Source organism: Pseudomonas sp. PIC25, from assembly GCF_002286785.1.
Lineage (GTDB): Bacteria > Pseudomonadota > Gammaproteobacteria > Pseudomonadales > Pseudomonadaceae > Pseudomonas_M.
On the sequence record NZ_MUJY01000187.1, the window covers coordinates 1 to 57,671 of the forward strand.

At 58.6% G+C, this 57,671-nt stretch carries 50 protein-coding genes, 1 tRNA gene and 2 pseudogenes (1 of these 53 running past the window's edge); 21 read left to right on the plus strand and 32 right to left on the minus strand.

Annotated features, from left to right (window positions below; all coding sequences use genetic code 11):
- The first annotated feature begins 4 nt into the window (after window positions 1–4).
- Together BZL41_RS26005 and BZL41_RS26010 are read left to right on the plus strand one after the other, a co-directional pair.
- A tRNA-Gly gene (locus tag BZL41_RS26005) sits at window positions 5–80 on the plus strand.
- A 229-nt stretch (window positions 81–309) separates the two neighbouring features.
- Window positions 310–1,548 (plus strand): annotated as a pseudogene (locus BZL41_RS26010) (tyrosine-type recombinase/integrase); the annotation flags it as partial.
- A gap of 263 nt (window positions 1,549–1,811) precedes the next feature.
- On the opposite strand, the pseudogene BZL41_RS26015 reads toward BZL41_RS26010, so the two are convergent.
- Window positions 1,812–2,018, minus strand: a pseudogene (locus tag BZL41_RS26015) (IS5/IS1182 family transposase); the annotation flags it as partial.
- Window positions 2,019–2,219: 201 nt separating this feature from the next.
- Window positions 2,220–5,510 (minus strand): DUF3883 domain-containing protein, encoded by a 3,291-nt coding sequence (locus BZL41_RS26020; protein ID WP_256578245.1) that lies wholly within the window; start codon window positions 5,508–5,510, stop codon window positions 2,220–2,222.
- Between the two features lie 315 nt (window positions 5,511–5,825).
- On the opposite strand from BZL41_RS26020, the gene BZL41_RS26025 reads away from it, so the two are divergent.
- The 4 genes from BZL41_RS26025 (at window position 5,826) to BZL41_RS29225 (ending at window position 14,179) form a co-directional block, all read left to right on the plus strand.
- Entirely contained in the window at window positions 5,826–8,744 is a 2,919-nt protein-coding gene (locus BZL41_RS26025) for an ATP-dependent DNA helicase (RefSeq protein WP_095601937.1), read from the plus strand.
- Window positions 8,741–10,681: a site-specific DNA-methyltransferase gene (locus tag BZL41_RS26030; RefSeq protein WP_095601938.1), complete on the plus strand. Its 1,941-nt coding sequence runs from the start codon at window positions 8,741–8,743 to the stop codon at window positions 10,679–10,681. The genes BZL41_RS26025 and BZL41_RS26030 overlap by 4 nt, the downstream gene beginning before the upstream one ends.
- Entirely contained in the window at window positions 10,671–13,379 is a 2,709-nt protein-coding gene (locus BZL41_RS26035) for a TnsA endonuclease N-terminal domain-containing protein (RefSeq protein ID WP_095601939.1), read from the plus strand. Before BZL41_RS26030 ends, BZL41_RS26035 begins: the two co-directional genes overlap by 11 nt.
- A 344-nt stretch (window positions 13,380–13,723) precedes the next feature.
- Window positions 13,724–14,179, plus strand: a complete 456-nt coding sequence (locus BZL41_RS29225) for a hypothetical protein (protein ID WP_256578246.1) — start codon at window positions 13,724–13,726, stop codon at window positions 14,177–14,179.
- 122 nt (window positions 14,180–14,301) lie between these two features.
- Here the strand turns inward: BZL41_RS29225 and mobH are convergent, their stop codons facing one another.
- Window positions 14,302–16,122: a MobH family relaxase gene (gene mobH / locus BZL41_RS26045; RefSeq protein ID WP_095601941.1), complete on the minus strand. Its 1,821-nt coding sequence runs from the start codon at window positions 16,120–16,122 to the stop codon at window positions 14,302–14,304.
- Window positions 16,123–16,432: 310 nt separating this feature from the next.
- Between mobH and BZL41_RS26050 the strand changes: the two genes are divergently transcribed.
- The 3 genes from BZL41_RS26050 (at window position 16,433) to BZL41_RS26060 (ending at window position 17,575) form a co-directional block, all read left to right on the plus strand.
- A complete protein-coding gene (locus BZL41_RS26050) occupies window positions 16,433–16,672 on the plus strand; it encodes a plasmid stabilization protein (protein ID WP_371916572.1) in 240 nt (79 codons plus the stop codon).
- Window positions 16,669–17,088, plus strand: a complete 420-nt coding sequence (locus tag BZL41_RS26055; RefSeq protein ID WP_095601943.1) for a type II toxin-antitoxin system VapC family toxin — start codon at window positions 16,669–16,671, stop codon at window positions 17,086–17,088. Before BZL41_RS26050 ends, BZL41_RS26055 begins: the two co-directional genes overlap by 4 nt.
- Window positions 17,089–17,203: 115 nt before the next feature.
- Complete coding sequence (locus BZL41_RS26060) at window positions 17,204–17,575, plus strand: DUF3742 family protein (protein WP_095601944.1); 372 nt, start codon at window positions 17,204–17,206, stop codon at window positions 17,573–17,575.
- An 8-nt stretch (window positions 17,576–17,583) separates the two neighbouring features.
- Here the strand turns inward: BZL41_RS26060 and BZL41_RS26065 are convergent, their stop codons facing one another.
- The 6 genes from BZL41_RS26065 to BZL41_RS26090 all read right to left on the minus strand — a co-directional run bounded on the left by BZL41_RS26065 (window position 17,584) and on the right by BZL41_RS26090 (window position 24,954).
- On the minus strand, window positions 17,584–19,089 hold the full coding sequence (locus BZL41_RS26065) for a conjugal transfer protein TraG N-terminal domain-containing protein (RefSeq protein ID WP_095601945.1): 1,506 nt from the start codon (window positions 19,087–19,089) through the stop codon (window positions 17,584–17,586).
- Window positions 19,090–19,097: 8 nt separating this feature from the next.
- Window positions 19,098–19,439, minus strand: coding sequence for a hypothetical protein (locus tag BZL41_RS26070; RefSeq protein WP_095601946.1), 342 nt, complete (start codon window positions 19,437–19,439; stop codon window positions 19,098–19,100).
- A complete protein-coding gene (locus BZL41_RS26075; RefSeq protein WP_256578250.1) occupies window positions 19,436–20,785 on the minus strand; it encodes an integrating conjugative element protein in 1,350 nt (449 codons plus the stop codon). Before BZL41_RS26075 ends, BZL41_RS26070 begins: the two co-directional genes overlap by 4 nt.
- 53 nt (window positions 20,786–20,838) lie before the next feature.
- On the minus strand, window positions 20,839–21,792 hold the full coding sequence (locus tag BZL41_RS26080) for a TIGR03756 family integrating conjugative element protein (RefSeq protein ID WP_218224631.1): 954 nt from the start codon (window positions 21,790–21,792) through the stop codon (window positions 20,839–20,841).
- Window positions 21,789–22,232, minus strand: a complete 444-nt coding sequence (locus BZL41_RS26085) for a TIGR03757 family integrating conjugative element protein (protein ID WP_095601949.1) — start codon at window positions 22,230–22,232, stop codon at window positions 21,789–21,791. The genes BZL41_RS26080 and BZL41_RS26085 overlap by 4 nt, the downstream gene beginning before the upstream one ends.
- 241 nt (window positions 22,233–22,473) lie before the next feature.
- Window positions 22,474–24,954, minus strand: coding sequence for a sialidase family protein (locus BZL41_RS26090; protein ID WP_095601950.1), 2,481 nt, complete (start codon window positions 24,952–24,954; stop codon window positions 22,474–22,476).
- A 459-nt stretch (window positions 24,955–25,413) separates the two neighbouring features.
- Here BZL41_RS26090 and BZL41_RS26095 point away from each other — a divergent pair, with 459 nt between their 5' ends.
- The 9 genes from BZL41_RS26095 to BZL41_RS26135 all read left to right on the plus strand — a co-directional run bounded on the left by BZL41_RS26095 (window position 25,414) and on the right by BZL41_RS26135 (window position 33,009).
- Window positions 25,414–25,806, plus strand: coding sequence for a hypothetical protein (locus BZL41_RS26095; RefSeq protein WP_095601951.1), 393 nt, complete (start codon window positions 25,414–25,416; stop codon window positions 25,804–25,806).
- A gap of 36 nt (window positions 25,807–25,842) precedes the next feature.
- The gene (locus BZL41_RS26100; protein ID WP_095601952.1) at window positions 25,843–26,244 is read left to right on the plus strand and encodes a hypothetical protein; all 402 of its coding nucleotides are present in this window, start codon (window positions 25,843–25,845) and stop codon (window positions 26,242–26,244) included.
- Between the two features lie 21 nt (window positions 26,245–26,265).
- Window positions 26,266–27,366 (plus strand): hypothetical protein, encoded by a 1,101-nt coding sequence (locus tag BZL41_RS26105; protein ID WP_095601953.1) that lies wholly within the window; start codon window positions 26,266–26,268, stop codon window positions 27,364–27,366.
- Window positions 27,367–27,411: 45 nt separating this feature from the next.
- Window positions 27,412–28,521: an HBL/NHE enterotoxin family protein gene (locus BZL41_RS26110; protein ID WP_095601954.1), complete on the plus strand. Its 1,110-nt coding sequence runs from the start codon at window positions 27,412–27,414 to the stop codon at window positions 28,519–28,521.
- A gap of 32 nt (window positions 28,522–28,553) precedes the next feature.
- Window positions 28,554–29,615 (plus strand): non-hemolytic enterotoxin lytic component L1, encoded by a 1,062-nt coding sequence (locus tag BZL41_RS26115; protein WP_095601955.1) that lies wholly within the window; start codon window positions 28,554–28,556, stop codon window positions 29,613–29,615.
- Between the two features lie 614 nt (window positions 29,616–30,229).
- Entirely contained in the window at window positions 30,230–30,544 is a 315-nt protein-coding gene (locus BZL41_RS26120) for an ankyrin repeat domain-containing protein (RefSeq protein WP_168191072.1), read from the plus strand.
- Complete coding sequence (locus tag BZL41_RS26125; protein WP_095601957.1) at window positions 30,516–30,719, plus strand: ankyrin repeat domain-containing protein; 204 nt, start codon at window positions 30,516–30,518, stop codon at window positions 30,717–30,719. Before BZL41_RS26120 ends, BZL41_RS26125 begins: the two co-directional genes overlap by 29 nt.
- Window positions 30,720–31,131: 412 nt before the next feature.
- Window positions 31,132–32,004, plus strand: a complete 873-nt coding sequence (locus BZL41_RS26130; RefSeq protein ID WP_095601958.1) for a phage exclusion protein Lit family protein — start codon at window positions 31,132–31,134, stop codon at window positions 32,002–32,004.
- Between the two features lie 168 nt (window positions 32,005–32,172).
- Window positions 32,173–33,009: a hypothetical protein gene (locus BZL41_RS26135; RefSeq protein WP_095601959.1), complete on the plus strand. Its 837-nt coding sequence runs from the start codon at window positions 32,173–32,175 to the stop codon at window positions 33,007–33,009.
- A gap of 257 nt (window positions 33,010–33,266) precedes the next feature.
- Here BZL41_RS26135 and BZL41_RS26140 read toward each other — a convergent pair whose 3' ends face one another.
- Both BZL41_RS26140 and BZL41_RS26145 read right to left on the minus strand, forming a co-directional pair.
- On the minus strand, window positions 33,267–34,364 hold the full coding sequence (locus BZL41_RS26140) for a protein kinase (RefSeq protein ID WP_095601960.1): 1,098 nt from the start codon (window positions 34,362–34,364) through the stop codon (window positions 33,267–33,269).
- A complete protein-coding gene (locus BZL41_RS26145) occupies window positions 34,361–34,786 on the minus strand; it encodes a DUF3010 family protein (protein ID WP_095601961.1) in 426 nt (141 codons plus the stop codon). The genes BZL41_RS26140 and BZL41_RS26145 overlap by 4 nt, the downstream gene beginning before the upstream one ends.
- A gap of 654 nt (window positions 34,787–35,440) precedes the next feature.
- Here BZL41_RS26145 and BZL41_RS26155 point away from each other — a divergent pair.
- Together BZL41_RS26155 and BZL41_RS26160 are read left to right on the plus strand one after the other, a co-directional pair.
- A complete protein-coding gene (locus BZL41_RS26155) occupies window positions 35,441–36,085 on the plus strand; it encodes a DUF2026 family protein (protein ID WP_095601996.1) in 645 nt (214 codons plus the stop codon).
- 323 nt (window positions 36,086–36,408) lie between these two features.
- Complete coding sequence (locus BZL41_RS26160; RefSeq protein ID WP_095601963.1) at window positions 36,409–37,152, plus strand: DUF2971 domain-containing protein; 744 nt, start codon at window positions 36,409–36,411, stop codon at window positions 37,150–37,152.
- A gap of 262 nt (window positions 37,153–37,414) precedes the next feature.
- Here the strand turns inward: BZL41_RS26160 and radC are convergent, their stop codons facing one another.
- The 4 genes from radC to BZL41_RS26180 all read right to left on the minus strand — a co-directional run bounded on the left by radC (window position 37,415) and on the right by BZL41_RS26180 (window position 42,775).
- Complete coding sequence (radC, locus tag BZL41_RS26165; protein WP_095601964.1) at window positions 37,415–37,915, minus strand: DNA repair protein RadC; 501 nt, start codon at window positions 37,913–37,915, stop codon at window positions 37,415–37,417.
- 176 nt (window positions 37,916–38,091) lie between these two features.
- Window positions 38,092–38,775, minus strand: coding sequence for a thioredoxin domain-containing protein (locus BZL41_RS26170; protein WP_256578247.1), 684 nt, complete (start codon window positions 38,773–38,775; stop codon window positions 38,092–38,094).
- A 69-nt stretch (window positions 38,776–38,844) separates the two neighbouring features.
- A complete protein-coding gene (locus BZL41_RS26175; protein ID WP_095601966.1) occupies window positions 38,845–41,715 on the minus strand; it encodes a conjugative transfer ATPase in 2,871 nt (956 codons plus the stop codon).
- A gap of 1 nt (window position 41,716) precedes the next feature.
- Window positions 41,717–42,775 (minus strand): phosphoadenosine phosphosulfate reductase family protein, encoded by a 1,059-nt coding sequence (locus BZL41_RS26180; RefSeq protein WP_095601967.1) that lies wholly within the window; start codon window positions 42,773–42,775, stop codon window positions 41,717–41,719.
- Window positions 42,776–42,970: 195 nt separating this feature from the next.
- On the opposite strand from BZL41_RS26180, the gene BZL41_RS26185 reads away from it, so the two are divergent.
- Complete coding sequence (locus tag BZL41_RS26185) at window positions 42,971–43,627, plus strand: hypothetical protein (protein WP_095601968.1); 657 nt, start codon at window positions 42,971–42,973, stop codon at window positions 43,625–43,627.
- A 39-nt stretch (window positions 43,628–43,666) separates the two neighbouring features.
- On the opposite strand, the gene BZL41_RS26190 is transcribed toward BZL41_RS26185, so the two are convergent.
- The 17 genes from BZL41_RS26190 to BZL41_RS26270 form a co-directional block, all read right to left on the minus strand.
- Window positions 43,667–44,326, minus strand: a complete 660-nt coding sequence (locus BZL41_RS26190) for an SMI1/KNR4 family protein (protein WP_218224633.1) — start codon at window positions 44,324–44,326, stop codon at window positions 43,667–43,669.
- Window positions 44,327–44,388: 62 nt separating this feature from the next.
- Window positions 44,389–45,009 (minus strand): hypothetical protein, encoded by a 621-nt coding sequence (locus BZL41_RS26195; protein WP_218224635.1) that lies wholly within the window; start codon window positions 45,007–45,009, stop codon window positions 44,389–44,391.
- A 153-nt stretch (window positions 45,010–45,162) separates the two neighbouring features.
- Window positions 45,163–45,426, minus strand: coding sequence for a hypothetical protein (locus BZL41_RS26200; protein ID WP_095601969.1), 264 nt, complete (start codon window positions 45,424–45,426; stop codon window positions 45,163–45,165).
- Window positions 45,427–45,612: 186 nt separating this feature from the next.
- Window positions 45,613–46,059 carry a TIGR03751 family conjugal transfer lipoprotein gene (locus BZL41_RS26205; RefSeq protein WP_095601970.1) on the minus strand — a complete coding sequence of 149 codons (447 nt, stop codon included), beginning with the start codon at window positions 46,057–46,059 and terminating at the stop codon, window positions 45,613–45,615.
- Window positions 46,040–47,473, minus strand: a complete 1,434-nt coding sequence (locus tag BZL41_RS26210) for a TIGR03752 family integrating conjugative element protein (RefSeq protein WP_095601971.1) — start codon at window positions 47,471–47,473, stop codon at window positions 46,040–46,042. The genes BZL41_RS26205 and BZL41_RS26210 overlap by 20 nt, the downstream gene beginning before the upstream one ends.
- Window positions 47,463–48,380, minus strand: coding sequence for a TIGR03749 family integrating conjugative element protein (locus tag BZL41_RS26215; RefSeq protein WP_095601972.1), 918 nt, complete (start codon window positions 48,378–48,380; stop codon window positions 47,463–47,465). Before BZL41_RS26215 ends, BZL41_RS26210 begins: the two co-directional genes overlap by 11 nt.
- The gene (locus BZL41_RS26220) at window positions 48,377–49,060 is read right to left on the minus strand and encodes a PFL_4703 family integrating conjugative element protein (protein ID WP_095601973.1); all 684 of its coding nucleotides are present in this window, start codon (window positions 49,058–49,060) and stop codon (window positions 48,377–48,379) included. The genes BZL41_RS26215 and BZL41_RS26220 overlap by 4 nt, the downstream gene beginning before the upstream one ends.
- Window positions 49,057–49,467: a TIGR03750 family conjugal transfer protein gene (locus BZL41_RS26225; RefSeq protein WP_095601974.1), complete on the minus strand. Its 411-nt coding sequence runs from the start codon at window positions 49,465–49,467 to the stop codon at window positions 49,057–49,059. Before BZL41_RS26225 ends, BZL41_RS26220 begins: the two co-directional genes overlap by 4 nt.
- A 12-nt stretch (window positions 49,468–49,479) precedes the next feature.
- The gene (locus BZL41_RS26230) at window positions 49,480–49,797 is read right to left on the minus strand and encodes a TIGR03745 family integrating conjugative element membrane protein (protein WP_256578251.1); all 318 of its coding nucleotides are present in this window, start codon (window positions 49,795–49,797) and stop codon (window positions 49,480–49,482) included.
- 64 nt (window positions 49,798–49,861) lie between these two features.
- Window positions 49,862–50,101, minus strand: coding sequence for a TIGR03758 family integrating conjugative element protein (locus BZL41_RS26235; protein ID WP_095601976.1), 240 nt, complete (start codon window positions 50,099–50,101; stop codon window positions 49,862–49,864).
- Complete coding sequence (locus BZL41_RS26240; RefSeq protein ID WP_095601977.1) at window positions 50,098–50,454, minus strand: RAQPRD family integrative conjugative element protein; 357 nt, start codon at window positions 50,452–50,454, stop codon at window positions 50,098–50,100. The genes BZL41_RS26235 and BZL41_RS26240 overlap by 4 nt, the downstream gene beginning before the upstream one ends.
- Before the next feature lie 317 nt (window positions 50,455–50,771).
- Window positions 50,772–52,457, minus strand: coding sequence for a ScbA/BarX family gamma-butyrolactone biosynthesis protein (locus BZL41_RS26245; RefSeq protein ID WP_095601978.1), 1,686 nt, complete (start codon window positions 52,455–52,457; stop codon window positions 50,772–50,774).
- 684 nt (window positions 52,458–53,141) lie between these two features.
- Window positions 53,142–53,891 (minus strand): TIGR03747 family integrating conjugative element membrane protein, encoded by a 750-nt coding sequence (locus BZL41_RS26250; RefSeq protein WP_095601979.1) that lies wholly within the window; start codon window positions 53,889–53,891, stop codon window positions 53,142–53,144.
- Window positions 53,888–56,041, minus strand: coding sequence for a type IV conjugative transfer system coupling protein TraD (gene traD, locus BZL41_RS26255; RefSeq protein ID WP_095601980.1), 2,154 nt, complete (start codon window positions 56,039–56,041; stop codon window positions 53,888–53,890). Before traD ends, BZL41_RS26250 begins: the two co-directional genes overlap by 4 nt.
- A 1-nt stretch (window position 56,042) precedes the next feature.
- Entirely contained in the window at window positions 56,043–56,576 is a 534-nt protein-coding gene (locus tag BZL41_RS26260; RefSeq protein WP_095601981.1) for an integrating conjugative element protein, read from the minus strand.
- On the minus strand, window positions 56,573–57,148 hold the full coding sequence (locus BZL41_RS26265) for a transglycosylase SLT domain-containing protein (protein WP_095601982.1): 576 nt from the start codon (window positions 57,146–57,148) through the stop codon (window positions 56,573–56,575). Before BZL41_RS26265 ends, BZL41_RS26260 begins: the two co-directional genes overlap by 4 nt.
- Window positions 57,130–57,671: the 3' portion of a TIGR03759 family integrating conjugative element protein gene (locus tag BZL41_RS26270; protein WP_095601983.1), read on the minus strand. It continues 187 nt past the right edge of the window; only the last 542 of its 729 coding nucleotides appear in the window; the start codon falls outside the window, past its right edge; it ends in the stop codon at window positions 57,130–57,132. Before BZL41_RS26270 ends, BZL41_RS26265 begins: the two co-directional genes overlap by 19 nt.

Here is a 57,671-nt window from a genome sequence, read left to right on the forward strand (position 1 = left end):
CAATGCGGGAATAGCTCAGTTGGTAGAGCACGACCTTGCCAAGGTCGGGGTCGCGAGTTCGAGTCTCGTTTCCCGCTCCAGATGTAGGTCTACAGAGTTCCACGGAGTTCTGTAAGCCATTGAAAGAAGGGGCTTTGGCCCCTTCTTTCGTTCCAGTGGGTTCCACCGGAAGCCATCACCAGCCACGATTTTTTAGTACATCAAGTAGTACATCAAATCGGGGTGGGGCGCAGACCGGATTTCGGCTAGAGCCGACCCCGCTGTGAGTCGTACATCGTCTCCTGAACCCAGGGACAGAGGCCATGTACGATGCCCCTCACCGACACCGCCGTCCGGCAGGCCAAGGCCACCGGCAAGAACTATACCCTCAAAGATGCTGATGGCCTGGCGCTCTACGTCAGTGCCAAGGGCGCCAAGCAGTGGCATTTCCGTTTCTGCTGGGGAGGCCGGCAACCCCGTATCTCCTTTGGCTCCTACCCGGAGATCACGCTCAAGCAGGCCCGGGAGCAGCGCGATCAGGCACGAGCCCTGGTCGCCCAGGGGATCGATCCTCGACACCACCGCCGCCAGGCTCGTGAAGCCGCCGTTCAGGCTGCGCAGAACACCTTCAAAGAGGTTTTCCTGTCGTGGCGCGCGTTCAAGGGTCTGACCCTCCGGCCAGTGGGCCCCGAGGAGGGGAGGCAGAGCACTCTGTCCCAGATCGACCGGATCTTCGAAAAGGACGTGTTGCGTTGGCTGGGGCCTTTGTCCGTCTTCGATATCTCGCGGCGCGACCTCTTGGAGGTGCTGAGAAGGATCGAAAAGCGGCGAGCGTTCAGTACCGCCGAGAAATGCCGGACCTGGTTCAACCAGTTGTTCCGGTACGCCATGGTGGAGCGGGGGCTGGAAGTCAATCCGGCGGCCGATCTGGACATCGTAGCGGTGCCAGCTCCGCCCGTTCGGCACAACCCCCACCTTCGCATCGATCAACTGCCAGCCTTTCTAGGCAGACTGCGCCAATACCGCGGTGAGCGGCAGACCCAGCTCGGGATCAGGTTGCTGTTGTTGACCGGGGTGCGTACGGGCGAGTTGCGAGCGGCACGGCCAGAGCAATTCGATCTGGCGCGAGGTCTATGGATCATCCCGCCGGCGGTCGTCAAACAGCTCCAAAAGCAACTGCGAAGGGACGATGCCGACATTCCGCCCTATGTGGTTCCTCTGTCACAGCAGGCCATTGCTGTAGTGGAGGAGTTGTTAGGCCAGGTACTGCCCTCTCAGCGCTATCTCTTCCGGCATCGCAGCGAACCCAAGCGACGGATCAGTGAGAACACACTGAACGCGGCGGTGAAGCGGATGGGCTACGAGGGGCTTCTGACCGGCCACGGCATACGGGGCACGCTTTCTACTGCGCTGAATGAGATGGGTTATCCGGACAAGTGGATCGACGCCCAGCTGTCCCACAAAGACAAGAACAAGGTGCGAGCCGCTTACAACCATGCCAAGTACATCGAGCCGCGAAGAAAGATGATGCAGGACTGGGCCGACTGCCTGGATCAATGGGAGAAGGATGGCTTCGCCTCCGTGGAGCCCATGCCAAGTCTTCCCTGGTTGTCTCGGTTGGAGGCACAGGTAGATTGATCCTGCCCAGCAGTCGTAGACACGGCTTTAGCAGGCCGTTGAAAAATTCAGCTTTAACTGCCCCAGTCCGTTTGGCTTGATGCTTTTTCAAGCGCTTGGGCCTAACTGAGCCCACAAAAAGCCTGGCTTCAGGCCTTTTGACCGTTTTCAGCATCACTTTCACGCCTTTCGGCGTTTTTGGGGCGCAACTCGCCCTATACATGCGAGCCTCACCCACCAGCCCGACAGCTTGCCAGTCGGATCAGGTTGTAGGCCGAAAAACCCAGCAGTAACTGAGCGCTCAGCTTGGCGCGATCGATCAGCTTGGTCTTACGCAGGCCGCCAACCGTCTTCAGCCAGCCAAAGCCTTCTTCAATCCGCTTTTGGCTGACAGCGTACCCCGGATGCCGCGTGGTGCACCCAGTCGGTGTGCCGGTAGCCGATTAAGAACGGGGATAATAGCGTATCTAGGCACGGCCCATCGCGCGGGTTTGAATAAGGGGGCGGCGTTCCTTTACCTGAAGATGGGACTCATATGCATACGGCCGCAACGCCCACCCGTGGAACTCGTTAAGCACAACTGAGTGGGATGTTTTGGCCTGTTTCAGAGCATCCAGCGCGCTTCAGTAAGGTGGCTCTGTTTGGGCGATCTGGCTCCAGCCTCTGTCGAACGTGAACGTCCGGGCGTGTGAGATAGGGTTCCGAATCCTGAGTATTCGAGCTTGTGCTGGGTCGGTCGCGTGCTCGACCACGTACAGCCAGTACGCATCGCCCTTTTCGCGCGCGCAGTCGAATTGCGCGCGTGACAGTCCAACGGGGCGATCTTCCAGGCTGCCTGTCATTGATTTCACCTCGACCCACCGAATCGACCTGCCACTGTTGTCCGCCTCGTAGAGGTCAAAGCCAGGGTTACCATCTGGCGTGCGGCACAGCATTGGTTCAAAGTTGATGATTAGCTCGATGGCGTGCTCTTCGATTTGCATACGTGCCGCTTGATCGAGGCCATCTGGATCAGGGCCATCGTCATTTGGGTGTGCGCCGACATAGGAGATGAAGGGGCGCGATCCGGTCTGGCCAGGCGTCCTCTTCCCATGAGTACCGCTATTTCCTTTGCTACCAGATGCGCCGTGACCACCTGAGCTGCCGTGCGTTCCACCACTGTTGCCCTGGCCATTGCCGCGTGGTGTTCCGCTGCCAGAGCCAGATCCGACTTGCTCCCCGCGTCCCGTTCCATTGCCCACGCCGTCACCGGAGTCGGGATCGGGTGTGCCGGGCGGGATTTCCGGCATGTCGTCGCCGTACAGATCTTTCGCATCGCCGTACACATCACTATCGGATGGCTCATCAGCCACCGGCTCAGGGGCTGTCGATGGCTCAGGTTCGGATGGTGGGTTGGTGATGCCTAGTCGGGAGGTCAGGTCGGCCACGTTGGTAATACCTAGCTTGCGTAGCAGATCGAGCGCCGCCGGATCGATGCCCGCCTCTTTGGCCAGTTGATCGATTATCGGTGGTTTGAAGGCTATCTTGGTCAGCAAGAATGGGTTGGGCTTCCAGCCAAGAGTGTCGAATACCACGAGCCCTGGCGGTACGAGTTCACCGTTGGAGTTGGATACCCAGGCTGCTTTGTTGATGCGGCGCAGAAAGGCCGCAGGAAATGGTGGCGTCTTGCGTTCACCGTAATGCGACCATGTGTAAGAACCATCAAAGACACCGCGTCCGCGACGTTCTTCGAGGTCGCCAAGGCTCTCCCAGAGCAGGCGGCCACGCTCTGCCTGCTGCTCTGTTGGGAGTTTCGGCAGCAGCTCAATGAGATCGTCGAACCCTTGAAGCAACCAGTCGACAACCCGGTCGTTGGCTCCTGAAGTTGTCTCGTAGCCTGTTTGCCGGCGCAACTCCAGCTTCTCATCTCGAGTTAATACATTTGGCGCTTCGAGCGGGCGTGGATATCGCAGTGCGCCGCAGGACTCCAGCAGCTCGCGGATGTTCTCGCCGCGCAGGCAGTCGTAGGCATCATCGACGATGAAGATGCCGTCTACGCCAGCAAAGAGCTGCTTTAAGCGATCGGTAGCGATGTAGATATCGTCGGGCTTGGCGACGTAGCCTTTACCATCGCCAGCATCGACCACCATCACGAAGGAAGTCTCTCGCAATGCTACTCGGAGCTTTTCTTTCTGGATTGCCGAGTCGGTGTTGAAGGCAGCAAGGATGCGTTCGATGTCATCAGCGTAGGCGTCATCATCCACATCCACTTCTTCCTTTCGATATTTCGGCAGGACATTCCGGATGACGTCATCCACTGGATCTGGCTCCGTGATTCTCAGGAACCTTAGAAAAGCGAGGGCCTCCGGTGTCGTGCACACCGTACGGCGCACTGTTGGAAAGCCGGTTGCAATGGCGCTGGGCAAGAAGGCTTTCGCTTCGCCGTTCTCGTGGCCAACGACGTGAGAACCATCATCAAGGCGGATAAGCGGGACGGTGTCGAGGCGGCGTCGCAGGGCTGCTTCCTGGCCATTTAGAAACTCGTAAAGCCGCAACACCCATTCATCGGGCTGGGCTTCGAGGAATCTCTTGGTCAGGCTTGGCACTAGCTTCGTCGGCGTGATCTCGTCGACGTCGAGCTCTCGCATCAGATACTGGCGAATCTCGGGGGCCTTGTCCTGAGTAATATCGCCAGACAACCAAACAGCGACCTCCGAGTCAAATAACGCCGCAACCTGGTCCGGGCTGAATAGTTCGCGAACCTCCTGTGTGCGCGCAAGCTTGGCCTGATGGGCAGTGACATGCCTGTCGTCGAAAGTCGGAAGCAGCGCCTCCTTCAGAAATGCTTGCTGAACGGCGTCGAACATCGGCGCGAACCGCGAGTCTTGTGGGAACTTCTCGCGATCCAGCGGCAGACACCGAAGCGCCGAGACATCCAGCATCGCGTTGTCCCGCATCCAGTGCATCGCTTCTACTAGCAAGCTGGACGTTTCCTTAACCAGATACTGGTTCCAAGGCTCGCCGGGTGGGATGTTGTCGCGACTAGGAGTGGTGCGGTACGGCCCCTGCACGAGAAAGCCAAGGTGGCTCTCAACCACGGTCGGAAAGAACACTACCAATGGCGACTTGGCCAGTGGCTGCACAGCCCAGCGACCGGGGGTGTCCTTCACAGCAACCAGCGAGAAGGCTATTTCCACCCGCCCGACCTTTTGCTGCTCGGCAGAAAATACGTCACGGTGGAATACCAGCCAGTTCTGATCGACTTCGGGGCGATCATCCTCGTTGCCCAGCACCGTGAGGCGCTGAACATTGGGGCCGAGCGTCTCGGGGCTGTTGCGCAGATAGAACCCCGAAGCGCTGCCTTCAACGCTCCAGTTGATTTCGTCGATGTGACGCAAAAACAGCAGAGCCCCCGGGCCCAAATGGCGAAACCCTGCCGTGATGTCCTGGACTGCGCTCGTGTCTCCCGGTTTCAGGGGCAGGATGATTTGCGTCTCGTCCGCTTCCCGCGCCGAACGCGGCATCCGCTTAGGAAAGACGTAGTTTTCAATGGCGAAATCCTCATCGCCAGAGTGAATCTCCGGAAGATCAGTGACGGTGTAGACCGACTTGAAACCGAGCCCAAAGCGACCAATCGACGACTCGTTCTTGGTGCTCTCGGCGATGTCGCAGACGCTTCGGACGTCTGCCTCATCGAACGGCTTACCGAAGTGGGAGAGGATAAGGCGGTCTGTGCTCAGGGAGAAAGTGACTTTACGCGAGCCATGCCAATCGCCGCGTCTACCAACGGCATCCTCGGCATTTTGCAGGAGTTCGAATATGAAATGCGTACGGTCGTCGTAGAGCCCGGCTGCCAGCCTCCCTGATTTTTGAGCGCCCTTAGTGCCGTAGCTCTCCCGGTTTTCCTTGCAAATTTCTTCGTAATTCGAAGCCACCGTTAATCCCTCTCGGTCAGGCAAAATTTTGATGCCAAGTCTGCACAGTCGGGTAGTAAAATGACAACTCGAGCTGTTAGTCAGAGCCACGATAAAATGAGTCGTAGGCTCGATAAGCAGCGAGTCGCGTGGGGGTATGCCTGATGAGGCTGTTGTTTTTAAAAGGCTGCAAAGCGTGGTTTATAGCTTAGCTGTCAAGGGCAGACTCCAAGCTCTTGAGTTTGCTTGCTGCATTGCGTTTATCGGCAAATTAATGCTGTTGGTGCATAGTCAGCTGCAGTTTCATGCCGACAATGGACGTTGCTAAGGGGCTGCATGACATCCAGCACAACCACTCTTCAATCCAAAGCCAATCCACAACAGCTTGAAGCCATTCTGGCCACCGACGGCCCGGTGCTCATCATCGCAGGGCCAGGCTCTGGCAAGACCTTCACCCTGGTTGAGCGCATCGTCTATCTCATCACTCACAAGGGGGTCGCACCGGAGTCGCTGTTAGTCGTCACCTTCACCGATAAGGCTGCGCGCGAGCTGACTACCCGCATCTCCAACCGTTTGGCTGAGATCGGTATCCAGTTCAACCTCAATGAGATGTACCTCGGCACTTTCCACTCCATCTGCCTAAGGCTCTTGGAGGACTACCGCGAGTTCACCCGACTCAAGCGAAGCTTCACACTGTTCGACCAGTTCGATCAGCAGTACTTCCTCTACCAGCACATCAAAGAATTCCGTGAGCTGCCAGACGCTCAGCTTGTCATGGGCCATGACCAGACTGGGCGTTGGGCGCAGTCGGAGAACCTACTCAAGTGGCTCAACAAGATCAGTGAGGAGGCGCTTGATGCAGCCATGCTTGCGGTGGCGCCGGAAGCGGAAATCCGCGCCCTGGCCACCTGTTTTGCCAAGTACCAGGAGCTGCTCAACGAGCACAACTCACTGGACTTTTCCGGCATCCAGTACGAGGCCCTGCAACTGCTGGAGAAACGCCCCGAGGTGCTGGCGCAACTGCGCGACAAGCTCACTCATCTGATGGTGGACGAGTACCAGGACACCAACACCATTCAGGAACGCATCCTTCTGTTGCTGGCGGGCGAGCGTCGCAATCTGTGCGTGGTGGGCGACGACGACCAGGGCTTGTACCGCTTTCGAGGGGCCACCATCCGCAACATTCTGGAGTTCCCGGCGCTGTTCAACGACGGCCAGTGCAAGCAGGTTAAGCTGACCGTCAACTACCGCTCGCACCCGGACATCATCCGTTTTTACAACGAGTGGATGAAGGAGCAGGTTTGGGACGACGGCACTCGGGTGTTCCGCTTCGCCAAGCAGATTGTCCCGCGCGAGGACAACTTCCCAGAGCAGCCCACGGCGGTGCGGCTGGCCGCCAAGGATGACAGCGGTGACACCTGCAACTGGCACGCCGAGGTGCTGGCCTTCCTGAACGGCCTTAAGGGCTCCGGCCAGCTTGCGGACTGGAATCAGGTGGCCTTTCTGTTCCGCTCGGTCAAGAGCGACAAGGTGGTGGCGCTGGCGCGTTTTCTCGAAGCGCAGGGCATGCCCGTGTTCTCGCCCCGCTCGAATATGTTTTTCGAGCGCGAGGAAATCCGCTTGATGATTGGCGCGCTGATCTTCCTGTTCCCGCAGTTTCCCAAGGTGCGAGCATGGGCCGAAGGCGTCACGCTGCCCATCTGGGACTTCTACGACCATCAGTGCTTCAAACCCTTCATTGACGAGCTGCGCAAGCCTGAGAACAAAGCGCTGTTGGACTGGGCGCGCCCGTTGGCCAAGCGCCACGCGATACTCACGCAGAACACCGACTACGCCTTCTCCGGTTTGTTCTACCAACTGCTGCAGTTCCCGCTGTTCTCGCGCTTCCTCACGGATGAGGCCGTGCAAGGCGTGGACAAGGGGCGCGCGGCGCGCAACCTCGGCACCTTCTCCAAGCTGCTCACTAAGTTCGAGTACCTGCATTTTGTCAGCGTACTCAACCCCGAGTGGCTGGAGAAGAATCTGCGTGACCTGTTCAACCAGTTCCTGCGTTTCCTGCAGGATGGCGGCATCGGCGAATATGAGGACGAAGCCGAGTACGCGCCCAAGGGCTGCGTCTCCTTCCTCACAATCCATCAATCCAAGGGGCTGGAGTTTCCGGTGGTGGTGTGTGGCTCGCTGGAGTCGGTGCCGCGCAAACAGTACAGCGCGCTCGACGTATTGCTGGAAGACGGTGGCTACCTTTCCAAGGAGCGCTTCGAGCCGCTTGACCACATCAAGAACTTCGACTTCTGGCGGCTGTTCTACACCGCCTTCTCGCGTGCCCAGAACCTGCTGGTACTGGCAGCGCAGGAAAAACAAGGACGTGGCAAGTCGCCGTCCAAATACTTCGAGCGGCTGTTCTACGAGCTGCCCAACTGGCGTGACGTTGATCTCGCGGCGCTGGCCTACGAAGCAGTAAAGCAGATCAACCTCAAGCGCGAATATTCATTCACCTCGCACATCACGGTATTCGAGAACTGCGCCGAGCAGTACCGCTTCTTCAAGGAACTGGAGTTCGCGCCCATCCGCGAGAGCCCGATGCTCTTCGGTACGTTGGTGCACCAGACCATCGAGGACATTCATAAGACCGTGTTACGCGGCGAGGAAGGGTCCATTTCATCCGACGCCATCTCAGGCTGGTTCTCAACCAACTACGCGATGCTCTCGAAGAAGGAACGCGTCTACCTTGCGCCCAGCTCGCAACAGGCGGCGCTGCTGCACGTCTTGCGCTACTACGAGCGTGAGAGTGGCCACTGGGATCGCATCAAGGAGGCCGAGGTCGAGATCTCGCTCATCAAGGATCAGTACATCTTGAAGGGCAGCGTCGACCTGATTCGGGGCGAGCACGACACGGTCGAGATCATTGACTTCAAGTCGGAGAAGAAGCCCGATATGGAGAAGGATCGGGATCGTCTGCGCCAGTACCAGCACCAGCTAGAGGTGTACGCCCATCTGGTGGAAGAGCGCACTGGCCAGAAGGTCAGTCGGATGCACCTCTACTACACCGGCGAAGACGGCGGTAACCCTTATGTCTCCTTCACCAAGGACGACCGCGCCATCGGCAAGACCATCGCGCGCTTCGACGACATCGTTGCACGCATCGAGCGGCAGGACTACGCCATCACCGCACGCCCGGCCAAGCTGTGCCAGAGTTGCGACATGCGCGCCTACTGCGACAACAAGAATTGGAAATTCAGGGAAAACGACAAATGAGCACAACCTCGCCCGCACAGGAAAGTCTGCAACTGGCCAAGCCTGATGGCGGCACCACCAACGTCGAAAAGTACGAGTTCGAGCCGATCAAGGGCTACCCGATGCTCAACTGGCGCGGCAAGCGTCCATTCACCTCGACGCAGTATTACCCGGCGCAGTTAAAGGAGGTCCACGGCGAAGAGGTGGACGGCTGGCGCAACAAGATATTTTGGGGTGACAACCTGCAGGTGATGAGCCACCTTCTTAAGGAGTTCCGTGGCAAGGTCGATCTGATCTATATCGACCCACCGTTTGATTCAAAGGCGGATTACAAGAAGCGCATCAAGCTCAAAGGTGGGACGGCGGAAAGTGATCAGAGCTCGTTCGAGGACAAGCAATACGGCGACATCTGGAACAACGACGAATATCTTCAGTTCCTGTACGAACGGCTCGTTCTGTTGCGCGAGCTCCTTACGGTTAACGGGTCCATCTATGTTCATTGCGACGCTAACCGCGGACACTATATCAAGTGTCTGATGGACGAGGTGTTCGGTGGAGGAAATTTCCGGAACGAGATCATCTGGAAGCGAACAAGCGCACGAGCTGACTCCAACACCTACAACCATGTCCACGATACCCTGTTCTTTTACACTAGGTCCGAGTCATTCACCTGGCACAAGCAGTTCACAGAACACAGTGAAGCGTACCTGAAAAGCAAATATAGCAGCGTCGATAAGGACGGGCGTAAATACCGCCTGGATAACATCACCAGCCCGAATCCACGGCCCAACATGACGTATGAGTGGAAGGGGTTTCCGCCACCAGCGAACGGCTGGCGATATAGCCTTGAAAAGATGACGGAGCTGGATGCACAAGGCCGCATCTGGTACCCAGACGATAAAACCAAGCGACCACAACTCATTCGCTACTTGGATGAGTCGGACGGGCGTCCGCTGGATTCAGTGTGGACTGATATCTTCCCCGTCAATTCGCAAGCGAGAGACCGGCTCGATTACCCTACGCAAAAGCCCGTTGATTTGCTGGAACGCATCATTAAGGCGTCTTCCGATGAGGGGGCGCTCGTGTTTGATTGCTTTATGGGGTCAGGCACGACGCAGGAGACTGCGATGCGTCTTGGTCGCCGCTTCATTGGCGCGGACATCAATTTGGGAGCAATCCAGACGACGGTGAAGCGTCTGATTGGTGTTGCTAATGATTTGCGACAGAAGGGGCTTGATGGTGAAGTCAAATACTTCACCGGCTTCGAGCTTCACAACGTCAATTACTACGACATCTTCCGCAACCCCATTCAGGCCAAGGAGCTGCTGATCGAAGCTCTGGAAGTACAGAAGCTGGAATTCAGCACCGTGTTCGACGGCGAGAAGGACGGGCGCATGGTTAAGATCATGCCCGTCAACCGCATCGCCACCCGCGCTGATCTGAACGAGCTGATCGCGGGCTTCGACTACAAGGTCTGGGAGCGCAAGCAGAACGAAAGCCCGAACCGCCCAGTCGAGAAGATCATGCTTGTGTGCATGGGCCACGAGCCGGATTTGGCCGCGCGACTGGAGCTGGCCGCCAAGCCTTTCAAGATCGACGTGGAGGTGGTGGACATTCTGCGCGACAAGGCCGACCTAGAGTTCAGGCGCGACTCGCAGGCTAAGGTGGCCATCAAGAACGGCGAGCTGGCCATCGAGAGGTTCTACCCAATGAACCTGCTGCAAAAGCTCTCGCTGCAGAAGGAATCGGTCGAGGACTGGAAGGAGCTGGTCGAGTCGGTGCTCATCGACTGGAACTATGACGGCGCGGTGTTGCAACCGGCGGTGGTGGATATTCCCGGAAAGAACGATCTAGTCAGGGGCGCGTACAAGGTGCCGGGTGATGCGGGCACCATCCGCTTGAAGATCACCGACCTGCTGTCGGAATCGTGGGAAGGGAGCGTCAGCAATGGTGACTAAACGCACCGTAGCCAAGAAAACCGCCAGCACCGGCAGCGCATCGCTGGATTTTGCTTTCTTTCGTTTTCTGTGGCAGTTCTACAAAGACAACCGTGGGTCGATCCGACAGAACTATAAGGAGCTGACCCGCAAGTTCCTCGACTTCAACAACCCGGAGAAGAACCCCAAAGCCTTCCTTCGCCATCCGCAATTCGAGGCGCTGGAAACCTATGTCTTCCTGAAAGAGTTTCTTGGCAACGCTAAGGTCGAGGAGATTTTTAAGGCATGGTACGAGCGCAGCGGCAAGTTTGAGGGACGCAAGTTCGGCTCCTTCCTCGGTACTGCTGGGCAGGAGATGTTTCAGTTTGGCGAGTCCGACGAGCTGGAGCTGAACTCGTACAAGGTGCTGTTCGAGAAGATGCGCAAGAACTCGCGCACGTACCCGAATTACATCTTCGCCCTGACGATGGGTACAGGCAAAACGATCCTGATGGCCACCTGCATCTTCTATGAGTTCTTGCTGGCCAACAAATTTCCGAAGGACGCGCACTACTGCCACAACGCGCTAGTGTTCGCACCGGACAAGACGGTGTTGCAGTCACTGAAGGAAATCGAATCCTTCGACATGACTCGTGTCGTGCCACCAGAGTACGTGAATTTCCTGACTACCCACCTGCGCTTCCACTACCTCGAAGAAGCAGGCACCTCGCTCGACACGCTGGATCGTTCACGCTTCAACATCATCGTCTCCAACACGCAGAAGATCATCCTCAAGCGCCAGCACAAGGAGAAGACATCGGTCGACAAGCTATTCGGCTCGACCGGTGAAACCCTTACCGCCATCGGCGTCTATGCCGATGCCGCCGACCTCTACAACTTCGACCAGCCGGAAGAAGAGGGCGAGCTGACCACCAACCAGCGTTTCGAGAAGCTTCGCCGCCTGGAACAATTAGGCATCTTCGTGGACGAGGCCCACCACGCCTTCGGCAAGGCGCTGGCCAAGGACATGGGCGTCGGGGCCAAGGAAACGGACACTAGCCTGCGCACGACCATCGACATCCTGGCCGCTAGCCTGAACGCGGCGGGCACGCGGGTTGTGGCCTGTTACAACTACACCGGCACGCCCTACGTAGGGCGCGAGGTGTTGCCAGAAGTGGTTTACGCCTACGGCCTGAAAGAAGCCATCGACAAGGGCTTCCTTAAAAAGGTGACGCTGCACGGCTACGCAAACACACGCAACGACGAGTTTGTCGACATCGCCATTGAGAACTTTCTGAAGGAGTCCGGCGAGCTGCGCCCGGAAGGTTTGCTGCCGAAGCTGGCCTTCTTCGCCGCTACCGTAGAAGAGCTGACCGAAGAGCTGAAGCCAGCCGTCGAGCGCGCACTGCTCAAACATGGCATCCCGACTTCGCGCATCTTGGTTAACGTGGGCGACAGCAAAATCACTACCAACGACGACATCCGCGAGTTCAATCGGCTCGACACTGAAGGCTCGGAGAAACAGTTCATTCTACTGGTCAACAAGGGCCGCGAAGGCTGGAACTGCCGCTCGCTGTTTGGCGTGGGGCTGTTCCGCGAACCCAAGTCCAAGGTGTTTGTGCTGCAAGCCACGATGCGCTGCCTGCGCGCCATCGGCGAGGCACAGCACACCGGCCACGTCTTCCTCTCAGGCGACAACCTCAACACGCTCAACGACGAGCTGCAGCAGAACTTCCGCATCAGCGCCGATGAGCTGCAAAAGGTTGCCAAGGATAAAGAGCGAGTTGAAGTCCGCGTGGTCGAGCCCCCGGTCAAGATCAAACTAGTTCGCGTGCGCAAGCTCTATCAGATGCATGAAAAGGCAATTGTGCCTGGCCAGAAGCTGGGCATCGACCGCGCCGATAAGGAAAACTGGAATGCGCTGGTCGAGAAGTACCGCCTGATCGAAACGCAGCAAGACGGCCTGACCGCCGCCGTTGCGGCGCGCGCCTCCGGTAGTCGAACTTTCGACCTGACCTCGCGCCGGGAAAAGCGTGTTTTCTCACAGTTATCGCTGGTGGCTGAGGTGTCCCGCTATCTGAACCGAAGCCCCTTGGAGATCGAGGAACTGCTCGACGCGACCAGCGAAGGCACCGACGAACTGGTGGCCATTACCAATGAGTTCAACGAGCTGCTCTACGACGAGATCATCCCGCGCCTGTTCCGTTTGCTGTTTGATCTTGACGAGTACGAGAAGAAGGACGAGTACGAGGTCAATTTGATCAAGATGCCTGCCAACGGCTACTACGAGGTGTCGGCGGCCAATAACAAGGTTGTGAGAATGCATGACGCGCAGATCAAGGACGAGGAGCGCGCCAAGAGCTTCCATCTCGACACGTACTGTTTCGACTCCGGATCGGAGAACTGGTTGTTCTGGGACCTATTGCGAGAAGAGCGTGTGAGGAAAATCTACTTCACCGGAATGCTGACCCACGGCCAATCCGACTTCTTTATCCAGTACATCGACCCCGATTCACGTACCGTGCGGAGTTACTACCCCGACTTCATCTTCCAACGCGAAGAGCCAGATGGCAGCCTGAAGTACGTGATCGTCGAGGTGAAGGCCGACAACCAGATCGAAGACGCCGTAGTTCAGGCCAAAAAGGACTTCGCACAGCAGATTGCGGTAGCTAGCGGAATGGAATATCGCATTCTTAAGTCATCTGACGCTGACAAGAGGCGTTTCCGGGTGTTGCTTTAAGCCATCTGTAAATCGAGTTGATTTTGTAATTGCAGGTTTAGGGAAACCGAATGACCAAAGAATCTAGAAGAGTACGTTCTCAATGTTTCTTCGCACGAAGTGCGACCGTGAGCTCGAATGAACCCTTAGCGAGCAAGGACGCTCAGCGGAGCACCGAAAAGCAATTTGAAGTGGCTGCCAGCCACTTCGACAGCAGGCACACCTGACAAACCGGCTCCGCTGAACCTACTTTTTTCAACAGAGTCGGCCGTTCTTTACCCATCATGCCTACAAAGCGTGCTGGTCATATCCAAAGCAAATTGTAGGAGAAGATCGCAATGTTCTGATTGCGTTGATGAAAACGCATGGGTAATGTGCGCGTTGCACCGCATATCGGTGCCGGGGGTGACAACCCGAAATGGAGTCTGCGGGTCGCGTTATGGCGATCCGCAGGGCAGGCGTTCGCGCGCCTGGCCGGTGGGACTCCTTCCGGTTTGTCACCCCTGCGGGTCGCCGCCATTCTCCCTGGTAGAGGAGGGCGGTGGAATGTTGGACGCGAAGAGAGATCTGAGATGGATCGGTTGCGAAAGGAAGCCAAAGCCAGCATCTACGCTGAAAAGGCGTATCAACTCATTCTTCAAGGCGTTAGAGAATTTCACTCGGCAGAGGACCAACGACTGCTGATGAACTCGTTGTTGTGCCAGTGTGCATTGTTCTCCCGGCTTTGGGAGGGAGAGCAGGTCTTCTTCGATCTACTGGATCGTCTGAGGCAGGTCGATCTGGACGATATCGGAGAGATATTTCCGCCGACGCACCACTAATTCCTGAGCAAAATCCATGTCGCGTAACCGCCGTACAAGTGCGTACTGGTCGGAGTCGCAGCCGTTTTATGTCGGTACGGTTTGTTCTGTGGCACCGTCAGCTATTGCGGTTATTGGCTGTTTCAACCGGCTAATTTCAGGTGCGGGTTGTTGGGCGAGAGTTCAGAAAAAAGTGTTTCATGCGTGGTGAGAAGATAGCCATGCAATCGCCGCGATTTCCTTGGGCCGGTGACCTCGCACGTCCAGATGTTCAGCCCATCCGGCTGCTTCCTATGGACCTGCAGTCGTTCAAATTCCTTCTGGACCCAGCGCCATTCCGGCAGTTGCGTCTGTTTGGCCAAGGCTTGGACCTGCGGGTGCTCCTGTGCATAGCGCTGGAACACGCCGGGGCTCACCAGAAAGACGGTATCGGCCACTGTGTGCACCAAGGCCTTGGCGTCGTTGATGATCAGACGACGGGTTTGGATGCCGTGGCGCAGCCAGTCCAGGAAATGCCGGCCCGAGGGTTCCCAATCCACCACGGTCACTAGTGAGTCTGGCACGTCTGCGGGGGCGCATTCGTTTTCCACCTGATGCACATCGGGTGTAGCAGCAGGCGATATGTTGGACGCAGGCTTCGGTGCGGAGCTGGATGGTCTGGCGTCCAGCAATCCCAGCAGCGCATCTACCGCATCGGCCGGGATGCTTGCGGGCGCGGCGGATGATTCCCGCGATGCCGACACCCTATCGGCCGCATTAGTAGGATCAGGGGACGATTCCGGTGACTGGGGCGGTTCACTGGCGCCGGTGGGCTCGTCCTCGACAAGCACTGAGCCACGGAATGGCTCGGGCCGCTCGCGGGCCTCCCAGATCTGCGCCGGCGCCAGCTTGAGCAGGGTGAAGCGATGCGACCAGCCGTTGTCGCCGGTCACGGTGGCATGCCAGATCGCCTTGCCATTCGGTGCCGCCTGGACGATGCCATGGTCCTGCAGCACGTTGAACAGGGTGACGTTGTTTTCCGGGATACCCTCGATGCCCTGGGACAGCAGGTAGGCTCGCAGCTTGTCGGAGACGGTCTTGCTCACCAGCCAGAGGGCATCCTGGGTCAGCCATCCATCCGAGGCCTGGGGCTGATTCAACTTGAACTCTTCCTTGAGCAGATGGCGCAGGCCGTCCAGCAGCTTGCGCTGCAGGGCATGCTTGGGCGCTGCCAGCGCCTTGGCCGGGTCGCCGCCGAGTTCCTGGGCGACCGAGGCCTGATCGGCACGGACCACCAGCTCCCCGAGAACACCGGCGTGCTCGTATTGGCCGGCCAGGACAAAGAGCAGTGCCGCCCATAGCTCCGGAAACTCGCTGAGCCAATCCAGCACTTCGCGATCCAGCAAGCGGTGGTAGAGCAGGCCGGTCGCGGCGCTGTGCAGGCGGTACTCCCGGTCCTTGCGATAGCGGAATCGGTAGGGGTGCGCCAGTGGGCCGTGCCAGGGATGCCAGGCGCGGCCGTCGGCGTATTCGACCTGCAGATCGACGGCAATCTTTCCCAAGTCATGCAGCAGCGCCGCGTAGGCGGCTGCGGCGGTCCAAGCCTCGGCCTGGGCGGCCTGTGTTTCTGGCGCGGCGCCGATGGGCAACAGATGCGATTGCCGCAGCTTCAGCGCATAGCCGACCACTTCCAGGCCATGGTCCAGCATGCCGCCGGGATAGGCGTGGTGGTGGCTCTCGGAGGCGGGGAACTGCTGGACCAGTTCGGCGTAGCGCTCCAGCGGTGCGCGGTAGAGGCGGGCGAACTGCGGGCGCGAGAGCGCGGTGCGCTGCCAGATCAACTCCAGCAGCTTCTGCCGGCGCGGGGTGGCCAGCAGGACGGCGGCCGGCTCTGGCCGCGTCCACCCTTTGGGCGCGGTGGCGGCTTTTGGCAACGGTGTGCCGGGCGAGGGTGGACCTTTTCGGCGCTGGAACAGAGCGAACATGGCAAATCCCGCAGTGATGGCTTCGGGGGCCCTTTGGCCTTTTCCGGGTAGGGCCTTTCCCCTTAGTTCCCATTCCCTTGGTCCCTTTCGAGCCCTTGGTCGTCCTCCCTTTGCCTTTAGGGCAGCGGAGCAGGGAAGGCCAGCGGTAATGCGAACAGGCAGCAGCCGTGTTTGGAGCAGTGCCGGCGCGGCAGCGGTGCCAGACTCTGGGCGACCACTTATCTGAACGGGCGCCCGGCCTCCGTTGCGAGGCAATTAGTCATTGACTAATATGCAGTCATTGATTAATAGAGGGTGCCCCATGGCGACCATGACCATTCGAAACATCGACGACGACCTCAAGTCCCGGCTGCGTATCCAGGCCGCCATTCACGGCCGCTCGATGGAGGACGAGGCCCGCGACATCCTGCGGGCGGCGCTGTCGACCGAGCCGGCCCGGGGTAAGTCCCTGGTGGAGGCGATCCGCGCCCGGATCGAGCCGTTGGGCGGGATCGAGCTGGAACTGCCGGCCCGGGAAGCGATTCGTGAACCGGTGGATCTGGGCGCATGATCATCCTGGATACCAACGTGCTCTCGGAGGTGTTGCGCCCGGTGCCCGAGGTCAAAGTGCTGACCTGGCTGGCCAGTCAGCCACGGGCGGCGTTGTTCACCACCACGCTGAGCCGAGCCGAGATCTTCTATGGCATTCAGTTGCTGCCCGATGGTGCACGTCAACGCGCCCTGTGGGCGGCGACGCAGGCCATCTTCAACGAGGAATTCGCCGGGCAGGTACTGAGTTTCGACAGTGATGCCTCCGATGCCTATGCGTTCATTGCCGCGTCGCGCAAAGGCGCTGGTAAGCCGATCAGCCAGATCGATGCGATGATCGCGGCAGTGGCGCGTTCCCGTGGCGCGAGCTTGGCCACGCGCAATGTCAAGGACTTCACCGACTGCGGGATCACGGTGATTGATCCCTGGACGGTCTAAACTAAGCAGCACCCATCGAAAACGATGGGCCGAGGCCGATGCTCCGACCGGCGAAGATTGGAGTGTTGATACCGAAGACGGGCCTGGAGACAGGCTGACGCATGAGGTCATCATCATGAAGAGCGCAACACACCCCTCGATGGCGGAACGGTTCGGACAGGCTCTGGGCCGGACGTACAACCGACTGCGCCGCCAAGAGGCGCGGACTGTTAGTTGGCTGGTGCGCAAAGGCGTACCGGTATCGATCGGCAAGGGATTGCTGTGGGGCGTGAAGCTGCTGGTATTGGCTGTGCTGTTGTATGCGGCGTTCTGGCTGGCCTTGTTGCTGGTGTTTGCTCTGTCGGCTGCATGGGTTCTTCGACACGTCGATTGGGAAGACGAGAGGCTGAAGCCCCAATGGCGCGATGGCGTTGAGGGGTATGGATACTATGAAAATGGCTTCCGGACAGATTTCGGTCGGCTGTTCGAAGATGATGACGCTCACTAGTGAGCGTCTCACTTCATTCCTTTCATAACGGTATTGACGCCGGAACTGCCAGCACTCCTGGCTTGAGCCGTCCCATCATTCAGCCCTTGCAGAAAATTGCCGGTTCGGAGACCCGCCCAACCAAGCGCCGCTATCCAAAACGTCGGCAGTATCAGAAACATCGCCGCCATTACGAAATTCAGCAGCATGTCGTCGAAGGCGTTGTTCAAGCCCATCAGCACGTTGAGGTTTGCGTGTGGCGAACCACCACCATAAAGCGCATCCAGGATCGTGCTGTCGATCCAGCGCGCCAGGGCGAACCAGAATTCTACGAAGAACAGCGCGAACTGCACGACACTGACCGTGGTGACCATCTTCAGGTCGAAGGTGCCGACCACCAGCACCAACGGGATGCAGATCAGCAGCGCCATCTTGAGAAACGACAGCACCATGGGCAGTGCCTGCCGCATCACGTCCATGGCCGGGAAAAAGCCCAGTGAGCCGACCGCGAGTCCAGCGTCCGCCGCGCCGCGCGTGACGACATTGGGCAGCGTCATGTCGATTTGCCCGCCGTAGTCGGCGTACACGTGGCCCTGGTTCATGACCTGCTGCCGGGGTGAGGCAATGGCGCGAATCACCTCATCATCCACGTCCTGCTGGGCGGTGGTGCCGAGCCAGCGGCCGATGCGCGACAGCAGGTCCGGGTCCACTTTCGCCAGCAGGCGGGGGCGCAGGCCGATGCCGCTGTCGGACCACCATTCGCGGCACGTCGGGTAGCCGCCGCCACTGTCAACCAATGCCAAGCCAACATCGCGCACCTCATCGTAAGGCCAGGCGGTGCGCGGCGTGCGCGAGTGGTATTCGTCGTAGAACCCCGGCGTGTCCATGAAGTAGCGCGAGCCGATCCAGGTGACGTCGTTTACCTCCTCATCGGAGAGGTCCGGGCGATTCATGAACAGCTTGGCGCGGGCCGGGCCGTAGCAGTCGTGGGTGAAGTCGGCGATCTCCTGGGCCAGGATCGGATCGTCGATGCGAGTGCTGTCGATCTCCATGCGCATCTGCCGCAGGTCGGTGCCGCAGGGAATGGACGCCACGGCGGAGCCGGTGATCGCCTTGGACAGCGCATGCACGAAAAACCACCAGACCGGCACCTGGGCGCTCTGGTTGTTGAGCGTGGTGAAGGCATTGGACCAGCCGGTTTCACCAGGCTCAGCCACATTGACCTGGCATTGGCTCGAACGCGACTGGTCGAAGCGAAGCGTGCTCAGATCGACCGGAATCACCGGGATGCCGGCGAACAGCATCACCATCAGGGCCACCCACAGCCGGTTTTCGATGCGCAGTGACGAGAGTACCCCCTTGTTGCCTTCGTCGGCACCTTCGCCGCGGGCCCGGAGCCACTCGCTGACGACGATGGCCATGAAGGGCAGGGCGAACACACCGCTGTTTTCCAACGTGGCCCAGATCCCGTTGTTGACCAGCCAGCCCACCAGCGTCAGGTAGTACTCCAGGTAGTCGGTTGTATAGAGCGTCACGGTGCCTCCTACGATCGCCACAGGCGGTTGATCTCGAAGAGGAGTACGGCCGCCACGGCGATGACCTCGTAAGGGCGCAGGCCCAAGCGTTCACTGGCCCCCTCACGCTGCTGCAGGCGTAGCCGCATCCGGTACCAGGCATAGGCGGTGAAGCCGTACAGACAAAGCCGCCAAATCAGGAAGTAGCCGCTGTGGTCCTGTAGCCAGCGGGTCCAGCCCTCGATGTCGCCGATCACCGTAATGCCGATCAGGTTGATGACGGTGGCGACGCCGACCATCAGGCCGACCCACAGCAGCGCGATGCCGAACCGGCCGCAGAGCAGCCGCAGACTGTGCCAGTGCGTCTTCATGGCGTGGTGCTCCGCGGCGTCTGGATCTGGTCGAGCCGGTCGCGTTCGGTGTCGCCCTGGAAGATCCCGCGCGAGCCGCTGCTGCGCGTGCTGTGGCGCTGGATGATCGTCATCGGCGAATTGCCGGCCAGTTCGCGGCGCAACTCCAACTCGGTCTTGAGGTTGTTGATCTCCTGTTCCAGCGCGGTGTTTTCCTGATCCACGGCCTGGACCGCCAACTGGTTGGCCGCGACGTTCGGCTCCTTCTTGCCGGTCAGCAGGGTGCGTTGCAGCAGCAGGGCTTTTTCCATTACGCTGGACAGCGCCGCCTCGGACGCCAAGCGCTTGCCCAGCACATCCTGATCGGGTTCGGCGCGCAGGGCCTCGATCACCCCGCGCGTGATGGGCAGCGAGGCGCTGCCGGCCGCCTCCAGGTTGGCGGTGGTCAAGGGTTGGCTGCCGGTGACCAATGCCTGCAGGACCTGCAACTTGGTGTCGTACTCTTCCTGGATCAGCGGCGTCAGGCCGACGCCGGGCGTGGTCTCGGTCTTGGTGCAGCTTTCGCAGGTGCGCTGTTCGCGCTCGCCCAGCACGCGCGTCGCCCAGTCGGCCGCGGCTTGGGGCGACGACCAGGTTTGGCAGGTCAGGCGATTGCCGCAGCTGCCCCGATCGATGGTGGAGGTGTCGTCCACGTCGCGGCCGTTGAGCAGGTTGTAGCCGGCGCGGGTTACATCGCCGACCACCTTGATCGCGTCCTGGTTCGAGCCGCCCGCGTTGCGCCCACCGACCCAGGGCACGCCGTTATTGCCGCGGTTGGCCTCGGCGTGTTCGACCGCCGCCACCGCGTCCCCGTCGCTCGCCGCATCGCGCAAGGCCATGCCTTCGGCCAATTGGTCCCAACCGGCTTGGCCGCCGGCCATGTCCGCCATGCGGTCGGCCATGGCGCGGCAGGTCATCTTCGAGCGGTCGAAATCGAGCCTGCCCTGCAGGATGCCGTTGGTGAGCAGGTTGTAGAGACCCGGATCGGCGCGCTGGATGATCAGCGCCGGCAGCGACGCCACCGCGCTGGTCGCGTTCTGGATCACGTTCGACATGATCGTCTGGAAGCCGTTGCTGAGACCGTTGAGCTGGTTCTGCAACGTGGTGGACAGGCTCATGTCGCCGCAGATCAGATTACTGTTCCAGCCCACCCCCACGCCGATGCGTTGCATGTTCGCCGCACCGCCCATGGACACCGCGCGGCCACCGCCGATGCTGTAGAGCACGTCATCGCCGATCACGCTGCCACGAGCGCCGAAGCCTTCATTGTCGAGGCGGGTTTGCGCCCAGACGGTGCCGGCGGCCAGCGCCAGGACGCCGGCGACCATCGCCTGCCGCGTCGGAGACGCCAAAAACGGGGTGAGGAGGGTAGCGAGGGCTTTCATTGCGGGCCTCCATCAAAATCCACGCTCCCCAGGAAGGTCTGGCCGCGCCGCTGACAGCAGCTGTACGGGCGCCAGAGCGCCCAGGCGTAGTCGCCCTGCTGGGCTTGCACATGGACGTTGCGGTTGGGAAAGACTGCGCAGCGGTTGGAGAGGGTGGGCGTGAGTTCCTGCCACTTGCCGGTGGCGGCATCGGACTCCACCAAGGCGCCGGCCGGCCAATAGCCGTCACGGGCGGTGGCCAGCAGCGGCTGATAGACGTGGATCTGGCCGCGGCGCGTGACGATATCGCCGGCCCGCTGGGCGACCACCGCCGCGCTCTTGTGATCGTCGACCTGGTGCAGGAAGCCGCCGCGGGGATACAGGTTGCCCCAGAGGTTGACGCCTTGGCGGCTGCCGATTTCGCGCAGACCGGGCGTCAGCGCTTCGGGGTACACCGCTTCCGGAATGCTGTAGCGCCAGGCCAGCGTATCGTAAGTGCTGAGCAGGTACGGCATGAAAGCGGTGGCGGCGCCCTGGCAGCTATACCCCGACTGGCTGGCGAACTGACTGAAGGTCGCACCGCCCGGATGGTCGATCACGTCGGCGTTCTTGAAGCGGGCCAGGTTGTTCTCGTGGTCCTCATTGGTCGTGCCATCGCCGCCGCCCCGTGCGGTGGCGTTGGGTGCGCTCATCGCGCGGACTTCCACCCAGGGATTCGCCCCGGTGTTGGCGTAGCTCGATACCACGGCATCGGGCACGTAATGGCGGACTTTTACCGACGTGCGCACCGAGCAGCCGAAGTTGGTGCAGTACAGCCAGTAGCAAATGCCGACGACGCGATACTCCAGGCAGTCCGGTGACAGCGTGGAGCCAACGATAGTGGCGGTATCCAGGGCCAAGGCCGAGGCCGAGCCACCGAGTAGCGCGGTGGCCAGTCCAACCCGCAGGCGGCGGGAGCGCAGGCGCATCATGGCTGTCCCCGGTAGGCGTCGATACGCGCGACGGCACGGGCCACGTCAGGCTCGCCGTAGACGACGTAGCGTTGATCGACCACTACGGCCGGCAGGTGTGTGACGCCCAACTGCCAGGCTTCGACAATGCCCTGATAGGCAGCAGCCAATCGCTGTTGGAATGCAGCGCCCCCTTGCGCTAGACGTTCCTGGACAGTCGCGGCAGAGCGGCCCTGATCGGCGGGAAGCTGTGCGTTGAGTTCGGCCTCCAGGCGGGCGGGGAGGTCCAGTTCGACCACCTGGACGCCCGCTGGCGCTGTGACCGGATGTTGGCGATCGGTAAATGCGCGGATGTCGCGTGCCCAGGCATCGTTACAGGCCAGGGGGGCGCACAAGCCTATTGCCAAGCAACGAACGCAGTGGCGCAGTTGGAGGGGGGGAGAGTGGGTAACGCTCGGCATGGCACGCACCAGAGGTGAATCTGTGCGTAGTCGACGTGAAGTCGCAACGGCTGGCCATAAACAATAGGAGCCGAGGGTTCACCTTGTTTCCGATAGAGCGGTAATCCACCGAAAGCTATTCGTCGTTGCTGTCCAGGGGCTTGCTCACGGGTTGTCGCGATGGCAGACACTGGACTGCCTATGGTCTGCCATCATGACTATTACAAGAATCCCACTACCGCTCAGGGTTCGAGGTGTTTAGCTACTGCGTGCCAGTCTTCTCAACTGTGTCTTCATTTCGAAGACTGAGAGAGTACTTCAGAGCTCGTTTCTGCATGGTCAGGGCATCCGGCAAACCTATGGTTTCCGGGCCCGCAAAGCCGGTAGGGGAGGTGCGATCGGTGGGGTTGATCGCATCGAACAGAAAGCTGAAACCTTGTTTCAATGCCGTCTGGGCGACGCCGTGACAACCCATGCAGCCGCCCATGGTCTCGCTTTGAATATTGTGATCATAGTCAGGAACATTAACATTCTTCACGGTGCGCTTATTAGTCAGGATTTTGTCGGCCGGGATGGGGAATATATTGGTACCGCGAAACAGCTGAATCCCCGGCTGGCTGCTCTCGACCATGATATTGGCCAAGTAATAATCCGGGTCGGTCTGATCGCTCGACGGGATGGCCTGCACCCCCTTCAGTCGGTAGTACTTCCAGACAGAGCTGTTGAACTCGCTACTGTCGTTCATGAACTGCGTGACCTGATCGTTGACCGCAGCAACTTCGGAATAGACGGTTTGCGGTTGAACCACGCGGATCGGACCAGTCTGCCCCTCTGGAATCCCATTGCTGCCGGAGTAAATGGGCGGATTATGCTTCGGATCGGCCACAGCGCCCTTGGGCAGGGTAACCGTATGCGTGGTATTGCCGTCAGAGAAGGTAGCGGTCGGCGTACCCGACAAGTCCGGGTAGACAATCTTGTCGTAGTTGGCGATGTAGTAGAGCCCGGTCGGCGACTTGTCAGGCAACGTCAAGGAATCTTGATGCTCGAACGTGGCGAATATGAAGGTCGGGTAGTTGGGTGTCTTATGGATAATATGCAAGGCTACCAGCGCGTAGTCTTCGTTATATGCCACCGGCTTCTGATCGTTGCCGTGATAGGTCACCACAGTCGCCGTATGGTAGCGCCCGCGCTGCGAAGCCGGGATATCTGCCAGCTTGCGCCATGCCGCCTTAACCTCCACAGCGCCGTTGGGCAGGACTATATGATCCGGATAGCGGTCCAGGTTTTTCGCATATTCGTAGACGACGGGATTCGCCTTGGCTTCAAAGAGGATCTGGCTATCGTTTGAAGGGGCATAGCTAGACCCGCTCATTGCCGCTTGCGGAGGGTTGATCGGGAAAAATATGGTGTTCTGTCCAATTTGGGTCGCCTCGTCCAAGTTGTTGTAATGAGCAAAACTGGCACCCGGTGCCAAAGGCACACCATTGGGAAAGTCGACATAGCTGTATTGCGGGTTGGAAGCGAACGGGCGCGTAGGCCCGCCCACGGTATTTTTCCCTACCGCTGGAAACAGCTCGGTGCGATGGGCGAAGGTTTGCCACAACAAAGGACTGGGGGATTGTGGCGTCTTGCCCGAATCGGCGAAGCTGGTGCCAGGATTGCCGACACCACGATTAGCTGGCAATGGCACGTTGGCCATATTGTTCAGTGCGATAAAACTCCGCCAGGCAAAGGTTGCATAGTCGGTATGGCTAAGGCCAGTGGCCAGATCTGCAGGTAACTGCGGGTCTTTTGCAGTTAAATCGCTTGCGGTAATGGCATAGGAAACGCCCAGTCCCGACGGGTAGGTAAAATAGCCAGGAAAGTTCTTGGAGAAATATGGGCTCCAGTGCAATCCATCGTCTGAATAAAAAGTGCTGGAGCGGCTGCTTATAAACGCTCGCTCACCGATTATGGTTGCGCTATTCAGGAAACCATTGCTTTTAATGCCCGCTAGCTCTTGCTTCGTCCCCCAGTGACGGGCTCGGTTGTAAGTGCGTGTGAACGTGGCACCATTCTCAAAAGCGTAATAGACCCATAGGCTGCCATTATAGACAACGGGGGCCATGGTTAGAATTGAGTCCGCGCTTTCCTGGAACGCTAGGTTTTCTTGGCTCCATAGAATACCGTCATTCGAAGTGACGTAATAAATGGCTTTCCCGGAATTTTCGCTATAAAAGACAAATAACTGTCCATTATACACGACAGGCTTGTTGTTAACGGCTGTGTGGAGTGTATTGATTTTTTTGGTGCTAGACCAAGTGATGCTATCTTCGGAGGTTATGGTCTTCAATCGACTCTGAGGATCGGCGAAAGTCAGTACCAGCTTTTGTTTGAATACGGTCACTGAGACATTGCTCAGGATGCTATCCACTCCGATGGTTTGTGGCTTGGACCAGATTTTTCCCTCTGTGGAGGTGGCATAGTAAATATGGTTTGTATCATTGTTATTAGCCCAGAACATATAAATTTTGCCCTTGAAAGACTGCAGTGCGGGCGTATAAAAAGCTGGGAGGGTAAATCGTACCATGCTCGTCGAAGAGGGCTTTTCGCTTGAGGCGTCTGGATGGTCAAAAACATCAACCTCTATTCCTACACCTTGTTGCGGTGTCGCTATTATTATGCTCTCCGAATAAGCCAGTGAAGTTGTCAATAAGCCATATAGGCACAGCATGAGTTGATTGAGTATTGCTTTGATTTTCATATATCACTCCTTTGATTGGGCTGCAGGCGCATGGTTGGGCTCTGCGTAGCTCTTCCATTGTTAAAGCGTGATTCTCAGGTTTAGCAGCTATCTAATGGCACTTTTCATGGTAGATCGCCGTTTAATATTGTCTAGTGGTCTGGATGATTATTATCTGTCTACGTGTGTGCTTGCTTTTGATGTCACTTTAAAAGTACGGTGTTGACTAGGGTTTTCCAGGTTTCGCCATAAGTCATTGAGATATAAGGGTGAACTCGTGTCGTCGACTGCTTCAAGGCGTATTGAACTCCCCCAGAGTGAATACCGGAATGAACCTAATTCCAACTGGTTCTAATTCTCCGGTACAGATTCTCCTTGCCCCATCAGGAATCCTCGTCTAGACCTTCCACTCATGCCAGTGACGGCAATGACCTCACTATCCCGGCATTACCAACGGGACACGTCATTCGGAGAAGGATTTTGAATCGCATAGATATTTTGATTGCAGTAGATGTTCTCGGAGCGCTTGCAGCCGGGACACTTGAGGGTTGCGTCTATCTAGTAGATACCAATAAATATCTGGGGTCATGGCAAGAAGGGCAAAGCGCTCTCAACACCGTATGCCAAGACGGTCAGTCGCTGACCTGGTCGATTACTCCGGTTGACCCAGGCAGCCAAATCGACATCACTGCTTTTTCAGGTCAAATGGTCGACCAGAATATCTGTGTTCCGGCCCCGGACCCTTTCATGGGTAACACCGTATGGAACGGTCGGGTCGAAACACAAGGCGCCTTCGCCAGCTACCCCTATTCCGTAACCGTGACTATGAGCGGCAAGGCCATGACTTTCGCTAGCTATTTGAAAGTCGTTTGAAGGATCGCAGTTTTATTCACGCAGGAGGCAAAACCAATGGGAAATGAAATCAATGTATTGATTGTCGTTGACGTCGAAGGCGCATTGGCCAGTGGCGACCTGAATTCGAATGTCTACTTGATTGATACGAACAAGTTTTTTGGTTCGTATAACGAAGGACAGGAAGAGTTGGTCACAACTTGCTCGGATGGCCAGATCATTGTTTGGTCGGTTGCTTCCATCAACCCAGGGGACGATGTTGAGATCACCGATTTTACCGGGCAGATGATCGACCAGAAAATCTGCGTTCCCAGTCAGTCGACAATAGTGACAGGAGCGACCGTCTGGTCGGGCCGCGTCGAATCCCAAGGCTCAATAGCGAAATATCAGTACAGCTGCGTCCTCTCGTTCGACGGCAAGGCGATGACGTTCGATCCCTTCCTCAACGTCACCAACTGATCCACGAGAGGGAAAAACGTCATGCTCTCACCAGACCTGCCTGATGCCATCGATAAGCTCACCGACGCCTATGCCGGCATCGTTGGGATCGACAACTTCGCACTAAGCTGCGAAAGCATTCAGATCGTTCCCATTCCCGATCAACCGGATTGGCTATCTGAAGTCGCCACTGAGTTCAAGCAGTTGGACGCTGCGGCAGATGCTTGGCAACAGGACCGCGGCGAGATCTGGTCTCCGGTCATTCTGGCCTTCCAAGACTATTTCTCCATATTCTCCGGGGTCGCCAAGACACTCGATCCCTCCGCATCCAATGACGTCGATCTCTGGATCAACGTATTGAGCGAGACGCTGCTCCCACAGGCGAACAAAAGCCTTGCTGCGACGCAAGGTGCGGAGAAAGAGCTGGAGCAACGTATGTCTGCCTTCAGTGCGGTCTTGCCGGAAATGGACAAGTCGATTGCTGACGGATGGAATGCCCTGGCCAATGAAGAGCAGCAGATGTTGCAGCTCACCGAGCAGCTCGGAGAACTGGTCAACACCGTTCAGGGGCTGGGCAGCAAGATCACCAGCGACGCTATCGCCTCCGACAAGGGCATCGCCCAATCGGCCGTGACAATGCTCTACGCAGCGGGGGCGGCTGGGGCGCAAGCCTCGATTCCGATCGTCGGCCTGGTGATCGCAGTGATCAGTATCGGCAAAAGCTTCTACGACATGATCGAGGACGACAACCAACTGATCGCGACGATGAACCAGATCAATGCGATCAAGGGACAACTGTCGAATGAGGCGCTCGGTCTGGCCCTGACCAAATCAACGCTGCAAACGCTCTACAGCATCGAAGAGCAGTACCTTGCCTTGCGTGACGCGTTGCCGGGGCTTGTCGACCTGTGGGTCACCCAGCAGTCGAAGATCGAGGATGCGATCGATGCACTGAAAGCTGGGGCCCAGCCGAACCAGTACCTCGATCTCATGACATTGCCCCAAGCGTTTATCGCCTGGCAATCGATCAACACCTTCGTCGCCCAGTTGTTGAAGACCGATATTACAGTCGGCCAGCCGGTGACGATTGATATTAGTCAGGCCCAGATTCGGCCGACTTTCCCGACATTGGCCGGGAACTGAATGGACTTCTACCTCCTTGGTTGGACTCAATAGAGGATATTCACGATGAATGTCGCCCTGAATGCAAACGACCTCTCACCGGCCCCTGACACCCTGTTTGGTAATACCGGTGTCTCCTACAACGCCGCGCAGCTCATCACTTTTGCATGCCATGCGGTAGTCAATACGGTCTTCGTCGCTCCCAGTCCGAAACCGGACTGGTTCGATGGCCTCAATTCCGAGCTGACCGCAGCGCAGGCACTCGCTCAGCAATGGATCGACACCTATGGCCCGCAGGTGACCAAGACGATTCCATTGCAAGTGATCAACTTCGGTTCCGATTTCACCGCGGCAACCAATGCGATCCTGCAGATCGCCAAGGACAACCCGAACGCGCAGGGTGCGGATAATCCGGCGGTAGTGGAGATCAAGACGATCATCCAGCAGACGCTGCTTCCCCCAATACAGGCAGTGATCGACCAGATGACCCAAGTCAGTCAGTCGCTAAAGACATGGGGCGATCAAATGCAGACTGCGCATAACAACCTGGTGGACGGTTCCACCAACATCCAGCAGGCAGAAATCTCGCTGCAAGGCGACATCAGCAAGATGAACAATGCCATCCAATCGCTCAAAACCGAGATCGATGGGGAGAACAAGGCCATCGCAGCTTCGGCCGCCGCTATCGGCATTGGCATTTTCGCGCTCGTCGTTGGGATCGCTCTTGCACCAGAAACCGGTGGCACGAGCCTGTTGATCGGGGGAGGGATCGGTGCGGCCGGCATCATCGGCGGAGGCGTGACCTGGGGAATCATGCAGCACCGAATCAATGAGCAGTTCGATGAGATCGCAAAGGATCAACAGGAGTTGGCTGACGACCAGCGCCAACTGGTGGCCTTGCAGGGCTTACAGATGGCCTCGAACAGCGCGGTATCGAGCATCGAAATGGCGACCCAGAGCCTGTCCAAGCTACAGACCCAATGGGGAACGTTCCAAGGTGAGCTGCAGGGCGTGCTCACGGACCTTGACTCTGCAGAAAACGCTCTCTCGACGATTGTCCAGAGCGTATTCACGTCGGCAGCACAGACCGAGTGGGCGCAAGCGATCACTACGGCGAACAACTTGGTCAATGCCCAGATAGAGATTCAGTCCCAGACACTGCCGATGTCTGCCTGACGTCCATCCACACCAACGACAGGACTTTCGCCATGGCTTTCGATGCTTCGCAAACCAACCAACAGATCAGTGACTCGATAGGCGCGATGCTTCTGCTGAACTCATCGTGCCAAGCACTGATCGAGGCGTCGATTGCGCCGTCTACATCGCCTTGGTATCCGATTCTCGATCAGGAGCTGGGGCAGGCGGAAGACCTTGTCGTTGGATGGCGGCAGAACGGTTATCGGTACTTCCAGGACGATATCCTGGGCCAGATCGACGCGTGCGGTAAGGCGTTTCTCGCCTCGCAAGCCACGCTCGATGATTTGTTCCGGCAGTTGGAAACACAATTCGACAGCAGCATACAGGCACGTATCGTGGCAGCGCTTAACGCGCTGGAAGCACCCGTGCAGGACATGATCAATGCAATAAACGGGTATACGGCCAAGCTCACCGCGTTCGATGAAAAAATGGCGGCGCCCTATGCCAACATGAACCGGAGCATTGCGCAGATACAGGCGCAGGAGACTGAGATCCAGCAGCAAATCACGGCCATCAACACGCAGATACAGCAGCTTCAACAGCAAGTGCAGACGGACCGGGAAGCCATCGCCAAGGCCCAGGCACAAAAGACCAAAGGCTTTATCGAAACCATCTTCGGCATACTGCTGACGCCTTTCACTGGCGGTGTTTCGTTGATACTTGCTGGGATAGGGGTCGCCACGGTGGCAGAAGCGCAGGAAAAGATATCCTCGCTGGAAACGACCATTTCACAGTACCAATCAACGATTGCCAACGAGCAGCAAGAGCTGTCCGACGACCAACAACAAATCTCGACCCTCAAAGGGCTATCCATGAGCGTGTCGTTTGCCCTGAACGACATTGCTGCGATCAGTACGGCACTCGACTCCTTGAAGACAACCTGGGGTGTGCTGTCTGGGGAAATCGGTAATGCAGCAAACGATGTCGCCCGAGCCGAGAATGCCCAGCAAGCCATTGTTGCCCAAGTGTGGTTCGACGCCGCTTGCAATACCTGGAAGGCGGTGGATGACTTTGTTGAGGCGATGCAGGCCAACAACGCGCCGGTACCCAACAAGGTCAGCATTGGTCAGTGAGAAATCAGGCTTATTTCCGATGCCCCTCGGTGTGGTTTTCAGGGACCAGCTTGTCGAAGGAGGCCTGAATCGGCCGGCTGCCGCTGAACCTGCTTTTTCAACAGAATCGGCCAGAAGCAGACTGAGTCGCTAGGTAGCCCGTGGCGGGAAGAAGAGGGAACCCACGATCTTTCGTTCCTGGGCTACCCTCAATCCGTCTGAATATCTCGCGCCCCTATGACGCACAGGATCACTGCCCCTCCCATTCAATAACGAAGGAGCCTGCAATGAAAAGTGCCTAGTATCTGACTACAACCGTTTTGCTGGTTTCCGCTCATGCTGTTGCGGCACCTCCGGTTCAATGTGTTAAGGAGGGAGGCAAGCAACTAATCACGGCCACGGACGGCAATATAGTTTATGCAGTGAATGGTACTGCCCGCGGCGCGGCTAAAGAGCGTGGATGGAGGGATGGAGCGGAAAAGTTCAGGCCTAGCGAACTGTTAGAGTTGCTCGATCAAGGACTGAAATTGTGCAGCGGCATGGCAGCAGCGACTGCCACTGCGGAAAGACCTCAAGTTTCAAGCAGTCCGTCAAAGGCAAGCGAAGAAAGCCCACTGACTCCGCAAGGGTTAGCTATGGCAGCAGATCAAGGTGACCTCACTGAGCTGAAACGATATGTGGAAGCGAAATATGATTTAAACAAGCGCATCCCACCTAGCTCCAACCTTGGCGGGGAAGGTTCGCCTCCCATTGTCACAGCGGCTTATGCCGGACAATGTGAGGCGGTAGATTATCTTCTTGCAAACGGCGCGAAAGCAGACGACAAGTCCGTAAAGATCGGGCAGACAGCTGTTATGGGCGCGGCACTCTCGGGGAAGGTTCGGTGCATGAAATCATTGCTTGCCAAAGGTGCGCGTCCCGATGTGCGTGATGAAGCAGGGGGTGATTGATACGCCACTTATCACTGCCGCATACCACGGCCATTTCGAGGTAGTTGAGTTGCTCGTCCAAAAAGGAGCGAGCCTGACAGCCACCAACAAAGATGGCGACACCCCATATCGCGCGGCGATGGTGATGAATGAGCACCATGTTGCTGAGTACCTGAAAGGCAAGGGTGGGCACTGAGCTTAACGGGGGCATTCGGGGAGCAGACCACGATTGTTATGTTGCTGACAGGCTGTTTTGGCGACTCCTGCCGATCAGAGGCTGGCATCGGCCGATTCTGTTGAAGAAGTCCCATCTCGATTTTTGCCTATGAAAGAGCTTGAGCGACGTTGAAATCTGGTGCGTTCAGAAGACGGGAGCTGCTTTGGTTTTTACGTAGCAGCATCGAAATCGCGCGTTTTTTGAGCTGCCGACAAGCAGTTCTCTCAGAAACCGACTTTTTCAACAGAATCGGCCAAAAGCGGTCACGCGATATAGTAAAGCGGGGACGGATTGTGGATGGCTCTCTGCGAGGCTAGCCTTAGGCGTCCAGTACATGGTGCATCCAAACGCACTGCGTCGTGTCTACCTATAGTTGGTTGCCGAAAAATATATGCGCTCTCCCATCTGCCTTCTTGAGTCCCAAATTTCCGGTGCGCCTTTCAATGTCGCGCCCGAGAAAGCCCGTCGGTTAGAACAGCTGCGTGACGATCACAAAATTGACTTTGCTATAGTGGACGAGCCTCTGTTTGGAGTCAGAGTTAGGCTGGAAGCGAATCGCCAAACACCTGAAATTGTTCTGCCCATTGCATCACTAGAGTACCTATGGGCCTTGTCACACCACTGCTGGGTTCTAACGCAAGAGTACGCAGAAGCACAACGCGCTGGCGCGGAGCAGTTTGATTGTTCTGGTAACCAGCGACTCAGGGAATCAGCGCATATCCTTCAATGGGCAACCGGCACAGGCACAGAATCATGGCCTCAGTCTGGCCCTCGCCCAAGAGGTGACTCAGACAGTTGCGATGACTCGGCTGTTGCAACAGAGCTTTTCCTTTGCGCAATCGCATGGATTTCACATCACGAAATTGCGCACGTTGTATTACAGCATCCCTTGATCAATACCGTTTTCTCAGAGCAGGAGGAGCGCGAGGCAGACGAGCATGCAACTAAATGGCTATTGGATGGACTGCCCCAATCCGACCCCAAACTGAAGAAGCGCGCGCTGGGCCTAGCCGTTGCAGTGTTATGTCTACAGAGTTTAGAGGTCGACACTGTCCCGTGTTTACGTAATACGCACCCAGCAGCACATGACCGGATATTTAAGAACACCGCGATCTACCAAGTAGGAAATGATGAGGTTATAGAGGCAATCTGCACGGTTGTACTCCAGTACCTTTTTTATAGCACTGGCATCGTAGCAAATGTCGATGGGGCAAGTTTTTTAGAAATCCTTGGAGATTTGCTCCTTGACATATCACGCAAATAACGGGGTAGAACCCCAGCCAAGATCAGTAGCCGGTGCTGCAAGTTTTGACTGGATCTTTGAAGTAGTGCAAAGTGCCATTATCTCCAAGCTGTAAGCCATAGGAATTGAGGTGGATCGCGAAGCGTACTCCCTAACAATTTCTCCCAGTAATGAGCGAAGGAATAGTTCATGTCTGCATACACTGGTTTATCTTGTACTTTTTCGTATCTTATTCGCGAACATGGCTCAAACAAAGTTTACGACTGGGTTTACGCGGCTGCACAAGACGTAGCAACCCAAGACACACCCGATCATCACCTAGCAGATGCGCTGGCGTACTTAGCTGCCGCAGTGATATCGGATGAAGTTAGAGATGCCGAGTCTAAGGTTCCAGGGGTTGCCAAAGATCTCGAGGCGAAGACCAAACACACGCAACAGGCATATGAGGAGTTAGTCATAGCGGCTGAAGCAATCAAATATAACGAGCTTGAATTTTCGGATTATCTCGAAGAAATCAAACATCCACTGACTCAGTTCACTAGACCTAGATTTTTCACGCCAGCGCAGCCGATCCGCTCCATACAAAAGAAAATTGACGAATTTATGGGCGCAGAAAAAACTGAATATCAATGGGTAGCTGTTGAGAAGTTCATGACGGATGAGTTTCCCAGGGTTGTTGAAAGTCAAATTCAGCTTTATAAAGATTTCACAACTTACAGTAGGCTTCGTGAAGATGACCATACGGCAAACTGGAAGTCGTCACCATTTGCATACCTTAGGGTTAAAGAAGGACAGCTGTATCGCCTGCTAGAACTCAGCCCTCTTTACCGAGAGACAGCAGATCAAATGAAAGTATTGTATTTCGCAATTACCAAATTCAAGTCAGCGGTTGAGGCTGAGCAGGAAAGCCATCGAAAATACGATATGGCTAGGAGCGTTATTGAGCAAAAGATCCCCGATGATCTGGGTAGATTTATCCCGTACGAGGTGGTTAAAGCAATCGAGAACAAGGCTGATAAGCCCTAAAACCCACATGGAGAGGCTTCCAACCGAGACACACTCTGGCCCGATATTGCGTGCATAAGTATACCCATGCATCAGCCGATGCATAGATCAAAAAGTAGACGGGCCTTTAGCGTAAGCCAAGTTACCTCTGAGTCAGTCGTTATAAATTAATAACTGCCTTTTAACGATTTGATCCGTCAGCGAAGGGCTGGCCTTGGCCGTTCAGCGTCTGTCACATCAGGCAGAACACGGCCAGAAGCGGACGTTTTCCTGATTACTCAGATTTTCGCTTCAATTTTCTCAACAATCTCGGAAATGTTATCACCTACGATTGAGTTGTCTCGCCTCCAGTTCCCGCCATTTTTCGACTTCTGGACATAAAGACTCCCATCGTCATTGCAGATCCTAAATGAAGTGGTGCCTCTAAGCGTTGGCTGCCCCCCGACTACCGACCAGTCAGGGATTTTAGATTTAATATTGTTAAGATGCGCATGAAAAGCAGAGGCTGATAGATATCTCTTTGCAGGATCAATATTGGTGGCTTTTCTTATTGTTCTCTTCAGATTGTCAGGCACCCAAGGAGGAAGTGAGGAGATATCTACAATTTTCCCTCTTTTGATTTTATCCTGTATGCATGCATCAATAAAAATTGATTTGTCGGCCCTAGATATTTTGCGATCATGTTCGAGTTTTTCAGCCTTATTTAACCACGCCATTTCCTCATAAGGCAAATAACCTCCCAATAGCTGGTAGAGAATAATTCCGCACTGATATATATCGCCCTCAAATCCATAGGAGTTCGCATCAATCGATTCAGGCGGCCTATAGAGCACTGCATGACTGGATGCAGGGATTGAGCTAAGATCTTCTGGTATATACTTAATTGACCCAAAGTCACCGATTATTGATCTTCCGTCCTCGCCGACGTAGATATTGGACGGTTTTAAATCTCTGTGCAGATAGCGTCGTTGGTGCAAGTGAGTTACACCGCTCAATATCTGGCTAGTGCGCTCAACAGCCTGAAGGTTGCCGTGCTCGGTCTTTTCAAGCACATCATCGAGGTCACCATTTGGACAGCGAGGAGTCACGAAGTACGCCCACTCCCCATCAAGCAGGCCAGCATTTTTGACTTGAAGAATGTTAGGCGCCTCGATTACAGCTAAAGTGCTGGGTTCTGCATGGTATTTTGCATCACCTCCCCAGTAGTAAAATTTAACTGCAACCTCATTTTTTAGGATCCTGTTTTCACCGAAGAAAAGATAGCCGTTCCCGCCTTTAGTTATTTCCCTCGTAAACTTTATGTCCTTACTTAAAATATGGAGCTGCGCCTTTATGTTTGGAGGGGTGCTGACATTAGAAATCAATATTTCGCTCATGCGTTCAGCTTCCGAATGTATAGCGATGCAGATTTAAATGATTCTTCTTGATATTTATTAATATTTGCTGGTAGCTTGAATGGGTCTCTTTTTTCGGCAGCAGCAATGCCCTGGCCCGTTACAAAACTGACCTCAGCAATTCCGTTCAGTTGAATGAGCGACTCCATTTTAAAAGAAATTGCACCGCCTGCCATTTTCCCTTTATGCGCACGTTTCTTAATCACTATTACGTCAATATTATGTTGTCTGGCGAAATTTTGAAATGTTTCAAAAAACGACTTAACATGATCACTGGACTCATCATCGCCAAGCTTTATTTTGCGAGGCTCGATATCAACATACTCATACACTGCACCATTCTTTTTCAGCAGAACAATAATTGCTTCGGAGCCCTTGAGTTCGACACCACAGATTTTGTCCATGAAATTCCCTTTAGAGAGATCAGAATTATCTTTGACGATACTTTTAAAAGCTAAACGACCAAAAAACTAGCACATGGCCATTAAGGTGTCCATGCCAACTTTGGGCCTTTGTCAGGAATCCTTCAGCGGCTTCAACTGCTGATAGTCGGCTTTTCTGAAGGGCTGCCTTGGGTCGACTTCGGCCAGCCACGACTGGCGACAGTCGACCCAAAGGAGACATTTCGGAGCAGGTAAATGATGATCGCGATACCAGATAGCTTCAGCGCGTTGTCCCAGCGCCTAACGTATCTCCTGAATAAGCCGCTGTTCGATACCTGCTTCATCCGTCTCCAAGGGAGCATCGATTTACCGCCACGATGCTTACGCGCCACATCCGCGATGCTCCTCAAGCGCAAGACTCCCCTGACCACTTCTCGCATTCGACCTAGCACGTTCCCAGACATAAACGGCGCCGGCCAAGGGCGCGCGCGGTACTCGCGCAGCCTTCATTTCCTGAAGCAGATTGGTTAGCCATGACCAGCTTGTGCAGCAGCGCCCGCCTAGACCTGACGCACATCATGCATCGTCCGTCCGGCGACTCGATTGCCTTGCCTCCCACCTATGTGTTAACCCTTACTTGGGTATGCAAGAGACCTTCAGCCACCAGGGATGACCATGAGCAAGAAGAAGCACGAACTCATTCCTCTCCTAGACTACCTGCGCATTCACCGCGTTATCCGCAGCGTTTTAGACTCTGCCGGTGCAACAACTGACCGTGCATGTTGGTTCTTCAGCGTCGCAGGATCAGCAATCCTTCGTCACCACTACGGAAAAGATGCCCAGCCACTTGCTGGAGCTGTTTGTTTTATGGTCAATGAAGAGGGGGCTAATGTTTTGTGTTTCGCCACAATCGATGGTAGCGAAATACATAGTTCCGTCGACGCTTTTCATGCAATGGTTGCCTGCGGCGACCATCTAATCGATTTCATGAGCCCGATTTTTAATGAGCACGCCATCTCTTCAGGGCTCGAAATTATTCCCCCGTCAAAATCTTTCCAGCGTCTTATAAAGACTATGACTGGCTCCCATAATGCGCTGAGATTCGACGGAGATTTTTTCTTTGATCCAAATATCAAGTTGACTGAACACCTGACAAAACAGATCGCTCAAAGCCAGTTTCAGAACGATTTGATACAGGCATGCATTGCTTGGTATCGAAGACCCCCGAAGCCCATTCCATCAACACTTACGGTAGGCGATGAGAAGAGGGAAATGCGGACGGTGAAACTCAAGGATGCAGCTGTCGAAGGAGCTTGGTAGCAGAAAAAAACGGGCCCTCAGGCCAGTAGGAGCAATCTTGAAAGATTCGGAAGGCGTACGCACCCCGCCAGGAACATCAGAAGTCTATTTGTAGCAACTCCATAAACCCAATCCCTGATTAAGGATTGATACCGCGGCCTGAGCTTAATCGTCTCAGCGCAAACCCGCCTCGGGTCAATTGCTGGCATTTACGTCAGGCTGCCACCGGCCAGAAGCGGATATTGAGGATCGTTCTATTTTTTGCCGGCGGGTGTCATGCTCATTGGACATATCAATGCAGACTCCCCCAAAGCCTGTAGCAGAATTTTTGCAAAGGAGCTGCCATGCTTGTTTACAAATATATGAGCCTGCAAGGGCTAGACGCATGCTTGAGCCTGCGCACGATCAGGTTCACAAAGCCGGCCAACTTTAACGATCCCTTCGACTGTGCTGCTGCAGCAGGGGGGACGATGGAAGGACTGAACATACACCCCGTTGGCTCGACCAATGCCGACAAGCTTTTCATGATCAGAAATGGGATAGGCATACTTTCCCTAACTCGAAATCCGCTTAACCCCCTGATGTGGGCGCATTATGGAGAGAACCACAGGGGAGGCGTAATAGCTATAGACACCGAGGAAGCGGGCCTCGAGTGCAATAAGGCAAACATCATCTCTGCCAGCGCAGGCAACGTAATTTACACAACCGTCAGACCTAGCCTGGATGGCGATCATCTCCCTTACCATGACGAGCTCACGGCGCAACATGACAGGCTTATGCTTGAAAGGCTGTTCCTCTACAAGTCCTTGCATTGGTCATATGAGGAGGAGATCAGGGTGGCACGCCGCGTTGATTACACTCCACAGATGCGGTACCAAGATTTTGAGATTCCGAGTTCAGCCATTAAAGCTGTCTACCTAGGAGCCAAATATTTTCCTGCTCTGATAGATGACTACGACGGCCAGTTGCCACGAGTTCACTTAAAATACCGAGAACACGAAATATATCTTTGCAATCAAGATCGCCAGACCTGGGATCTTCATGCAGAGCGCTTTGATCCTACAGGCTTTGGATTGCCTACCGATTAACGTGGTCAAGATACAGCACGTGAAGGTCTGCTGTGTAGCCGCTCGTGACAACTCTGCCTGTCGTGACTGACCGCTTCTGGCCGTTCTCTGCCTGTTTGACCAAAAGATTAGAGCGGTCAAATTCTTTGCAAAAGGCTGAGCAATATCGCCAATTGGGCGGGCAAGAAATGGTCGGTGAGGGGGCGTAGCCGCCGATCTGCTGTGAAGGGGCTCAGCTCGGTATCGAAGGAAAGAACCAGGCGCCCAGAAGGGCGCCTGATGATTACAACAGCCCGGCCTCAGCAAGCGAATAGGGCTCGCCTTGACCCACGATGAAATGATCCAGCACGCGGATATCCGCATAGGCCAACGCCTCCTTTAGCCGCTGCGTCAGCGCTCTGTCCGCAACACTGGGCTCGGTTACCCCTGAAGGATGGTTGTGGCAGAAGATGACCGCCGCGGCGTTGTGCTCGATGGCCCGCTTGAGGACGACACGCGGGTAGACCGCGGCGCCGTCGATCGTTCCATGGAACAGGTGCTCGACGGCCAGGACACGGTTTTTGGCATCCAGAAACAGGGCTGCGAATACTTCATGCGGTTCACCGGCCAGGCGCAGCCGGAGGAATTGCCGCACCGCTACGGGGTCTTCGAGCGCGGAACCTCGCTGAAAGACCCGATGCTCCAACAACGCGATGGCGTGTTTGATGATCCAGTCATCGTAGCGGGATGCGATTGACGAAGCGGCCGTGGTGGCGGCTTTCGAGAAAGCGAGCGAAGCAGACATGAGAACCTCCAAGAGTTGGGGAGGCGCTCTTTCCCCTGGGAGGGGCGAGCCCTCCAGGGACGAGATAACAACAGCATCCACCAGCGAATGAACACTGGCTGTTCGCACAAGGGATGCGGGGCGAACAGGGGGGGTGGTCAACGCGGGAAACCGCGCCGTAGCCTTGAAGACCATGGCTACTTGGGCTTGCTGACGGAGTCAGCTTGCGTTCTTGAATCATCTATCTCTTCAGACGCGTCGGCGGGACTGGCCAGCAGATCCAGCGCCGATAACAGCGCGTCGCCGTCGACCGGACCATGGAGCAGGATCGTTTTGCCCGAATTCCGGTCGTGAAGTCTCAGTGTTGGCGTTCCCACAATGCCGTCGCGGGCGGCTGCTTCGGTCTGCGTGCGGATGATGGCGTCGGGGCGATCACTGTCGAGACACGCCTGTAAGGCCGGTGTCAGATCGGGATACGCCGTATCGGCCGGCAGCCCCTGGCCGCTGCTCCGCGTATGCCGGTATATCCAGGCCGCCGCCGACCAGAAGGCGTCATGTCCACCGACTTCACCGGCGCACTCGGCCAGCCGGGCTTCTCGCTGGGCCGCCAGGTTGTGCATGGGCAGCGGCAGGTGGTGCCATTGCCCGTTCACGTCGGGGTTCGCATCGATCCAGCGCGTCAGCGCCGGGAGGTAGTCGCGGCAGTAGGGGCACTCCAGATCGGCATACAGGACCACGGTGAAGCGGGCGTCGGCGCGGCCATATAGCCAGGGTGGGCCGGCCGACTTGGACCTCGACGACACGGACGAGTGGTCCTGGGATGCCCCCGAAGAGTAGGCGATCCACCAGAGCCCACCGCCTGCCGCGAGTATCAGCAACAAGGCCAGCCACCCGGCAAAGGCGCGTGGGGAATGGGCGGGAGTCGGGGGCTGCATCATCGCCTCCACCGATCAGACCAGGCCATCCAGCGGCAAGGGCTCGATGCCTCGGGCGCGGTCGATCTTCTCGGACACCCGGAACGCGGCCTCCAGTTCGCTGATGCCGTGCTGCTGCATCAGTTGGTAGCGCTCGGCTTTCTCCTCCGGTTCGGTCATCGCCGTGGCCAGGTACAGGCTCGGCGGCACGGCACGAAACAGCACCTCCATCGACTTCGACAGGATCACGCCTTCCGAATACTTGCCGGCCTCCTTGCGGGCCGACAGCATCAGCGCCTTCTGCGAGGGATTGAGTTCGCGGAAGCGGGCGATCTTCTCCACCTCGTCCGGCGGCATCGACAGGCAGACCCACCACTCGATCATGTTGAGCATGGGTTCGGCGGCCTTCGGCAGATCGTCCAGGTTCTGCGTGGCCAACCAGAACCACGTGCCTAACTTGCGCCACATCTTGGTGATCTTGACCACGTAGGGCGCCAGCAGCGGGTTCTTGGTGATGATGTGCCCCTCGTCGGTGACGTTGATGATGGGGCGGCCGAGAAACTGGTCACGCTCGGCGATGTTGTTGACCGTGTTGATCAGCGAGATGTAGGCGATGGAGAGCTGGGCGTTGTAGCCCTCGCGCGCGAAGGTCGCCAGATCCACGAGGGTGAGGTCGGCTTCCGGCCAGGGCGTGCCGGGCCGGTCGAACATCTCGCCGTCCAGGCCCTGGCAGAACATATCCATCGCATCGGCCATCTCCAGCAACCGTAGACGTCGCACGTCCGGCAGGGCAGGGTCGCCGCCGCGCTCCCGCAAGGCATCGCGCACGTCCCGGGTCAGGACGGTCCGCTGCTCAGCCGCGCCCCGGTGGGCGGCGTCCAGGATGCACTGGCGGATCAGGCTGCGATCCGCGCGGGTCATCCGCGCCTCCTCCTTGTCTTCGCCGCCGGTGATCATCAGCCGCGCGGTGATCTCCAGCTCACCCAGCACGTCGCGTTGCTCGTCGTGGTCGGGAGCGGCCGACGTGTGCGCTTCCTCGTCCAGCACGTCGGCATCCAATGTCTGCACCTGGCCGGGCGTTTCGACCAACCGCCAGGCATCGGCGAACGGGGCCAGGCTCACGCCGGCGCCGGGCGCCAGTTTTACCCGGTGCACCGTCAGCCCCAGGCGCTGCGCGAATTCACCCCACAGCCCGAAGCTGTTGCCGGCTTCCACGATGAACAACCGGGGTCGGTAGATGGCGGTGACCTGGTTGAGCAGGTTGTTGAGCGTGGCGCTCTTGCCCGAGCCGGTGGGGCCGAACAGGAACAGGTGCGCGTTCATTTGCCGGTCGTGGCGATTGAGCGGATCGAAGGTGATCGTGCCTCCGCCCCGGTTGAACAGCGTGATGCCGGGGTGGCCGGTGCCCTGGCTGCGCCCCCAGACTGGCGACAGGTTGGCGGCATGCTGGGCGAACATCAGTTGCGTGTACCAGTGGCGCCGATCCTTGGCCGGATCGAAGACGCACGGCAGCCAGCGCAGGTAGCTGTTGAGCGGTGCGACCTCATCCTCCTCGCGCACCGGCTGCAGGCCGGCATTGAGCATCACGTTGGCCAACTGCAGGCCGCGTGCCTCCAGTTCCGCTTCATCGCGACCCCGCAGATAGAAGACCAGCGCACCGCGATAGAGCTTGTGCGCGCTGCCGATCATCGAGCGGGCCTGTTGCACGTCCTGACGGGTCTGCTCCGAGGCCAATGTATCGCCGACGGCTTTGCGGCTCAGATGATTGAGGTGCGACTCCAGCACGTCCTGGGGCGAGGCGACCAGCGTCAGGCACATGATCGTGTCCTCGGGCATCTGGTCGAACAGCGCATTGACGGCATCGCCCTTACGGGTCTCGCCGGTCAGGTGACCGGTGCTGGGTGGCGTGCGCAGCCGGTCCATGACCATGACCCGGTGCGGCATGCCGTCGAAGTACCACAGGCCACTGTCCACGTCCGAGCGCGGCTGGCTGAAGAACAGGCGCTGGGCGAAGTCGGTGCCGCTGGCCAGCTCGATTTCGCCTTCCTCGGTCTCCTCGGGATAGCGCGTCAACGCATAGAAGCGCTCGCGGTCGGCGTCGGTCGGGCCAAGGAGGGTGGGGTTCGGATTGAACCAGCGCAGCAACCAGGCATGGATATCGGCGGCGACCATCCGACGCCCCTGGACGCCGGCATTGGCCAGCGCGCCCAGCAACCGGTCGCAGATCACCGTCAGCGCGTGTTCCGGCGACTGGCCGCGGCGGGCGTCATGGACGGCTGCTCGCCGATACACCACCATCCGCACGCGCCGGACCTGGCCGCGCCACGGCAGGCGGGTGACGGTGCTGTCCTCGAACAGGCCGCCTGGTTTGGCGATGGCGCGCAGATGGTGCGCGAAGAACCGCAGGTAGAACTCCGTGAAGGCGCTGCCCCGAGCACGGGGCTGGACATAGTTGCGCAATGTCCGCAGGTAGTGATCCCAACTGGTCTCGTCCTGGGCATAAAGCTGGACCACCCAGGGGTTGTCTTCAAGTTCGTCGAAGCTGTCCTGGAGGGCGTTTTCCAGCGCATCGCGTGCCTGACACAGCCACGCCGACTCCCGGCCTTCGGTACCAAGGGGCGTCAACTCATAAAACGCCGCCACCGACTGGCCGTCTTCCAGCAGCAGGCTCCTGGAGGCGGGCAGGTACTCGACCCAGGGGAGCATGTCCACGAAGGAGGGTGCCACGTCGTAGAGCGCTTGCTCGTCGGCCAGGGTGGCGGCGGCATGCGGGGGCTCTTCGCCTGGAACAGGAATGCCGTGCGTAGCGAGTCGTTGCGCGTGCATATCCCAGGTGTCGGGTGCTTCCTCATCCCCAAGGGCAAGAGGGCTTTCGCCAGGAACGCGTTCGGCACGGAAGCGCTTCATGTCAGGCGCGCTCGCAGAGACCCAGATCGGAACTGCAGCCGCCGCCCGTCTGGTGTTCGAAGAACATGCCGTACTGGCGACCGCCGTGGGTGGTGCGGCTCCATTCGACCAAGGTGCGAATGCGGGCGTATTCGCCTGGGTGTTCCGTATCCATCGGGTCTGTTACGGCGGGAAAGAACGTGGCGGCCCGACGTTTGTTGGCTGCGGAAACGATGGCTTCCCACCGTTCAATACGGTCGATGTGCTCGGGAAAACGGTCGGCGATTGCGCGCAGTTCCGATTTGCGGCAGTTGACGCACGGCAGGCAACCCACCCGCTGCATTCCCATGGCATAGAGCGGGTTGGGCCTCAGTCCGTGCCTCCGGTGTTGAGCCCAAACGTCGTCGACGCTCCAGTGACGGATGGGGCGCCAGATCACCGCCCCGGATTCGTGGTGGTTGTATCGGCGTTGTCTGGCACGGTTCCGGCTCTCCTCAGCGCGGATACCCAGCCATTGCAACACGGGACCGCGCCGCAGCATCGGGCCAACGATTTGCGTGGTGATGGGAATTTCCTTGAGTTCCCCGGTACAGAACTGCGACATCCGCGCGGGAAACCGCCCTTTGCTGATGCAGAGATCCAGGAAGGGAATGCCCGTCGGCTCATGCAACGCCGCTGCTTCGGCCACGATGGCGTGGGGGATGCCTTGCTTGGGCCACTCCCGCAGCACATAGTCGCGGTGACGCCGCAACGCTTCGGTGAAGTCGGCTCGAACAACCTCGACTTTCGGACCACCGGTGCGTTCATGCAATCGGCCGACATACTCGTAGGTCAGCTCATGCTCATTGCCGGTATCGGCAAAGACGGCCCGGAAGGGGCGGCCAGATTCCATGGCGAGCAGATAGACCGCTGTGGAATCCTTTCCCCCGGAAACGCTGACGAGGTGTTGAACACGCAGCGCCTTCTGGTGGTTCGTGCGAGTGCGACGAATGGGGGCGGGCGCGGTGGTTTGCGGCGAAAGCCCAATGCGCCTGGGATGGAGGTGGTCAGTGGAGCGACGTACGGGCTGGCGGCTGTTCATGCCGCGAGTGTCGGGCCGTCAGACCTGGCGACACCATTGGGAAACCGTTCTGACTGCATCCCGCATTTCTGCTGGTTCGTGATGAGGCGTCGGCGTGCACAGGCTTCCGTGGTTGCTCGGATGACGGACGGGCAGTGAGTTATGTCCCCAAGTTATGCTTGCGGTTGGTCGCTGGGAAACACTAAGGACGTTTTGATGAGCCTGGATGGGGATGAGCAGCTCTTTGAAACCCAGCATGGGCGAATCTGCTTTGTGATTGTTGAAGAAGAGATGAGGGCGGTATTTGATCTTCTCGCCGGTATGGCAGAGTCAACGAACTCTGAGGTTGAGCATGTCTGCGAACAACGGCGCGGCCTGCTGGAGGGTGAAGTCATCACACATGACGAGTGGGGTGACGTCTCGGAAGATGTTTTGTTTGGCCTCGAAGAGGTGTTGCTGCCGCACGCGCGTTACGTGCAAGGCCCCTTATCCAACATTGCTTCGTCGTTGCTGATCTTCGCCTTCTTGGAAAGGGCGTTGCGTGTGGTGGCCAGGGATGTTGCGCACGATTCCTCGTCCGTTGAAAGGTTCCTCCGTAAGAATGGGCGCGCGGGCAAGATCAGGGGATATCTCGCGTTTCTGCAGCACGAAGTGGCATTACAGTTCGGCGTCCCGCCCAGGTTGGAGGAGATGCTGGAGCACGAACGGAGGCTGAGGAACGACTTCGCTCATGGCAACTGGGACGTGGCGGACAGGCAACCGCGAAGCGGTTTCCTGATGAAGGCATTTGAAACCATGAGCGAGTTATTCAATGCGTTGGAGCAGGCTGTTGAAATGGCAACTACCTCAGTCCAGATGCGGTCGGCCCAATAGCGTCAGTGCTGACGTCCGACCGCAGTCTAAATTGGCGCACTATCCAGCGTTCTGGGCGACCCATTGGTTGAATGCATCCTGCGAATTGGCGTCGTGCATGTCGTCAGGGTGTTTGACGATCTCAAGTCCGGTGCGAGGAATCTCACCTGGGAAGGTTGCCTGAACCCACTGTTGGTAGTGGGCGTTCGGATGAACCGTGAATTCTCCATCCGAGCGCGGAGGAGCGCTGAATTCGCTTCCCCAGCAGATTTCGTCATAGCCAATCGCGAGCAGCCGAAGGAAGTCAACCGGATCGTCGGCAAGCGTGCAAACCATTACTGAGCCCGATCCCGAGCCCAGGTGGACAATCTTTTGTTCGCCGTTCGGGGCGAGCCAGAATGCGGCCATGGAGCCTTCGTCGCCGGTTTTGGCGAAGACGCACAGTCGGTTCAGGACTTCGGGTCGTTCATGGCCGAACCAGTATTTGAGGTTGACGTTGCCTTCAGCAAAGAACGAAATGTTGGTCCCGCCCTGACGCTCAGTGTCCGTCCAACTAGCACGAAGCTCGTCCTCGGGAAACAGGAAGCCAATGCGCTCGCCCGAAGGACGATCGATATACAGATGGTTTTCCTCGATCCAACTGAAGAGGGTTCGTAGCGGCTGGGGCAAGTGCATGCCAGGGAGTAGCGTGCGGCAAATCTGCTGTTCCAGGGTGCCCATTCGGGTGCCTTCCTTACTGGCTGAGGTCGGTATGTAGTGGAGCCATACAGCGTTGCATGGCTTCAACTGGGGGGGTGAGGCTCAGCCGGCTCATCGTAAGAATTCCACCTGACTTTGGCATGTTTGCCGGAACCCTTGCTGATTCGCTTTCTATCGATGATGCGGGACTCGAACTGCCAGTCCTTGGATATTTTCACTACGATGAGCTTGCTGAAGTTCCCGGCGCGCTTGACCAGGACTGGGCTGCTGCCCTTCTCGGGGGAGATCGTTTTGACCTCGATAAAGTCATTACCGAGCCGTCCATCAGATCCTGGTGCATGGGCTCTATGACGCTTGATACCGTACTTGACCTCGGCATAGAACTCGCCAAGCTCGCCCCAAATTTGCAGGTAGCGTCCAGTGAGGTCCTTGTATGCTGTGGCAACAGCGATAAGGTCTTCGAAGGTCCGGATCAGCTCAATACTGCCGCCAGGATATTCCGCAAGGAGGTCTTGTTCCTCTAGTTGCTCATTGATGTAGTCCCAGCTAATCCACTCGCCATCATCCCAAATGCCATCGGATGAGTTGCTCAGCTTCTTTCCTGTCATTGAGCATCGCATAGCATCTTCCTTGCCCTTCGGGCCGGTTATCGATCCTTCTTTCAGTTCGAACTCGATACTATGCAGGTAAGAATGGGTAGACAAGCGATCCAGGGCTGAGCTGGAGGCCTTCTTCAGAAGGCCACAACCGAGGAGATTTCTTCGGGCTCACAATCTTGTTCGTGATGCGATGGCATCACGGAGCCACATTAAACCCAATGCGCCCTGAGGCTGGGCAGTTTTCGACTTCCGGCTTTCCTACGGTATGTCGCACTGCAGTGTGGCATCGACATAGTGCTTGCCGTTGGACAGCGGCTTGTCGAACGTCACCTTGAAGGAGTCCGCAACCGGGCTGCCTTTGAAGGACTTACAGCTCTCCTCCAGATTCTCCTTTGCCTTGGCGGTTGCGGCTTCGAGCGTAGCGCCTTCGCCGTTCCCGGTGAGGTTTGAGACGGCCGCCAGGGCAAGCTCACAGGTTCCAAGCGCGAACATCGACAGGGCGAGGGCATGGATCTTCTTCATGAGGAGCATCCTTGTAGGAAGAGGAACGCACATGGTAGGCAACTCGAAGGGGCTGAGGCAATTGATCACGCCGTCTTCACGGGAGCGGGCCGAAGGCACAGAGACTTCACAGGCATTTGTACCAGCGACCAGCCCAGGCCAAAGGCTCGATGTACTGTGCCGGGCGAGGCGTATTTGTGGGTGCGCTCAATAGCCTTCCACCCGTTCTCCCGGCATGGCGTACTGCACGCGCTGATACAGCGGAAACACTGTGCTGTAGCCCGGTACAGGCACCGGATCGGTGCCCGCCAGATGCGGAAAGACATACATCACCAGATCGGGATTGGGCAGCCGATGGAACTGGCGGTAGATTTCGTTCTGCGCGGTGCGCGTGTAGGCCGCGTTCTCGGTGGGAGCTGCCTGTACGTCGGCGTTCGTCAGCGGACGTCGTAACGTCTGGCGGGCGTCGAGCAACTGCCGGGCCGCCTGGCCGCCATTGCGGCTGCCGCCGGTTTCCCGCTCCCAGATATCGAGCATGGTGGCGTCACCATGCGTCAGCAGCTTCTCCTTGTTGGTCGCGCAGCCCGCGAGCCCCATCGAGGCCAGGGCAGCGAAGAGAAACAGGGCTTTGCGGTCAGTCCAGGTCCGAGTCATGGCTTTCTCCGAGGCGGTGATCGACACGGCGTCCCTTGGCGTCGTAGTCGATGTTCAAGGGTTGCTCGATGTGCACGGCCACCTGCGCGCCGGGCGGCACGTAGACGGCGGCGAAGGCCTGTCCGTAGAGCTTGTTCACCCACTGCGACATGTCCTGGACGCCGCTGGCCAGCATGCGCCCCACGGCCTCGTTGCCGGAGATGCCCACCGTCCCCAGTGAGCTGTTGCCGTTGCTGACGACTGCGACGTTGCCGGTGTCGGACTTGATCAGCGACGCCGCGCCGGCGCCGGCCGCGGTGATCAGGGCTTGCGAGCCGAGATACTGCTGAGCGTTGCTGCGCTTCTCGCCGGTGACGCAGGGAATACCGTGCGGATCGCTGATCCAGCCCAGGCCGCTGTCGATGGACTTATCGTTCGGGTTCTGGGCATCGCTGCGGCGGGTGTTGTTGTCTCGCTTGTCCTCTTCCGGAACCGTGCGGATGGTGCCGTCCTGGAACACGAAGGTAACGGAGCGGATCTGCCCCCGCACACAGGAAAGCGTCCAATCGCCGGAGGCGGTGCCGCTGACCACCGCGCCAGCCACATCGGGGATGTCGATCCCGTTGGCGGTGAGGTTGTCCGGGCCGATCAGGACCTTGAAGGGGTACGGATCATTCACCGTCCCGTCGACCGGCACCCGACCGATCAGCGCCGTCATGACGATCGACCCCATCAGCGTGGCGTTGGCCGGGACGGTATAGACGGCATGGGTCGAGGCGCCCATGGCCTGGGTGCCGGCATCGGCCGCCGTACCTACTGCATTCTCCAAGGCCTTTTGCGCCGGCCCGATTTGGGTTGGCAAATTGAAATTGCCAGGTAGGGCGCCGCGCTGCTTGTCGTCTTCGGTCGGGGCATCCTCGGGCTCGATCCAATGCACGTCGGCCGGCGTCGGGCCGTCACCGTCTTCCAGCCCCAAGCCTACCGGTAGGTCGGCTTGCTCGGGCTTGTTGCCCAAGCCATCCAGGCGGCGCTGCAGTTCCTGCAACAGGCCCTGGGTGTGCTCCTTGTCGTTGGCCATTTCGGCACGCTCTTGCTGCAGCCGGTTGCGCTCTTCGCCCAAGGCACTCTCGATGCGCCGGTCGATGCTGTGTTCGCGTTGGCGCAGGCGGGCGTTCTCTTCCTTCTGGTGCTTGTTGTCGGCCAGCGCCGTCTGCAACTCATTGCGGAGTTGTTTCACCTGGGCGACCAGGGTGGCGACGGTATCGCGCGGCGTGTCGCCTTCGATGCCCAGCGCTTTCATTTCCTCGGGCGTGAGCTGGTTGGTCTGCTGCGCGGGGGCGTTGTCACCACTGTCCCTGAACCATCTGAAGACGACGATCACCACGATGATCAGCATGGGGAGCATCAACCAGCGGAGCAGCTTGTTACTCTTCATGGTCCGCTCCTTCGGCCCCATCGCGACTCGGTGGCGACGGCAGATTGAGCGCCGCGTCGATGGGGCTGATGGTCGGCAACAGCGATTCGGCCAGCCCATGGCCGCGGGTCACCAGGTACACCACGGTCGTGTCCGTCGAAGCACCTGCCGGCCCCACCGAGGGATGCTGAAAGGTCGCGGCGACGAAATCGCCTTGCAAAGTGCGCGGGTCCAGGTCGAGCCAATGGGCCGAGGTATTGGTCAGGCGGACGGCGGTCACCCACAGGTCTTCGAGGCGCCAGGCAGCCAATGCCTGCGCGCGAACGGGCAGGGTGGGGAGCAGCGTCTCCAGCGCCAGGTTGCGGTCCAGTCGGGCGCGTTGAATGCCGGCCACGGGCTCGACCGTGCGCAGAGGCGCGTAGAGGTTCTGCGCCGCATAGCGGGTCAGTATCACCGGAACCGGCGTTTCGCGTATCGGGCGTGAGGTGTCGTCGTTGGCCGGTAGCGTGCTGCCGGGCTGGTCGTCAGCGTTGGTGCCACCGTAGCGCTTGGCGGGAACGTCCCCTTCGACGATGCGCACGGGCTCCATTGGTGGCTGGCCATCCTTCGCCGCCTGCGCGGCAATGTCCAGCAGGATCAGCGCGCCCGAATCGGTGTCCTGCAACTGCAATCGTGTCGGCGCGATGGGTTCGCGGGCCAGCAGGTAGACCGCACCTCCTGCAATTTGTACGCGCAGTTGGGTGCTCACCACAGACGGCACCCCGACCCGCACGTTGCGGTCGAGGAAGATCACGCGCTCCTGGCCGACGACCAAGGGCACCGCCAGCGGCAGGCGCTCCCAACGAAGCACCTCCACGGCCTGGATGATCGGTGCGATGGCCATCATCAGAAGCACAACGGCCAATGAGGAAACGACAGGGCGCTTCATGGCGTCTCTCCTTGCGGTGCGGACGGGTTGCCTTCGGCCGACGAGGGCGCGGTGGGAAGGGTGATGCGTTCTGGCGCGCGGCTGTAGCAATCGAGCGCCAGCCCGAAGGGGTTGCGTTCGGGGTCGACATCCATCCGCACGACGCGCAGCGGGTAGCGAACCAGGGCGCGCTTCACCTGCTCGGCGCCGTAATACTCATCGGCGGAGACGTCCAGGGTCACGACCCACTCGCGATCGGATACCACCTTCACGCGCGCCGTTGGATCGTCGCCATAGCCGCGCCCGGGAATTTCATAGAGCCCGCGCACGCGCTGGCGAAGCTCGCTGTTGGTGCGGCGGAATTCGTAATCCTGCTGCAGGATGGCGCGGCACTCCGGCGTCAGATAGGCGGAGAGGGCGCGCAGGTTGCGCGGATAATCTTCCTCGCCATTGCTGGGCCAGCGGTTGAGTTGCTGAAAGACGTAGAAGGCGAAGGCGTACACGCTCTCGGGCGGCACGTCCCACCAAGGGCGCGTGCTTCCCGAGCGCAGGTCGGGCGGGACGTGGATGGTCAGGTTGCGCGGCGCGCTCCACCAGCCGAACCCGAGCATCAGGACCACCACCAGCAGCGCGACGAGGCCCAGGCGCAGTGTTCTCACATGCGACTGGAGGTGCAGGACCTCGTTCTTGAAGCGGCTCACACGCCACCCCGGTGCGTGCTGCGGCGTGTGGTCCAATAGCCGGAGCGTGTCACCAACGCCTGGCCGCCGAGGTAATCACCCAGCGCAGGATGCCGCAGGGCGAGCCGCCATTGCAGGTGCCGGTACAGCCAGGTGTCGGGCCTTCCTCGCTTTTGCCGCCGCAGGAATCCGCCACCGATGAAAATGCCCGCGGCGACGGCGGCCACGATGACGGTGGGGAGCACCGCGATGTTGTGTGACAGCCATGCCAGCGGAAGCCCCATGACCAACCCGGCCGCGGCCGACAGGCCGGCGCACATCCACAGCTCGTCGGCCGTCATTCCCCGCACCACCACCGGCTGGCGATTCAGGCGGTGTGGCAGGAACGCCACCGTGCCGTCGCGTGCGGTCTCCAGGCTGGTGGACACGACCCAGCCCCCTTACAGGACGCCGGTGGCGGTGGTGAGCAGCCAGATGCCGATCACCAGCAGCATCGCGCCGACCGCCACGGTCAGGCCGAACTGGCCCCAGGTCGCGCGTCCGGTGTGAATCTCCGAGTAGCGCGTGTAGGCGTGGTAGCACACGCCGACGAACATCGAGGCCACGACGATCAGGGCAATCAGTAGCACGATGTCGTAGCCGTAGTTCTGCAGGGTTTGAAGGATGCCGTTGCCTGCGCCGCGCGAGGGGTCTTCCATGGTCGGCAGGCCTTGCGCCCAGGTGGATAACGGCAGGCCCGCAACGAACAACGACAGCATTGCGGTGAAGGGGCGGCGGATGAAGCGTGGGGAGGGGGAGATATTCATGGCGAAGGTCGTGCGGTCAGGAGAGCAGGAAAAACGCCAGCACCAGGTACATCGCGACAAAGCGCGCCGCGACGGCCAGGAGCTGGCGTTGGTTGATGCGCTGCTCGGCCCAGCCCACGTAGGCGGTGCGTAGCGCCCACACGCCCCACAGCAGCAGGACGGCGAACAGAGCACTGAGCAGGAGGGTCGAGGCGGCGCTTGGCGTGAATCCGCCGTTGGCTTGAAAAGCGGAGGCCTGCGCAGCGGAGAGACTCATGGCGCGTCCTCCGGCTCAGGGCGCTCGGCCACGTAGTTGCCAGCGAGGTCCTCGGGATCGCGCGGCTGAGCCCGCTGGGGCGTCAGGTAGTCGTGGATGCCGGCGCGAACACGTTCGAGGTCTTCACGCAGACGGGCGTAGTCGAAGTGATAGCGGGAGCGGGAATGTTCAGAAGGGCTGGCACTGGCCGCGTGCTCGGCCAGGCGGTCGAGCATATCGAGCTGGCGGACGGCAGCGACCAGGTGCGCACGTTCCAGTGCCGGGTCGCCGGCATGGGCGGGCGACAGTGAGGTCAGCAGCCCGACGGCTACCAGGCTCAGCACAGGAATTGATGGGTAGACAGGTGAGGTCATCACGCCAATCCAGATTCATGTGGACGGCGTCATGCTGCAATGGGATTCCTAGAGATGCCTCAAACAATAGGATTGAGAGACATACCGGTTTTTGGTGTGGCACGGATATGCCAATGGGCGACTATGATCGTCGCCCTTGGCGCTCAATTCGGCGAGGTAGTCACATGGGTAACCGTGGGTTACTCACAAACGACACTGACAGGTACCACGGAATTGATAGCAAAGCCGATCTTCGAGTCATTTCAACTGTTCGACCAATACGAATCGAGAGCAGGAATCTATGTAAGAGAAGCAGCACTGATACTTGATAGGTAATGTCATGATGCGAGTAATTCCTCAGCCGAATGCATGCCAATGCCGGTCAATGATTGGAGGGCGTCGAGAGCGCTGGAGTTGTCGATAAAGTGCAATGTTTTCCAGCCCAGTTCGGCGGCTGAAGTGATGTTCTCGGCAGCATCATCGATCAGAAGACTTTGTTCAGGTTTATAGCCGGAGCGTTCACAGGCAATTTCGAAGAAGCGCCGGTCAGGCTTCCGGCAGCCCTCCTTGGAAGAATCGACTATCAGATCGATTACATGATCGAGGTCAATCAACTTGCGCCAGTAGGGCTCCCACTCGACCACGTTGTTAGTGAGAATGCCTACCTTGTAGCCGGCTGCCTTGAGTGTATGCACCGCAGCAATCATGGCTGAATTGGCCTGCACGTCAGTGAACCACTGCTGGCCGAACCGGCTCAGTTGCGCACGCGATAGATCCACCGTTGGGTCGTTACGCCGTAGAGCCTCGGCCAACCGTCTTCCCCACTCCGCTTCACTGAGCAATGCGTTCTCAATGGGGGCCAGCGCTGGTACACCGAGCTCCGAGGCTACATCGAGAACCGCTCGCTCCAGCGCCGCTCGTGTCAGGCCGGTCTTGCAACGGTATTGCTCGAACAGCTCTGCAATCGGTGGGGACAAAACGCCTCCGAAATCGAACCAAATCATCTTCAATGCTGCTGTCTCGCTTTGCAAGAGGCGGTCCGAGGCCATTGGGGCCAACTCCAGTTCAGCATGGGCGACGCTCGCACCGTCTTGCTCTACCTCTACCTTTATCCCAATAGTCTGACCATCTTCGAGAAAATGTAGCTCTTTCTCTTTCACGTGATAGCGAGTCTCCAGACCGAATTCTGCGAAGCGGGTAAAGGTTACCTTGCACCGTGACAGCAACAGCATATTGGGCTCGGTGGCGTGATAACGCTTGGCGGCGACCAGAGCAACCTGACGAAAACCTTCGAGTAGCAACATGCCAGGGATATGGTCCAGCGGATGATCGAAAATAGCTGGGTTATCTTGGTCGACGATCAGGCTCGCGGAAAAACCGTCGCCTCGATCATTCAGATTGCGTCCCAAGACAACATTGCTCAGCCAATGCCGGCCTACCTGAGTCGGAGCCAGGGGCTCTGGGCGTTGTACCCGTGGATCGGCATCCCTCGGTACGGTCGTCAGACCACGAGCCCTGAGCTTGTTCCATGTAGCACTTGGCATCCATCGGGCACTTGCACCCTCTTGCCGGGCCGCAACCTCTCCGTCGATCAGCAATTGCAGCTCCATCGTCACCCCCGCCAAGACACTACCGCGCCAGTGATGGTCCACGACTCGGATATCGATCCTTGCTGAGGCAGGTCGGTTGCCGACACGCAATAAGCTGCGATTTATCAAGCGGGTTTCGCTGCCGCTGTAAAGAAACTTGTCTTTAGGGTCGACTCCCAGGAACGCATGGGAAACATAGATGAATGCTTGGCGAAGCACCTCCATCAACAGAAGCATGTCGTAGTGCTTTCCACCATGGGCGTGCTCGCTGAAATAACTGTGCGTGCGCGGAAGCTGCGCAGCGCACTGGAAATGATCGTCACCGAGACGATGGGCACCTGTCAGGAACACTTCACTGACAGCGGCGCGATGGACCATGCTACGGGGAACTGTGTTCTCGTAGTGAATGGTGGTGTCGTTTAGAACACGGGACATGTCTGGTTCTCCTTGATAGACAATTGCAGGGGCTTGATTCAAAACGGTTATGGATTGGCGACAACGTGATTTCGTCGGGGTGGAGACGCGATTGACCGCGGGAATTCCTCGATTCACTGTCGTACCGCTCTGGAATCGGATAGATAGGCAGCGCTTTTCCGGCCCGGTGGGCACTGGGAAATCAACGGCTCGTTCGCTAAGGACCGGTCGATCTATCGGCGGCGGTGTTGATACTGCTTGGCAGAGAACTAAGCCTCACGAGGTGATCTTCGGATACCAGTGCACCGCACTATTAGCCGATGACGATGAAGAGGCTTTCGGTTATGTGCCCTTGTTTTCTTGTGAGCCGAGTAGAGTGCTGGTTCACCGGTTTGCGTGGCCTTGTAGAACATGATGACGCTGAAGGAGGAGCCGGCTACCCCGATTGCATTCCTGGTGGCGAAGCCGCTTTCCCTGATGACAAAAGCCATAATCGTCCCTCTAGGCATTTGATGACCAAAGCCTACCAATCCCAGTTCGAGAAGACTCCTGGGTGGTTCACTCCCTAATACTGAAATGGTTGGCATTTGGTTTCTTTTCTAGATTGGGCGTCTCAGAAAATAGTAAGACCAAAGAGCGCGACGGCTTTTCCCCAGGTTGCAATGTAAGGCTGCGATTGAATGCCAGGACGAATACATATTGCACCTAGATATATTTCTTAAAGCTTCCCGCCGCGATATTCACGGCAATGCCCAGCAACACCGCACTGGGCACCAGGATCAGCAACGGACTGACGCTGACCGGCAGTGCCAGATAGATCACCCAAGGCAATACTGCCAGCGGCATCAGCGCGGCCTTGGCGCGGTGATAGACAAATCCTGATTCCCGGCCCGCGCCGAATCGCCGGATATCCCGCCGCACCAGGCCATCGACGAGCCCCACGAATGCCGCCATCACGAACAGGGGCAGCGTCAGGCACAGCACCAATAGCCGCACCAGGAAGACCAGCACCGTATAGGCCGCCGCGATCAAGTAGCCCTCCAGGAAGCTACTCAGTCGGCCGAGGTAGTAGCGGAAGTTCTTCGCCTGGCTGTGGCTGTCGGCACGGGCTTGCGCCGAGGCGTCCTGCATCCATTCCAGTAGTCCACTCTTGACGAATATCCACTCGTAGCCGCCTTCGACCAGGCGGTGGGCCGTGCGCCCTGGCTCCTGCACGACGACGCTGCGGGTGAACTGGCTGGAGAGTTGATTCAACTCGTAGCCCAGCATGCCCTGGGCGTGGCGCCAGCCCTGGTCGGGCCAGAAGGCATGCATGCCGACGCACTCGATCAGAATGCACAGCATCAACGAGCCGCAGAGCACGCCGACGAAGCGAAACGGCAGCGTCACGAGGCTCGCGATGAATCCCTGCTGCCGAACCTGCTGACGTTGTGCGGTAGCAACCGGATCGCTCATGGCCGCTGCTCATCCATGGACTGAGGCTCCAAGCCTTCCAGGAGGTCATCGGGCAGGGCGCTGTCCTGGAGTCCGGCCGGGGATGGGCTATTCCACCAGTCGCCCGCATCGACATAGTGCTGCCGCATGTAGCGGGCCAGCTCCTGCAGGTCATGAGGCATGGCCTCGTCCGGATCGGGTGCCGGCAGAGGCATGCGGATCTTCCACAGGTGGCCACCCTCGATCAGCGCGAAGGCCTGCCCCTTGGGCAACGCCACCACATGCGCCGGCTCGATCAGCGGCACACTGGTAGCGCTGATGCGATCCTGGGTATTGGAGGTGAAGGCCGTATTGCCTTGCGGGTCGGAGCTGTCCGTGGCGCCGCTCACCAGCGAGGTGGCATAGACCTCGACCTTGGGCAACTGGCGCGTCAGCAATTCCGCCGTGGCGGTTTCGCGCACCCGCAGCATGATCAGGTTGTTGAAGTTGCCTACCACCTGGCCGGCCTTGGCGCGGCTGCCGATGCGTGCCTCGATGTCGCTGAGCGTCTGCGTGTAGGCGGTGACCTGGACGCCGGCGCCGCCGCCCTTGTTGACCATGGGAATGAATTCCTCGCCCATGAGTTCGGCGAATTCATCGGCGTGGACATTGATGGGAATCTTGGCGCCGGCGGCCGCACCCGGCAGCCCGTCGTCCACACCGAACTTGTAGATGTGGCCGGCGACCGACACCAGGTCGGCGAACATGGAGTTGCCCACGGCGGCCGCCACCTCGGTGTCCGACAGCGCGTCCAGGCCCACGTAAACGATGGCCCGTTTGCGGATCACCTGCATCCAATCGAAGATCGGTCGCGGGTCGTTCAGATCGGAGTAGCTGGGCGCCAGCAACTGGGCGATCTTGCCGGTAGTGAGCTTCTCCAGCAGCGGCAGGAGGCTGGCAACGATCTTGTCGAAATAGGTGCGGTCGTAGCGCACGGCTGACCGCAAGCCATCCAGTACCGGGTCGTAGACGCGTACCTGGGAGAGGTATTGCTCGATCGCCACCACACGCTTCTCGCGGCCGATCATGTGGCGGGGGATGTTCTTGTCGTTGAGGCGGGCCTCCAACTGGACGATCACGTCCCAGGCCTTGGGCTCGGTCCTGGCGAAAAACTGCGCGGCGTACTCGATGAACAACGCATCGATGTTGATGACGTGGCGTTGGATCAGCAGGTAGTCCGGTCGCTGGCCCAGCTCGACCAGGGCGCGGGCGATGATGTTGACGAAGCGCCAAGCGAATTCGCGGAAGGCCGCCGAATTCCCTTCGCCGGAGAGCTGGCCGGCGATGCGCGTGGCCACTTCGGAGATTCGCCCGAACCGGCCCACGGCGTTGTAACGGGCGGAGATGTCCGGCCAACCCAGATGAAAGACGTAGAACTCGCCCTCGCGGCCGGCGCGCTTGGCCTCCACGTACATGCGCTTGAGCAGGTCCGCATCGCCCTTGGGATCGATGACGATCACCACCTCGTGCTCGCCGTTGACCTGACGGCGGATATCCTGGGTGATGAACAGTTCGGCGAGTCGCGTCTTGCCGACGCGGGTGGTGCCGGTGACCAGCGTATGGCCCACGCGCTCGCTGAGCGGGAGCGTGACGTCGACTTCCTCCGGTTCGATGCCGTGCAGGCGGGGAAGACCGCCCACCGGGGGCAGGGGGCGCACGGGATTGATCGCGCTGTCCCAGGCCGACAGGCGCGCCAGCCTCGACAGGGGAAATGGCGCGAACTCCAGCCGCTCCTCCAGACGGCGGGCGAAGCGGTAAAACGGTGTCGGTTCCACGTAGCGACGGAATTCCGGCCGATAGGTCTGCATCAGTCGGTGGGTGTGGCGCTGATCCCAGCGAAAGCCGCGCCCGAGAAACAAGCGTTGCTGGCTCACCGGTACCTCGCGGCTGGTCATCACATAGCGCGGCAGGCGACGAATGTTGCGGCGGTAGCGCAGGATCACCCGCGCTTCGCGCCAGCGGATGGCGCCGAAGGCGAGAAAGCACAGAGCGCCGCCCCAGCCCAACGAAGGATTCAACGCCAGCGTCCAGGGGGCGGCTACGCAGAGCAGTGCCGCCCCGGCACAGACTGCGACCGTGTACAGCTCCACCGCCGGGCGCAGCAGAACTTCGATGGCATGCGCCTGAGCCATCTCACTGCTCGATGCCGGTAGCGGTAATCAGCACGGGGTAATGCCGAAGGCCCAGCCGCTGAGCCAGATCGTCCCCCGATACCGGCGACAGCATCAGACCCGGTGCCTGGCGGCGGAGCGCTTCGAGGCCGGTTGGAGAGGCCACGTTGACGACCAGACCGACAGCGCCGAGCGCCTGCAAGGCGGCATGGTGTTGTCGAAGCCAGGCATGCGAGCGGTCGTCGTCGCCAACCAGAAACAGCGGAGCGAGCCCCGGCGCCTGAATGACCCGCGATGCCACGTCGCCTGGGGTCAACAGCGCTGAGCGCACGGGCAGCATGTCCGCTTCAGTGAAGCTACGCGCTGGTGGCTGCGGGACCTGAATCGTTGGCGCTGCGGCTGGACCGGACGAAGGCTGCAAGTTCAGGGCGCGGTAGTAGGGCAGGGCCGACGTGGTGCCCCCGCGATCCTCCACGACGATCAGCGGCGGATGGGCCAGAAGCGGTCCCGAAGCACTGAGCGCCAGCACGCAGGTCGCGATCAGGCGCGCGTTCATGGCGACGCCACCCGGGCAGCGGCTGATGACTGCGGACCGGAGACACGTACCAGATGCCGGTGCACGCTGCGCCGGTAACGCGCGGCGGGTTCCCCACCGGCTGGCCGGTGGTAGCGGCCGATGGCGATCAACCAGTCCTCACCGGGCCTGTGCTGCTCACGCAGGATCTCGGCCGCAATGGCGAGATTGCGGTACGGGTCCAGCAGCTCGCAGGGATGCTCGAAACGCTGGGCTTGGTAGCCGAGATTGATCTGGCCGAGCCCCGCATCGATGCGGGTGGGCGGTACCTGTCGAAGGGCGCGCTGCAAGCCGGCGCAGGCTTCGGCCTGGGTGGCGTAGCGCTTGGGTGAGCCGGCGACATTGAGCGACCACGGCCAGGGCACCACGCGGCCGCGTCGGGTCATGCCGCTTTCCTGCAGCGCCACCGCGTAGAGCACGGCGGCGGGCACCTCGGCCTGCCGCGCCGCCAGTTGGTAGGCCGGTGGCGGCACCTCCTGGGCAAGGACGGCGCCGCTCAGGGTGAGCAGCGTAGCCAGCCCCAGGCGAAGCCGCGCTACGGCAGGCGCTGCCATTGGCCGTTGACCTCGCGCACCACGGCCGGCAACTCGCCGGCCAGTCCCAGGGACAGCCAGCGTCCGCCGTCGTGGTTGAGCGTGATGGTGCGCCTTTGCACCTTGCTGGGATCGATGCCGGCCTGGGTCGCCCAGCGCCGAATCCGCGCATCGTCCTGGCGGCTGCCCACCATGTAAAGATCGAACGTGGCGCCAGCCTGCTGCAGGGCCTTCACCCGTTCCGTGCAAGCGGCGCAGTCCTCTTTGACGAAGACGGCCAAACGACCGGAGCCGGTGAGCGCAGGGCTGGAGGCGGCGCTCGCCTCCGGCAAGGTCACGCGCGGCTGGCCGGGGTACAACCGCCGCCAGGCATCGTCATAGGCGCGCTGATAGGCCAGCAACTTCTCGACCCGTCGTGCTTCGATGCGCACCTGCAATTCGGCGTAGTGGCGGCGTTCGTCGTCCGAGCGGGCCTCGATTCCCAGCGCCGTCAGCGGATCGAGATTGGGTGAGTGGACACCCAGCGGCCCCTGCATCAACTGGC

Bases quoted from the DNA above. Each gene is read 5' to 3' on its own strand.
- BZL41_RS26025 (WP_095601937.1), top strand. From the start codon at position 5,826: ATGACATCCAGCACAACCACTCTTCAATCCAAAGCCAATCCACAACAG.
- BZL41_RS26030 (WP_095601938.1), top strand. From the start codon at position 8,741: ATGAGCACAACCTCGCCCGCACAGGAAAGTCTGCAACTGGCCAAGCCT.
- BZL41_RS26035 (WP_095601939.1), top strand. From the start codon at position 10,671: ATGGTGACTAAACGCACCGTAGCCAAGAAAACCGCCAGCACCGGCAGC.
- BZL41_RS29225 (WP_256578246.1), top strand. From the start codon at position 13,724: ATGGGTAATGTGCGCGTTGCACCGCATATCGGTGCCGGGGGTGACAAC.
- mobH (WP_095601941.1), bottom strand. From the start codon at position 16,122: ATGTTCGCTCTGTTCCAGCGCCGAAAAGGTCCACCCTCGCCCGGCACA.
- BZL41_RS26050 (WP_371916572.1), top strand. From the start codon at position 16,433: ATGACCATTCGAAACATCGACGACGACCTCAAGTCCCGGCTGCGTATC.
- BZL41_RS26055 (WP_095601943.1), top strand. From the start codon at position 16,669: ATGATCATCCTGGATACCAACGTGCTCTCGGAGGTGTTGCGCCCGGTG.
- BZL41_RS26060 (WP_095601944.1), top strand. From the start codon at position 17,204: ATGAAGAGCGCAACACACCCCTCGATGGCGGAACGGTTCGGACAGGCT.
- BZL41_RS26070 (WP_095601946.1), bottom strand. From the start codon at position 19,439: ATGAAGACGCACTGGCACAGTCTGCGGCTGCTCTGCGGCCGGTTCGGC.
- BZL41_RS26075 (WP_256578250.1), bottom strand. From the start codon at position 20,785: ATGGTCGCCGGCGTCCTGGCGCTGGCCGCCGGCACCGTCTGGGCGCAA.
- BZL41_RS26080 (WP_218224631.1), bottom strand. From the start codon at position 21,792: ATGATGCGCCTGCGCTCCCGCCGCCTGCGGGTTGGACTGGCCACCGCG.
- BZL41_RS26085 (WP_095601949.1), bottom strand. From the start codon at position 22,232: ATGCCGAGCGTTACCCACTCTCCCCCCCTCCAACTGCGCCACTGCGTT.
- BZL41_RS26090 (WP_095601950.1), bottom strand. From the start codon at position 24,954: ATGAAAATCAAAGCAATACTCAATCAACTCATGCTGTGCCTATATGGC.
- BZL41_RS26100 (WP_095601952.1), top strand. From the start codon at position 25,843: ATGGGAAATGAAATCAATGTATTGATTGTCGTTGACGTCGAAGGCGCA.
- BZL41_RS26105 (WP_095601953.1), top strand. From the start codon at position 26,266: ATGCTCTCACCAGACCTGCCTGATGCCATCGATAAGCTCACCGACGCC.
- BZL41_RS26110 (WP_095601954.1), top strand. From the start codon at position 27,412: ATGAATGTCGCCCTGAATGCAAACGACCTCTCACCGGCCCCTGACACC.
- BZL41_RS26115 (WP_095601955.1), top strand. From the start codon at position 28,554: ATGGCTTTCGATGCTTCGCAAACCAACCAACAGATCAGTGACTCGATA.
- BZL41_RS26120 (WP_168191072.1), top strand. From the start codon at position 30,230: ATGGCAGCAGATCAAGGTGACCTCACTGAGCTGAAACGATATGTGGAA.
- BZL41_RS26125 (WP_095601957.1), top strand. From the start codon at position 30,516: ATGTGCGTGATGAAGCAGGGGGTGATTGATACGCCACTTATCACTGCC.
- BZL41_RS26130 (WP_095601958.1), top strand. From the start codon at position 31,132: ATGCGCTCTCCCATCTGCCTTCTTGAGTCCCAAATTTCCGGTGCGCCT.
- BZL41_RS26135 (WP_095601959.1), top strand. From the start codon at position 32,173: ATGTCTGCATACACTGGTTTATCTTGTACTTTTTCGTATCTTATTCGC.
- BZL41_RS26140 (WP_095601960.1), bottom strand. From the start codon at position 34,364: ATGAGCGAAATATTGATTTCTAATGTCAGCACCCCTCCAAACATAAAG.
- BZL41_RS26145 (WP_095601961.1), bottom strand. From the start codon at position 34,786: ATGGACAAAATCTGTGGTGTCGAACTCAAGGGCTCCGAAGCAATTATT.
- BZL41_RS26155 (WP_095601996.1), top strand. From the start codon at position 35,441: ATGAGCAAGAAGAAGCACGAACTCATTCCTCTCCTAGACTACCTGCGC.
- BZL41_RS26160 (WP_095601963.1), top strand. From the start codon at position 36,409: ATGCTTGTTTACAAATATATGAGCCTGCAAGGGCTAGACGCATGCTTG.
- radC (WP_095601964.1), bottom strand. From the start codon at position 37,915: ATGTCTGCTTCGCTCGCTTTCTCGAAAGCCGCCACCACGGCCGCTTCG.
- BZL41_RS26175 (WP_095601966.1), bottom strand. From the start codon at position 41,715: ATGAAGCGCTTCCGTGCCGAACGCGTTCCTGGCGAAAGCCCTCTTGCC.
- BZL41_RS26180 (WP_095601967.1), bottom strand. From the start codon at position 42,775: ATGAACAGCCGCCAGCCCGTACGTCGCTCCACTGACCACCTCCATCCC.
- BZL41_RS26185 (WP_095601968.1), top strand. From the start codon at position 42,971: ATGAGCCTGGATGGGGATGAGCAGCTCTTTGAAACCCAGCATGGGCGA.
- BZL41_RS26190 (WP_218224633.1), bottom strand. From the start codon at position 44,326: ATGGGCACCCTGGAACAGCAGATTTGCCGCACGCTACTCCCTGGCATG.
- BZL41_RS26200 (WP_095601969.1), bottom strand. From the start codon at position 45,426: ATGAAGAAGATCCATGCCCTCGCCCTGTCGATGTTCGCGCTTGGAACC.
- BZL41_RS26205 (WP_095601970.1), bottom strand. From the start codon at position 46,059: ATGACTCGGACCTGGACTGACCGCAAAGCCCTGTTTCTCTTCGCTGCC.
- BZL41_RS26210 (WP_095601971.1), bottom strand. From the start codon at position 47,473: ATGAAGAGTAACAAGCTGCTCCGCTGGTTGATGCTCCCCATGCTGATC.
- BZL41_RS26215 (WP_095601972.1), bottom strand. From the start codon at position 48,380: ATGAAGCGCCCTGTCGTTTCCTCATTGGCCGTTGTGCTTCTGATGATG.
- BZL41_RS26230 (WP_256578251.1), bottom strand. From the start codon at position 49,797: ATGCTGTCGTTGTTCGTTGCGGGCCTGCCGTTATCCACCTGGGCGCAA.
- BZL41_RS26235 (WP_095601976.1), bottom strand. From the start codon at position 50,101: ATGAGTCTCTCCGCTGCGCAGGCCTCCGCTTTTCAAGCCAACGGCGGA.
- BZL41_RS26240 (WP_095601977.1), bottom strand. From the start codon at position 50,454: ATGACCTCACCTGTCTACCCATCAATTCCTGTGCTGAGCCTGGTAGCC.
- BZL41_RS26245 (WP_095601978.1), bottom strand. From the start codon at position 52,457: ATGTCCCGTGTTCTAAACGACACCACCATTCACTACGAGAACACAGTT.
- BZL41_RS26250 (WP_095601979.1), bottom strand. From the start codon at position 53,891: ATGAGCGATCCGGTTGCTACCGCACAACGTCAGCAGGTTCGGCAGCAG.
- traD (WP_095601980.1), bottom strand. From the start codon at position 56,041: ATGGCTCAGGCGCATGCCATCGAAGTTCTGCTGCGCCCGGCGGTGGAG.
- BZL41_RS26260 (WP_095601981.1), bottom strand. From the start codon at position 56,576: ATGAACGCGCGCCTGATCGCGACCTGCGTGCTGGCGCTCAGTGCTTCG.
- BZL41_RS26265 (WP_095601982.1), bottom strand. From the start codon at position 57,148: ATGGCAGCGCCTGCCGTAGCGCGGCTTCGCCTGGGGCTGGCTACGCTG.